Raw genomic sequence first — 56,842 nt, forward strand, 5'->3', positions numbered from 1 at the left:
TCCGCCCGCCGTACCGGCTGGGCCGGCACCGGTACGGGCTCCCGCAGCCGGGGCTCGGTGACCGTGCGGCGCCAGAGCACCCGCCCGGCGCTCACCGAGGCGGCGACCAGCAGCCCGTTCCGTACCGTCAGCAGCAGCAGGCCCAGCGGGTCGCTGTCCACCACGTGCGAGAACCAGATGGGGAACTCCAGCAGCGTCACCCCGGTCGCGACCAGCACCAGCCGTGCCGCCGGGCGCATCGGGCTGCCCCGGAAGACCAGGCAGACGGCGGCCAGCCCGACCAGCCACAGCAGGTACTGCGGGCTGATCACCCGGCTCGTCGTCACGAACAGCAGCACCGCGACGAAGGCCGCGTCCACCAGCGTGGTCGTCCCGAACTCCCGCGCCCGCAGCCGCCACACCAGCAGCCAGCCGAAGGCCCCGGCGGTCAGCGCCAGCGCGAGGGCCGACACCACGGGCACATACGGCCCCAGGAACTCCACCGAGCCGTAGTTCAGCCGCGCCTCGCCCTCCCAGCCCAGATGCCGGACCACATGGAAGAAGAGCGCCCCCAGCGACTCCACCTCGGTGCCCCGGTCCCGCTGGAAGGTCAGGAACGCCAGCGCACCCGGCATCGCCGCCGCGCACGCCCCCAGCACCACCGCGCCGGACACCGCCGCGGCGGTCCACGACCGCCGGGTCGCCCGCCCCCGCCGGGTGCCGGCCAGCAGCAGCACCGGCCAGACCTTCAGCAGCGCCCCCAGTCCGGCCAGCGCCCCCAGCGTCCGGGGGTGCCGCACCCCGGCGAGCAGCGCGGCCACCGCGACCGCGGTGACCATCACGTCGTACCGGGCGTACGCGGTGGGACCGAGCAGCGGCAGTCCCACGATCCACACCCACGCCCCCGACAGGCACTTCCCCGGCCGCCCGCCGGCCCGCACGAGCAGCCCGAAGGCCACCGCGTCACTGGCGAAGGCCAGCAGGAAGAACGCGTGGGCGTAGTCCAGGAACGGCAGCAGCCCGGGGGAGAGCACGGCGTAGGCGGCGGCCGGCGGATACTGCCAGGTCACGTCCGCGAGCGGATAGCTGCCCGCGCTCAGCACCTCGTACCAGCCCCGGTAGATCACCGAGATGTCCGTGGTGACATCCGGTCCGGGGAGCCGGAAGACGCTGAAGACACTGAGCAGAAGCACGGCTCTGGTCAGCAGCCAGACGGCGATCGCGGCGCGGGGGCCCTTCATAGCTACCTCGTCCGGAGGAGAGAGCGGTCAGGTCGGTGGTGCCGGGCGGGGAGTGCGCGAGGGCCGGTAATCTCGGCGTCGATGCACAAGACGTTGATCGTAACCAATGACTTTCCGCCCAGACCCGGTGGAATCCAGGCGTTCCTGCACAACATGGCGCTGAGATTGGACCCGGAGCGGCTCGTTGTGTACGCATCCACCTGGAAGCGTGGCCGGGAGGGCGCCGAGGCCACCGCCGCGTTCGACGCCGAGCAGCCCTTCCGGGTCGTCCGCGACCGGACCACCATGCTGCTGCCCACCCCCCGGGTCACCGCCCGGGCCACCGCGCTGCTGCGCGAGCACGACTGCGCCTCGGTCTGGTTCGGCGCGGCGGCCCCGCTCGGTCTGATGGCCCCGGCCCTGCGCCGCGCGGGCGCCCGGCGGCTGGTCGCCACCACCCATGGCCACGAGGCCGGTTGGGCCCAGCTGCCCGGCTCCCGCCAACTGCTCCGGCGGATCGGCGAGGGCACCGACACGATCACCTACCTGGGCGAGTACACCCGCTCCCGCATCGCCCGGGCGCTCACCCCGGAGGCCGCCGGGCGGATGGTCCAGCTGCCGCCCGGCGTGGACGAGAAGACCTTCCACCCCGACTCCGGCGGCGCAGCCGTCCGCGAGCGCCTCGGCCTCACCGACCGTCCCGTGGTGGTCTGCGTCTCCCGGCTCGTCCCGCGCAAGGGGCAGGACACCCTGATCCGCGCGCTGCCCGCGATCCTCCGCCGGGTGCCGGACGCCGTGCTGCTGATCGTCGGCGGCGGCCCCTACGAGGCCGACCTCCGCCGGCTGGCCGGGGAGACCGGGGTGGCCGCCTCGGTCCGCTTCACCGGCGCCGTCCCCTGGTCCGAGCTCCCGGCCCACTACGGCGCCGGCGACGTCTTCGCCATGCCCTGCCGCACCCGCCGGGGCGGCCTGGACGTCGAGGGGCTCGGCATCGTCTACCTGGAGGCCTCCGCCACCGGCCTCCCGGTCGTCGCAGGCGACTCGGGCGGCGCCCCCGACGCCGTGCTCGACGGCGAGACCGGCTGGGTGGTCCGGGGCACCGCCCCCGAGGAGTCCGCCGACCGGATCGTCACCCTGCTCCAGGACCCCGAGCTGCGCCGCCGGATGGGCGAACGCGGCCGGGCCTGGGTGGAGGAGAAGTGGCGCTGGGACCTCCTCGCCGAGAAGCTCCGCACCCTGCTCTGAACCTCAGGGCACCAGCACCACCTTGCCCAGGTTCCGCCGCTCCTCGATGATCCGGTGTGCCCGGGCCGCCTCCGCCAGGGGCAGCTCGGCGTGCACCGGCGCCCGCAGTGCGCCGCTCCGGTGCAGCTCCCACAGCTCGTCCCGCCACCGGGCGTACAGCTCCGGCTTCCCGAGCGCCACGGCGGCCATCCGGAAGCCGATGGCCGAGGCGCCCCGCACCAGCAGCTCGTACGCCTCGATCACCCCGCCGCCCGAGCGTGGGTACGGCCCTGAGGGGCCCCGGCCCCCCACCCACGGACAGGGGAGTGACGGCCCGGGGTCGGGCCGCCCGGCCACCCACGCACGGATACGGGAGTGTCGGGCCGGGGTGAGGCCGCCCGGCCACCCACGCAGGTGCACGGGATTGACGGGCCGGGGTGGGGCCGTGCAGGGTCGCCCCCGCAGGAGACGGCGGTCATACCCGGCCGACAAGACCGGTAACGGTTGTTCCGCCGGCTCCGAGGAGGTGAGCCCGGAGGGGCCACGCCCCCACCCCACCGGCAGCAAACAACCCGCACCGCGCAAAGAACCGCAACGCACCACCCACAGAAGCGCAACGCACCCCGGACGCGCACCGCGCACGCAAGCGCAACGCGCCACCCACCGAGGCGCACCGCGCACGGAACCGCAACGCCCCACCCCCACCAGGGCACACCACCCACCGAGGCGCACCGCACACAGAACCGCAACGCACCACCCACAAGGCGCCCCATCCACCAGGGCGCGCCGCGCACGGAACCGCAACGCCCCACCCACCGCACAGCGCCGCGCCTCGCGCGGCAGCGCGGCTCAGGCCCGGTAGATCGCCTCGATCTCGTCCGCGAAGTCCTTCGCCACCACGTTCCGCTTCAGCTTCAGCGACGGCGTGATGTGCCCGGCCTCCTCCGTGAACTGGGCGTTCAGAATGCGGAACTTGCGGACCGACTCGGCCTTGGAGACCGCCGCGTTGCCGTCGTCCACCGCCCGCTGCACCTCGGCCAGCAGGTCCGGGTCGTCCTTCAGGCTCGCGGCCGTGGACCCCGCCGGCTTGCCGTGCTCGGCGGCCCAGCGGCCCAGGAACTCCTCGTCCAGGGTGACCAGCGCGCCCACGAAGGGGCGTCCGTCACCGACGACCATGCACTCCGCGACCAGCGCGTTCCCCCGGATGCGGTCCTCGATCACCGCCGGAGCGACGTTCTTGCCGCCGGCCGTCACCAGGATCTCCTTCTTGCGGCCGGTGATGGCCAGATAGCCGTCCTCGTCCAGGGTGCCGATGTCCCCGGTGTGGAACCAGCCGTCCGCGAGCGCCTCGGCGGTGGCGGACTCGTTGTTCCAGTAGCCGCTGAAGACATGCTCCCCATGCACCAGCACCTCGCCGTCGTCGGCGATCCGCAGCACCGAGCCCGGCAGCGGCTGGCCGACCGTGCCGACCTTCGGCCGGTCGTACGGGTTGAACGCGGTCGCCGCGCAGGTCTCCGTCAGGCCGTACCCCTCCAGCACCGAGAAGCCGATGCCCCGGTAGAAGTGGCCGAGCCGCGCGCCCAGCGGGGCGCCGCCGGAGATGGCCGCCTCGCAGCGCCCGCCGAGCACCGCGCGGAGCTTGCCGTAGACCAGTTTGTCGAAGACGAAGTGCCGCAGCTTCAGCCCGAGCGACGGGCCCTGCGGGGTGTCCAGCGCGTGGCTGTAGGCGATGGCCGTCTGCGCGGCGCCGTCGAAGATCCGGCCCTTGCCGTCCGCCTGGGCCTTGGCGCGGGCGCCGTTGTAGACCTTCTCGAAGACCCGGGGCACGCCCAGGATCAGCGTGGGGCGGAAGGACGCCAGGTCGTCGGTGAGGTTCTTGATGTCCGAGACGCAGCCGAGCCGGATCGGCGCCAGCACGGCGGCGACCTCCACCAGCCGGCCGAAGACATGGGCGGCGGGAAGGAAGAGGAGGACCGAACAGTCCCCGGTGCGGAACAGGGGTTTGAGGCGCTCCACCACATTGCCGCACTCGGCGAAGAAGTTCCGGTGGGTGAGCACACAGCCCTTGGGGCGGCCGGTGGTGCCCGAGGTGTAGACGATGGTGGCGATGTCGTCCGCCTTGGCGGCCGAGGTGCGCTCCTCCAGCGTCTCGTCCGGTACGCCGGCCCCCGCGCCGGCCAGTTCCTCCAGGCCGCCCCGGTCGATCCGCCACAGGTGCCGCAGCTCCGGCAGCCGGTCCCGTACCGACTCCACGGCGTCGGCGTGCGCCCCGCTCTCCACCATCACCGCGACCGCGCCCGAGTCCCCGAGGATCCACTGGATCTGCTCGGCCGAACTGGTCTCGTACACCGGGACGGTCACCGCGCCGGCGCTCCAGATGGCGAAGTCCATCCGGACCCACTCGTACCGGGTGCGGGAGATCAGGGCGACCCGGTCGCCGGGCCGGACGCCCCGGGCGATCAGCCCTTTGGCGGCGGCGCGGACCTCCGCGAGGAACTCGACGGCGGTCACGTCCTCCCAGCCGCCGTCGGCGGTCTTGCGGCCCATGACCGTGACATCCGGGTGCTGAGCGGCATTGCGGCGGACGAGATCGGTCAGGTTGCCGTCCGTCGGGACCTCGTACAGTGCCGGAAGGCTGAACTCGCGCAAGACTGCTGCTCCTCATCGGGCTCCGGCGCCACGGCTCTGTGCAATCGCCGGCTGCGGTCCAAGGTCGGGCAGGTGCTCGGTGGGGCGAGCACGACTGGACTGCCCGGACGTTACCCACCAGTACTCAGTTCCGGATAGAGGCGATGGCCAGATGTTCCGTGCGTCACACACGGAACGCGGCGCTCCGCAGACAGTAATCCACCCCCTCCGCGACTCGGAAGTAACCGCAGGTCCGCCCCGGTCCTTCCCGGCCACGCCCCGCCCCGACCAGGACCGGAGGCCCCATCCACCTAGCCCGGCCGGGCGCCTATCGTGGGCCCCATGCGAGTCCATGTGGTCAGCGATGTGCACGGCAACGCCGAAGGGCTCGCCCGGGCGGGGGAGGGCGCCGACGCCCTGATCTGCCTCGGGGACCTGGTGCTCTTCCTCGACTACGCCGACCACTCGCGCGGCATCTTCCCCGACCTGTTCGGCGCCGACCACGCCCGCCGGTACGTGGAGCTGCGCACCGCCCGCCGGTTCGACGAGGCCCGGGAGCTCGCCCGGCGGCTGTGGTCATCGACCGGTACGCCCGCCGAGGCCACCGAGGCCGTGGAGGCGGCCGTCCGGCGCCAGTACACGGAGCTGTTCGCCGCCCTCCCCGCGCCCACCTACGCCACCTACGGCAATGTGGACGTCCCGCACCTCTGGCCGGAGTACGTCCGGCCCGGCACCACCGTGCTGGACGGCGAGCGGGTGGAGATCGGCGGCCGGGTGTTCGGCTTCGTCGGCGGCGGCCTCCGCACCCCGATGCGGACGCCGTACGAGATCTCCGACGAGGAGTTCGCCGCCAAGGTCGAGGCGCTCGGCGAGGTGGACGTGGTGTGCAGCCACATCCCGCCGGACGTGGCGGAGCTGACGTACGACACCGTGGCCCGCCGCTTCGAGCGCGGCAGCCGCGCCCTGCTCGCCGCCATCCACCGGGTCCGCCCCCGGTACGCGCTCTTCGGCCATGTCCACCAGCCGCTGGTCCGGCGGATGCGGGTGGGCGCCACCGAGTGCGTGAACGTCGGCCACTTCGCCGCCACCGGCCGCCCCTGGGCCCTGGAGTGGTGATCCGAGCGGCGACCGGGCCCCGCCGGGCCGGGCCCGTAACGGCCGGGGGAGCCGGCCGAGCGGGGGCCGGGATCCGCCGGGCCGCGCCCGTACCGTGCCCCGCCCGGGGCGCGTACCGGCCAGACCCCCGGCCGGCGGCCCCGGGCCACGGGCAGGCGGCCCGTAACCACGCGATAGCCTTCCTTCACATCCACCGGGACCGCACTGAGGAGCCACCGCGATGGCGGAACACACCACCTCCAGCATCACGATCGAGGCGGCCCCCGCCGATGTCATGGCGGTGATCTCCGACTTCGCGCGCTATCCGGAGTGGACCGGCGAGGTCAAGGAGGCGGAGGTGCTGGACACCGACGCCGCCGGCCGTGCCCAGAAGGTCCGGCTGCTGCTGGACGCGGGCGCCATCAAGGACGACCACACCCTGGCCTACACCTGGACCGGGGCCGACGAGGTGAGCTGGACGCTGGTCAAGTCGCAGATGCTGCGCGCCCTGGACGGCTCCTACCGGCTCGCCCCGCTGGCCGGCGGGGCGCGCACCGAGGTGACCTACCGGCTCACCGTGGACGTCAAGATCCCGATGCTCGGCATGATCAAGCGGAAGGCCGAGAAGGTCATCATCGACCGGGCGCTGGCCGGCCTCAAGAAGCGGGTCGAGTCGACCGCTCCCTGACCCCCGCCGATCTCCCGACCGCGATGCGCATCCTCCTCTTCACCGGGCCCGGCGGGGCCGGCCGGACCACCGTCGCCGCCGCCACCGCCTGGGCCGCCGCCCGCCACGGCCGGCGCGTGCTCCTGCTGACCGGCGACCCGGCCGACCGGGTGCCGTGGTCCCGGGACGGCGCCCCCGACCACCCCGGCTCCGGCCCGGCGGCCGGCCCCGGGAAGCGCGAGGACCCCGGGAATCCCGGCGATCCGGGAGCCCCCGGGAGCCCCGAAAGCCCCGAGGACCGTCCCGGTGCCCCGGTCGTCCGGCATGTCGACTCGGCCGCCCACTTCCGGGCCGAGCTGCTCGCCCTCCAGGAGCGCGCGGCGGTCGCGCTCGATCTGCTGGGCGCCGCCCCACTGGCCGACGAGGAACTGACCGAGCCGCCGGGAGCCGACCGGTTCGCCCTGCTCCGGGCACTGCGCGAGGCGGCGGCCGGGGACTGGGAGCTGGTCGTCGTGGACCTGCCGCCGGTCCATGAGGCGCTGGCCCTGCTGGCCCTGCCCGAGCAGCTGCGCCGCTATCTGCGCCGGCTGCTCCCGGCCGAGCGGCAGGCCGCCCGCGCGCTGCGCCCGGTGCTGGCCCAGCTGGTCGGGGTGCCGATGCCCGCCGAGTGGCTGTACCGCACGGCCGCCCGCTGGGACGAGGAGCTGGCCGCCGCCCAGGAGGTGCTGGACGCCCCCGGCACCACCGTGCGGCTGGTCGCCGAGCCCGGCCCCGCCGCCACCGACGCGCTGCGCACCGCCAGGGCCGGGCTCGCCCTGCTCGGCCGGGGCCCGGAGCTGGTGGTGGCCAACCGGCTGCTGCCGACCACCTCCATGGACCCCTGGTTCGCCGGGCTCGCCGCCCAGCAGCAGAGCCATCTCAAGTCGCTGTACGAGGACTTCGGCGCCGGTGCCACCGACGCTTCCGCCGGGGTGGTCGAGCTGCCACACCTCGGCCGCGACCCCCGCACCCCCGAGGACCTGGTGCCGCTGGCCCCGCCGGTGGACGCCCTGCCGCCGGCCGCGCCGCCCGGCGCCGGGCCCGGCTGGCGGGTGGAGGACCGGCGGGACCCGGACGGCATCCTGGTCTGGCACCTCCCGCTGCCCGGCGCGGTCAAGAGCGAGCTGGGCCTCGTCCGGCGCGGCGACGAACTGGTGCTGTCGGTCGGCCCGTTCCGGCGAATCGTTCCGCTGCCGAGCGCGCTGCGCCGCTGCACCGTCTCCGGGGCGCGGCTGGCCGACGGGGTGCTGAGCGTCCGCTTCACCCCCGACCCCGGGCTGTGGCCGAAGACGCCGCGCACGACCTGAACGCGGTGCCGCCGTTCGGGTAACGTCGGGCGTACAGAACCGGTCGTCCGCAGGAGTACGCCATGAGCGATGCCACCGAGCGCCCCTCCGCCGGAGCAGCCGGGGCCGGAGCCGGCCGCGGCGCCGGAGCCGACTTCGACGCCGACGCGTGGGCGAGGGCCTGCGCCGAGGACCTGGCGGCCGAGAAGGCCCGCCGGCGCGGGCAGAGCGGGCCGCCGCCCGGCGCCGCCGCCGAGGAGCTGCGCAAGCTGGTCGACGCCGTCGCCGACAAGGTCGCCGGACTGCGCGCCCCGCTGCTCGGGGCGGGTGCACAGAGCGCCGTACGGCAGCTGGTGGAGCAGACCAGGTCGGCCGTGGAGCCGGTCATCGAGCGCAACCCGCAGGTCTTCGACCACCTCGCCGCCGCCGGCAACGAGCTGCTGGCCGCCTACCGCTCCGCCGTCACCGGCCAGGAGACCCGCTGGACCCGGGGCACGCACCCCGGGAGCACGGAGGCACCGGGTCCGGAACCACGGGAGACGGGCGCCCCGGACGCCCCCCGCGCCCCAGGTGCTTCCGGCGGTGCGCCCCCGGGGGGCGACCCCCGCCCGGACCGCCGCCCGGACCGCCGCGACGACGGCCCGGACGGCGGCAGCGAGCACATCGACCTGGACTGACGGAGCCCCGTCCGCCCTCGGGTACGGTTGGCCGTAGCGGGGCTCGACCGAAAACTGAGGGACACATGGGACTCACCATCGGCGTCGACATCGGCGGCACGAAGATCGCGGCCGGCGTGGTCGACGAAGAGGGCAAGATTCTCGACGATCACAAAGTGCCCACGCCGGGGACCCCCGAGGGCATCGTGGACGCCATCTGCGCGGCGGTCGCCGCGGCGGGCAAGGGACACGACATCGAGGCGGTCGGCATCGGCGCCGCCGGGTACGTGGACGACAAGCGGGCCACCGTCCTGTTCGCGCCCAACATCGACTGGCGCCACGAGCCGCTGAAGGACAAGGTCGAGCAGCGCGTCGGGCTGCCCGTGGTGGTGGAGAACGACGCCAACGCCGCGGCCTGGGGCGAGTACCGCTTCGGCGCCGGCAAGGGCCACGAGGACGTCATCTGCATCACCCTCGGCACCGGGCTCGGCGGCGGCATCATCATCGGCAACAAGCTCCGCCGGGGCCGCTTCGGCGTGGCCGCCGAGTTCGGCCACATCCGGGTGGTGCCGGACGGCCTGCTCTGCGGCTGCGGCAGTCAGGGCTGCTGGGAGCAGTACGCCTCCGGGCGCGCCCTCGTCCGGTACGCCCGCCAGCGCGCCTACGCCACCCCGGAGAACGCCTCGATCCTGCTGGGCCTCGGCGACGGCACCCCCGGCGGCGTGGAGGGCAAGCACATCTCCCAGGCCGCCCGGCAGGGCTGCCCGGTGGCCGTCGACTCCTTCCGGGAGCTGGCCCGCTGGGCGGGCGCCGGCCTCGCGGACCTGGCCTCGCTCTTCGACCCCTCGGCGTTCATCGTCGGCGGCGGTGTCTCGGACGAGGGCGACCTGGTGCTGGACCCGATCCGCAAGTCCTTCCGCCGCTGGCTGATCGGCGCCCAGTGGCGCCCGCACGCCCAGGTGCTGGCCGCCCAGCTCGGCGGCGAGGCCGGCCTGGTCGGCGCCGCGGACCTGGCCCGCCAGGGCTGACGCCCGGCCCCGGCCCCGCCCGGGAGCCCGAGCCGTGCCGATCCGGCCCCCGGCGGCGGCCCCCGGAACCGTACGCCCCCGAGCGCGACCGGCCCGGAGCCGTACCCGCGCCCGGCCGGAGCCGTACCGGTGTCCCGTACGGAACCGCACCGGGGCCGTCCGCTCGTCCTGACCGTGCCCGCCGCGTCCTTCCGGGGAGGCGGCGGGCACGGTCGTATCGTGGCGGCATGCCTGCCCCCACCACCGACACCCTGCCCAACTCCCGCACCGAGCCGGACGGTTCGGCCGTCGTCCGGGTGCTCAGCTACAACATCCGCTCGATGCGCGACGACGAGGACGCGCTCGCCCGGGTCATCCACGCCTGCGCCCCCGATCTGGTCTTCGTCCAGGAGGCGCCGCGCTTCTTCCGCTGGCGCAAGCACGCGGCCCGGCTCGCCGCCAAGAGCGGGCTGGTGACCCTGACCGGTGGCGCCACCGCGGCCGGCCCGCTGCTGCTCTGCTCGCTGCGGGTCACCGCCGAGGAGACCGAGGACGTCCTGCTGCCGCTCACCCCCGGGCTGCACCGGCGGGGGTTCGCGACGGCGGTGGTCCGGATCGCCGGCGTCCGGCTCGGCCTGCTGAGCTGCCATCTGAGCCTGCGCGAGGGGGAGCGGTACGCCCAGACCGGGATGGCCCTCGACCGGCTGGCCGGCTGGGAGGCGGCGGGTGTCCGGCACGCGGTGGTGGCCGGTGACATCAACGAGCGCCCGGACGGCCGGTCCTTCCGCCGGCTCTCCGCCGGGCTCCAGGACTGCTGGGAGGTACGGCCCTGGGGCGGCGAGCACACCTCCACCCCGGCCGACCCGCACCAGCGGATCGACGCGGTGTTCGCCACCCCGGGCGTCGAGGTCCTCGGCTGCGGCGTCCCGCTGGACCTCCCCGGGGTCACCGCCCCCGATCTGCGCGCCGCCACCGACCACCTGCCGGTGCTGGCGGCCCTCCGCGTCCCGGCCACGGCCCCCTGACCGCCACCGGAGAAGCCCGACCGGCGGCAGGCGGGGACAGCCCGGCACCGGAACGGCTCCGGCGACGGCAGCCGGCGACAGCTCCGGCATCCGGACCGTGAGCCGCCCGGGTAAGTAGGCGCCGTGAGCCGACCGGCGACCCGGGGCCACGGACCGCCCGTGCATCGGCACCGGCGGACCGCCCGGCGCCCGGCAGCGAGCCCACCGGCGTCCCGCCGCGAGCCGCCCGGGCACGGTCCGGCCGGCGCCCGGCGTCGGGAGGGGCCGGCGGACATCGGAGTGCCCCGACCGGCGCCAGAACCGACCCGCCCCGGCAGGAGAGGCGCCCCGCCCGTGGGCGAGGAGACGAGGAGAACAGACCGGCGCCCAGGTACGGGTCCGGGGCGATCCCCGCGGTTCTGTCCCCTGTGGACAGGGCCCCCGGGCACCGGACGGGCTCATCGGTGCTCAGCCGCGAGCTCACCGGCACCGGGCTCACGGAGCCCCCGGTATCGGCCGCGAGCCGACCGGCACCGGGACCACGGACCACGGACGGCCCGGCGCACCGCCGCGTGCCACCCGACGGCAGGCAGCGACAGCCCCGGCGTCCGGGCACGGGCCCCGGCGCCCGGGGTCATGGTCCCACCGGCGCCCGGGCCACGGACCGGCCGGCGTCAGACGACCGCGCCGCGCCCCGGGTCGTCGCCGCCGTCCTCCTCGTCGTCGTGCTTCATCCGGGCGAAGAGGGTGGCGAAGCCGCCCAGGAAGCCGCCCACGCACAGGGTGGTGAGCCACCACGTCATGTCCCAGCCCAGCACCACGGCGACCAGCATCAGCACCGGACCGCCGACCACGCCCAGCCAGGCGAACTTGGCGGCGGCGTCGGCCTCCGGCAGCGGCGGCGGCTCGGGCGGCACGAAGTGGCCCTCGTCCTCCGGGCCGAGGTCGTCGTCGCCCGGCGGGGCCGGCTTGTAGTCGCGCGGCCCGGCGCCGCCCACGCCGGGGGCGAACACCACCGAACCGCCCAGCGGCCCGGCCGGTTCCGAAGAGCCGGTGCGGGAGGTGTCCGGGCCGGAGCGCGGGTCCGGGGCGTCCGGGGTGTCGTTCCGGTCCTCCTCCAGCAGCGCCAGGTCGTCGACCGACTTGAACGGCTTGGCGCCCGGCGGGTCGGCCGGCTCCTCGCCGTACGCCGCCACGATCGCCGCCCAGGCCGCCGCCTCGTCGAACGGCTGCTCGTCGCGCTTGTCGGAGTCGTGCTGCTCAGCCACCGGTCGTGCTCCCCATCTCACCGCCGCCGTCGGCGCGGGCCACACGGCCGGCGCCCGGAGCGAGGCGGTCGATGAAGCCCAGGCTCTCCTCGAAGATCCGCTCCGCGTCATGGTCCAACGTCGCCACGTGGTAGCTCTGTTCCAGCAGGATCTCCCGCACATCGGTGGAGGAGATCCGGCTCAGCACCCGGGCCGAGTCGGCCGGCGGCACCACATGGTCGGCCGGGCTGTGCAGCAGCAGCACCGGCTGGGTGACCTGCGGCAGCTCCCGGTCCACCACCCGCAGGAACTCCCGCAGCGCGTACGCCGAGTGCAGCGGCACCCGGTCGTACCCCACCTCCTCCGACCCCGGCTTGGCTATGTCGCTCGCGATGCCCCGGGTGGTGGCCACCAGATGGCGCACCACCGGCAGCGCCCGGGCGGCCACCCCGTGCACCTTGTTGGCCGGATTCACCAGCACGATCCCGGAGACGGCCGCGCCGTGCCGGGCGGCCAGCCGCAGGGTCAGCGCCCCGCCCATGGACAGCCCGAGGACGAAGACCCGCGCGCACCGCTTCCGCAGCGCCCACAGCTCCCGGTCCACCTCGGCGTACCAGTCCTGCCAGCCGGTCACCCGGAGGTCCTCCCAGCGGGTGCCGTGCCCCGGCAGCAGCGGCAGCGACACCGTGAGCCCGCGCGCGGCCAGATACTCGGCCCAGGGGCGCAGCGACTGCGGCGTACCGGTGAAGCCGTGACAGAGCAGTACGCCGATCTCTCCGCCCTCGTGGCGGAAGGGCTCGGCTCCAGGGAGGACCGGCACCGGGGTCTCCTGTTCAACGGCGCGGAAGCGCGGACGGCTCGGGAAGTGCCTTCACCGTACGCGACCGGGGGGACACCGACCAGAGCCGTCGTGGTCCCGGGCCCCGGGCGGCCGGGACCGGTCCCGGCCGCCCGGGGCCCGGTGGTGGGCGCGAGCGACACCCCCCACTCGGGTTAAGGTCGTGGCGACGCACACGGGAGGCACACGAGTTGATCTACGGCGCTATGAAGTTCTCCATCGGAGGGTCGCTGAAGCTTGCCTTCCGGCCCTGGGTGGAGGGCCTGGAGCACATTCCCGCCGAGGGGCCGGCGATCCTCGCGAGCAACCATCTCTCCTTCTCGGACTCCTTCTTCCTGCCGGCCGTGCTCGACCGGAAGGTCACCTTCATCGCCAAGGCCGAGTACTTCACCTCGCCCGGCCTGAAGGGAAAGCTCACCGCCGCCTTCTTCAAGGGCGTGGGCCAGCTTCCGGTGGACCGTTCCGGCGCCCGGGGCGCGGGCGAGGCCGCGATCCGCAGCGGGATCGAGGTCATCGAGCGCGGTGAGCTGTTCGGCATCTACCCGGAGGGCACCCGCTCGCCGGACGGCCGGCTCTACCGGGGCAAGCCCGGCGGCCTGGCCCGGGTGGCGCTGGCCACCGGGGCGCCGGTGATCCCGGTCGCGATGATCGACACCGAGAAGATCCAGCCGCCCGGCAAGGTGATGCCCAAGCTGATGCGCCCGGGGATCCGGATCGGCAAGCCGCTGGACTTCAGCCGCTACCAGGGGATGGACGGCGACCGCTTCATCCTCCGCTCGGTCACCGACGAGGTGATGTACGAGATCATGAAGCTGTCCGGCCAGGAGTACGTCGACATCTACGCGACCGCCGCCAAGCGGCAGATCGCGGAGGCCGAGAAGGCCGCCAAGGCGGCCAGGACGGCCGGTTCCTAGAGTCCCGGCCTCCGGCCCCGGGACACGTTCCTGCGGTTCCGGTCCCCGATCAAGGCGGCCGGACGGCCGGACGGGCGGGCAGCCGGACGGCAGACAGCCGGGCGGCCGGGGCAGGGGGGCAACCGGACATCCGGTCGGACAACCGGACCTCCGGACAGCCGGACAAGCAGCCGGGCAGCCGGACAGACAGACAGACAGACAGACGGACGGGCGGGGTGGTCCGGGGCCCGGCGGGGAGCCGGTGTCACGGGGCACAGCCGGGGCCGGAGGGCCCCTGGGGGTGGGAGATGGCCGCGCGCGAGCGGGTCGTACGCATGTCGGTCGAGCAGCCGCTGTGGCGCGCGCTGACCGCCTACCGGGTGCTGACCATGGCGTACGCCGTCCTGCTCTTCGTCTTCACCCGGGACGAGTTCGAGCGTCCCTGGATCGCCGTCGCGGTGCTCTCGGTCATCTTCGTCTGGACGCTGGCCACCCTCCCGAAGGTCTCCGGCGCGGCCCGCTGCACCAAGGGTTTCCTGGTCGCCGACCTGACCATCGCGCTGACCGGCATCCTGCTCACCCCGCTCGCGGACGCGCAGGCCCAGCTCCAGGACGGCCCGACGCTGCCGACCATCTGGACGGGCGGCTCGGTCCTGGCGTACGCGATCAAGGGCGGCTGGCGGTGGGCGGCCGCCGCCTCCTCGCTGGTCGCCGCCGCCAATGTGGTCGAGCGCGGTGAGCCCAGCCGGGACACCGTCCACGCCGTGCTGCTGGTCTGGGTGGCCTCCATCGCCATCGGGTACGTGGTCGAGGTCGCCCGGTCGTCCGAGCGCACCCTCGCCCGAGCCCTGGAGATCGAGGCGGCCACCCGGGAACGGGAGCGGCTGGCCCGGGACATCCACGACTCGGTCCTCCAGGTGCTGGCCATGGTCCAGCGGCGGGGCGCCGCGCTGGGCGGCGAGGCGGCCGAGCTGGGCCGGCTGGCGGGTGAGCAGGAGGTGGCGCTGCGCTCCCTGGTCACCGGCGGACTGGCCCGGCCCTCGCACGTCTCGGAGGACGAGTCCCAGGGCGCCGTCGTCCGGGTGGTCGAGGAGGAGCCGCCGGCCGCCGGGGGAGCCGGGCGCACCGGCCCCAGCGATCTGCGGGCGCTGCTCGCCCGGTACGCCGGGTCCCGGGTGAGCTTCGCGGAGCCGGGCGCCCCGGTGCTGCTGCCCGGGCCCGCCGCGAGGGAGGTGGCGGCCGCCGTGGGGGCCGCGCTGGACAATGTGCGGCTCCACGCGGGCGAGGGCGCCCGGGCGTGGATCCTGGTGGAGGACTGGCCGCACGAGGTGATCGTCACCGTACGGGACGACGGTCCGGGCATCGCCGAGGGACGGCTCGCGCAGGCCGAGGGGGAGGGGCGGCTGGGCGTCGCCCTCTCCATCCGTGGCAGGCTGCGGGAGCTGGGCGGCAGCGCCGAGCTGCTGTCGGTGCCCGGACAGGGCACGGAAGTCGAGTTGAGAGTGCCACGGGGCAAGGGCTGAGCGTGCCACGGGGCAAGGCGGGAACGGAAAGATGACTGAGCAGGCAGGGGCGGGACTCCCGGACGGGGCCGGGCGGCCGATCAGGGTCATGGTGGTGGACGACCACCCGATGTGGCGGGACGCGGTCGCCCGCGACCTGGACGGCGCCGGGTTCGAGGTGGTGGCCACCGCCGGGGACGGCGAGCAGGCGGTGCGCCGCGCCCGGGCCGCCGCCCCGCAGGTGCTGGTCCTCGATCTCAACCTGCCGCTCAAGCCGGGGGTACGTGTCTGCCAGGAGCTGGTCGCGGCGGACCCGGGGCTGCGGGTGCTGGTGCTCTCCGCCAGCGGCGAGCACGCCGATGTCCTGGAGGCCGTCAAGTCCGGGGCCACCGGCTATCTGCTGAAGTCGGCCAGCACCGAGGAGCTGATCGACGCGGTGCGCCGCACCGCCGGGGGCGACCCGGTGTTCACCCCGGGCCTCGCCGGTCTGGTGCTGGGCGAGTACCGCAGACTGGCCTCCGAGCCCGGGACCGCCGCCGGGGCCGGTGAGCCGGACGCGCCCCGGCTGACCGAGCGGGAGACCGAGGTGCTGCGGCTGGTCGCCAAGGGGCTGAGCTACAAGCAGATCGCCGAACGGCTGGTGATCTCGCACCGCACGGTGCAGAACCATGTGCAGAACACCCTGGGCAAGCTACAACTGCACAACCGGGTCGAGCTGGTGCGGTACGCCATCGAGCGCGGCCTCGACGACGCCTGACGCCGGGCCGGCCGGCGCCCCCCCGTACGCCCGGCCCCCCGTACGCCCGGCCGGGCAGCGCGTACGCCCGGCCGGTACCGTACGGCCGCCCCCGGCCCCGTGCCGTACGGCTGTCCCGGACCGGCACCGTACGGCCGCCCCGGCCCCGGCCCCGTGCGGCGGCCCCGGCGGGCGGTCGCTCCCGGGCAGGCCGCCGCCCGCCGCCGTATCCTCGCAGGGGACCCGGCTCGGGCACCCGCCCGGGCGGTGACGGCGACCGGAGGTGAGACGCGGTGGAGGTACTGGCGTTCGGGGTGCAGGCCGATGAGCGGCCGCTGATCGAGGAGGCGTTCCGGGGCCACCACGAGGTGCGCTGCCTGGACGTCTTCCTCACCGAGGACACCGCCCCCATCGCCGCCGGCCACCAGGCGATCTCCACCAGCGTCAACGCCGACCTCGACGCCCGGGTGCTGCGGATCCTGGCGGCCGGCGGCACCCGGCTGATCGCCCAGCGCTCCACCGGCTTCAACAACATCGACCTCACCGTGGCCGAGGAACTGGGCCTCACTGTCGCCCGGGTCTCGTACTACTCCCCGTACGCGGTGGCGGAGTTCGCCTGGACCCTCGCGATGGCGGTCAACCGGCGGATCGTCCGGGCCTGCAACCGCACCCGGGACTTCGACTTCCGGCTCGACGGGCTGCTCGGCCGGGACATGCGCGGGCGGATCGCCGGCGTCCTGGGCACCGGGAAGATCGGGGAGAGCTTCACCCGGATCGCGCACGGCTTCGGAATGAACCTGCTCGGCTGGGACGTGGCGCAGAACCCGGCCTGTCTGGAGCTGGGCATGCGCTACACCGACAAGGACGAGCTGCTCGCCGAGGCCGACCTGGTCAGCCTGCACGTCCCGCTGCTCCCCGCCACCCGCCATCTCATCGACGCGGCCGCGCTCAAGGCGATGAAGGACGACGCCGTTCTGGTCAACTCCAGCCGGGGCGGGCTGATCGACACCACCGCGCTCGTCACCGAGCTGCGGGCCGGGCGGTTCACCGGGGTGGGGCTCGACGTGTACGAGGCCGAGGCCGGGCTCTTCTTCCTGGACAAGTCGCTGGAGGGCATCGACGACGACACCCTGGCCCGGCTGGTGACCTTCCCCAATGTCGTGGTCACCTCCCACCAGGCGTACTACACCGTGGACGCGGTGCGGCAGATCGTCGCCACCACGGTCCGCAATGTCACCGACTGGGCCGGGGGCCGCCGCAACGAGAACGTCCTGGTCCCCCGGACCGGCTGACCCCTCCCTCCGGGTCCCCTCCGGCCGCGAGCGGCTCACTCCGGCCGCGAGCGGTGCCGGGCGCCCGGTGCGCGACGGCCGGATCGGCACCGCCCGGCCGCAGGCCCGGGCCACGATGGCCCGGCGGCCCGCTCCCGGAACCGGCCCCCGTTCCCCGGAACGGCCCCGGGGCCCCGCTCCCGGGAAGAGCCCCCGGGCCCGACCCGCGCCCCGGCGAAGGAGAGACCATGCCCCGACCGCCCGCCGGAACCGACGGCGGCGAGCCCGCCGGAGCGCTCGTGATCGGCCGGGCCGCCCCCGCCGACTGGGCGGTGGTCACCGGCTGGGCGGCCGACGAGGGCTGGAACCCGGGCCGGTCGGACGCCGGGGCCTTCTTCGCCCAGGACCCGGACGGCTTCTTCCTCGGCCGGCTGGCGGGCGAACCGGTCTCCGCGGTGTCCGTCGTCCGGTACGACTCCGGCTACGCCTTCCTCGGCTGCTATCTGGTCCGTCCCGATCTGCGCGGTCACGGCCTCGGACTCGCCACCTGGACGGCCGGCCTGGCCCATGCCGGGGGCCGGGTGGTCGGCCTCGACGGGGTCCCTGGCCAGCAGGGCAACTACCGCCGCTCCGGCTTCCGGCTCGCTCACCGCTCGGCCCGCTTCACCGGCTCGCCCGTCCCGGTGACGGAGTCGCCCGCCGGAGTGGTGCCGCTGACCGGGCCGGACGGCGCGGCGGCGGCAGCGGCGTACGACCGGGGCTGCTTCCCGGCCGGCCGGCGCCGCTTCCTGGACGCCTGGCTCACCGCCGAGGGACATCACGCGCTCGGCCGGGTCGTGGACGGGCGGCTCACCGGGTACGGGGTGATCCGGCCCGCCCGGGACGGCTCCCGGATCGGCCCGCTCTTCGCGGACACCGCCGAGGACGCGGCGGCCCTGTTCGACGCCCTGGTCGCCGCGCCGGAACGGCCGCCGGGGCCGGTCGCCGTCGATGTGCCGCTCTCCCACCCGGCGGCCGTGGCGCTGGCCGGGGCGCGGGGGCTGACACCCGGGTTCGAGACGGCCCGGATGTACACAGGACCGGCCCGCCCGGTCGCCACCGAGCGGATCTTCGGGATCACCACCCTGGAGCTGGGCTGACCGGCGGCCCCCGGGGGGAGAGAGCCGGCCCGCCCGGGGGCCTCGGCCCCGCCCCGGTCGCCGTCCGGGCCCCGGTCGCCCGGCGGCCCTCCGCTCGGAGCCGGCCCGGCTTGCCGCTCCTGCCGGGCGGCGGGCTGACCGGTGGGCTTCCGCTCGGACCCCGACCGGCCGGGGAGCCGCCGGGCCCGGCCGGCCCGTGCCGCCGTCCGCGCCTCCGCCGGCCCGTGCGCCGCCCGGGCCCCGAACCGCCCCGTGCCCCCCGGCCGACCGATAGATCACCTATGCCTACAATGGCGGGATGATCTTCATTGTTGTGAAATTCCCGGTCAAGCCCGAGCACGTCGACGAGTGGCCCGAGAAGGTCGCGGAGTTCACCCGCGCCACCCGGTCCGAGCCCGGCAATCTGTGGTTCGAGTGGTCCCGCAGCCTGGCGGAGCCGGACACCTACGTCCTGGTGGAGGCGTTCCAGGACGACGCGGGGGAGGCCCATGTCACCTCCGACCACTTCCGCGCCGGCCTGGAGACCATGCGCCCGCTGCTGACCCGTACCCCCGAGATCGTCAGCACCACCATCGAGGGCGCCACCGGCTGGAGCGCGATGGGCGAGCTCCAGATCGACTGAACGGGGCCTTCCCGGGCCGCGCGGCTCAGCCGCCGTCGTGCCGTGCGGTCACCGGTGCCGGCCGGTGACCGCACCGGTCCAGCAGGTCCCGGACGATCCCGGCGCCGTCCAGGGTGAGTACCGACTCCGGATGGAACTGCACCCCCGCGAACCCCGGGCCCCGCAGCGCGTGCACCTCACCGGTGGCCGGATCCCGGCTCACCGCCACCCCCCGGCCCGCGAGCCGGCCGGCCGCCCGGTCGTCGCACCGGGCGGTGAAGCTGTTGTAGAAGCCGACCGTCTGCCGCCGCCCGAACAGCTCCACGGCCAGCTGCGCCCCCTGGAACGGCTCCCGCTTGCGGACCAGCGGCAGTCCCAGCTCCGCCGCGAGCAGCTCATGGCCCAGGCACACCCCGATCACCGGCCGCCCGGCCGCCGCCCCGGCCCGCTCCGCCAGCAGCTCCCCGGCCAGCCCGCGCAGCAGCCGCATCTTCGGATCGCCCGGGTCCCCCGGGTCGCCGGGCCCCGGGCCCAGCACCACCGGGCCCCGGTGGGCGACGGCCGCCGCCCGGAGCCCCGGGGCGTCGTACGGAACCACGCTCACCCCGAGCCCCGTGGCCCGCAGCAGATGGGCGAGCATCGCCGTGAAGGCGTCCTCGGCGTCCACCACCAGGGCGTGCCCGGACACCTCGGCCGGCGGCTGCCGCATCCGCAGCCAGAACGGCGCCAGCTCCGCCCGGCGGGCGTCCAGCGCGGCCCGTACCCCGGGCGCGTCCGCCAGCCGGGGCCGGGCCGCCTCGCCCGCCGGCCGGCCGGGCCGCACCCCGAGCGCGGCCAGCACCCCGGCCGCCTTGGCGTGGGTCTCGGCCACCTCGCCCGCCGGGTCCGAGTGGCGTACCAGCGTCGCCCCGACCCCCACCCGCAGCTCGCCCCGCGCCCTTCCGCGGGCCGCGATGTCGGCGGTACGGATCAGAATGGGCGAGTCCAGGGTCTGGGCGCCCTCCGCGTCGGTGGAGAGCAGCGCCAGCGCCCCCGCGTAGTAGCCCCGGCCGCCGTGCTCGTACCGGGAGATCACCCGGCAGGCGTTCCGTACCGGGGAGCCGGTGACGGTGGCGGCGAACATGGTCTCGCGCAGCACCTCCCGCACATCCAGCGAGGACCGGCCGCGCAGCTCGTACTCGGTGTGTGCCAGCTGGGACATCTCCCGCAGCCGGGGCCCGACCACCACCCCGCCCAGGTCCCCGACCGCGCACATCATCTTCAGCTCCTCGTCCACCACCATGGAGAGCTCGTCGGTCTCCTTGCGGTCGGCCAGGAACTCCAGCAGCCCGGCCAGGTCCGGACCGCCGGGCGGATAGCGGTAGGTACCGCTGATCGGGTTCATCACCACCGTCCCGGCCGCACCGCCCGGCCCCCGGCCGCCGGTCATCCGGACGTGCACCTCGGGGCTGGCGCCGACCAGCACCCGGTCGCCGGTGTGCACCACGAACGTCCAGTACGCGCCCCGCTCACCCGCGAGCAGCCGCCGGAACAGCGCCAGCGCGTCGGCCCGCCCGAAGCCGTCGATCCGGCCCGTCCAGGTGCGGCGGACGACGAAGTTGGCGCCCACGCCGCGCCCGATCTCCTCCGCCACCACCCGCCGTACGGTCTCCGCGTACTGCGCGTCCGACAGGTCGAACCCGTGCTCCGTCACCCGCACCGGACGGGCCGGCAGCAGCTCCAGCGCCTCGGCCACCGGCAGCTCGTACGTCTCCGCCGCGACCAGCACCGCCAGCGGGGTGCCGTCGTCGGTCACCTCGAACCCCCGCTCCCGCAGCTGCCGGAACGGCACCAGGGCGAGCGCCGGCCGCTCCCCGACGGGCAGCTCGGCGAGCGAGCCGGCCTCGTGCACCGGGCCGGTCAGCACTTCCACCGTGTCGTGGTCCCGGCCCGGCGTACGCCTGCGCAGCAGCGCGAAGGGCGGGCCCGCCGGATCCAGCAGCCGGTCGAACAGCCGGGCGGAGGCGGCAGCGGTCGCGCGGGCGGCGGAGCCGGCGCCGTGGAGGGAGCTGGCGGGATCGGCGCTGCCGGCGGGATCGGTGTGGTCGGACATGACGGCGTTCCTTCCGGGAGGCCCGTCCGGACGCCCGCGGGGGCGAGCGGGGACGGGGGCGGGACGGGAGGAACGGCCGGCCGGTGGAACACGAAGAAGGCCGCCCCTCCGGGCGGCCTTCTTCGTGATCGGTTCTGGATGTACGCGCGATCAGCGGGCCGCCGGATGAGCGGTCCACCACCAGTTCTGGGTCGGCTGCGCGAACATGCGGCGAACCCTACCGCACCCGCCGGGCCACCGGGCCCGGTCGCCAGGCGCTCATCCGTATGATCGTCATCTCAGGTGGCGGGCATGCGCAGGGGCACCTCCGGGAACACCGTAAGGTTGGCCTTGTGACCGTGAACGCTAAGTCCACCGCTTCCGGTGGCATCACCTGGCGAGACCTTCCCGCGGCGCAGCAGCCCGAGTACCCCGATGCCGAGGCTCTGCGCGATGTGATCGCGGACCTCGAATCGTATCCGCCGCTCGTCTTCGCGGGCGAGTGCGACCAGCTGCGCGCCCGGATGGGAGCCGTCGCCAGGGGCGAGGCGTTCCTCCTCCAGGGCGGCGACTGCGCCGAGTCCTTCGACGCCGTGGGCGCCGACGACATCCGCGCCAAGCTCAAGACGCTGCTCCAGATGGGAGCGGTGCTGACCTACGCCGCCGCCGTCCCGGTGGTGAAGGTCGGCCGGATCGCCGGCCAGTACTCCAAGCCGCGCTCCAAGCCGACCGAGACCCGCGACGGCGTCACCCTGCCGACCTACCGCGGCGACTCGGTCAACGGCTTCGAGTTCAGCGAGGCCGCCCGGGTGCCGGACCCGGAGCGGCTGAAGCGCATGTACCAGGCGTCCGCGTCCACGCTCAACCTGGTCCGCGCCTTCACCACCGGCGGTTACGCCGATCTGCGCCAGGTGCACGCCTGGAACCAGGACTTCGTGAAGTCGTCCCCCTCCGGTCAGCGGTACGAGCAGCTGGCCCGGGAGATCGACAACGCCCTCAACTTCATGAAGGCGGCGGGCACCGACCCGGCCGAGTTCCGCACCGTCGAGTTCTACGCCTCCCACGAGGCGCTGCTGCTCGACTACGAGACGGCGCTGACCCGGGTCGACTCCCGGACCGGCCGGCTCTACGACACCTCCGGCCACATGGTCTGGATCGGCGAGCGCACCCGCCAGCTGGACGGGGCGCACATCGAGTTCGCCTCCCGGGTGCGTAACCCGATCGGCATCAAGCTCGGCCCGACCACCACCGTGGACGAGGCGCTGACCTACATCGACCGGCTCGACCCGGAGCGCGAGCCCGGCCGGCTCACCTTCATCGTGCGGATGGGCGCGGACAAGATCCGCGACCGGCTGCCCGAGCTGGTGGAGAAGGTCACCGCCTCGGGCGCCCTGGTGGCCTGGGTGACCGACCCGATGCACGGCAACACCTTCGAGGCGGCCTCCGGCCACAAGACCCGCCGCTTCGACGACGTGCTGGACGAGGTCAAGGGCTTCTTCGAGGTCCACAAGGCGCTGGGCACCCACCCGGGCGGCATCCATGTCGAGCTGACCGGCGACGATGTGACCGAGTGCGTGGGCGGCGGCGACGAGATCTTCGTCGACGACCTGCACCAGCGGTACGAGACGGCCTGCGACCCCCGGCTCAACCGGAGCCAGTCGCTCGACCTGGCCTTCCTGGTCGCGGAGATGTACCGGGACCAGTAGGCCGAACGGTCTCCCCGGGGCCCCTTGGGCCTCTCGGGTCTCCTGAAACGAACGGTGGGGCGCGGATCGATGTGATCCGCGCCCCACCGCCGTACCCCCGGCTTTCGCGGCCACCGCCGGATGGGTAAGGTTAGGTTAGCCTCACCGAAAAGACGGGACGGCTTCGTTTCGATCCCGCAGGGAGGGGGACCGCGTGTACGTCTGCTCGTGCTTCGGTGTCACCGAGAAGCAGATCAAGGACCACGCGGACGCCGGCGCCTGCACACCCCGGCAGATCGCCTCCGCCTGCAAGGCGGGTACGGACTGCGGTTCGTGCGTGCGCCGCATCCAGTCCATCCTCGGCCGTGGCCACTGCCCCCGCCGTGAGCTGGCGGACCAGGGGCGCCCGGTGCTGGCGGACCTTCCCGAGGCCGCCTGACGCCGCTCGGCTCCGATACGCCCGGACGGGTCGTACGGTACGGCCCGGGGTCCCGGGCCGGGCGTGGCGGGACCGGTCGGGTGTTCCGGACGCGCGCACGGTCGAGCGGACCCCTTCGCCGGACGGCGGGGGTGCGAAGGAGTCTCTTCCGGTGGCCGGGTAGCCGGTGTTCCGGCGGCCCGCGGCCGGGTTCAGCTCTCCGGCTGCTCGATGATCTGGGCGATGTAGAGCGCCTCACCGAGCTGCTCCACCAGGGCGAGCTGGGTGTCCAGATAGTCGATGTGGTGCTCCTCGTCGGCGAGGATCGACTCGAAGATGTTGGCCGAGGTGATGTCGCCCTTGGCGCGCATGACCTCGATCCCGCGCTTCAGCCGGTCGATCGCCTCGACCTCGATCTGGCGGTCCGCCTCGAACATCTCCCGGACCGTCTGGCCCACCCGGACGTGGAACAGCCGCTGGTAGTTGGGCAGGCCGTCCAGGAAGAGGATGCGGTCGGTCAGGACCTCCGCGTGCTTCATCTCGTCGAACGACTCCGCACGGGTGTACTTGGCGAGCTTGATCCACCCGGCGTTCTCCTGCATCTTGGCGTGCAGGAAGTACTGGTTGATGGCGGTCAGCTCGGCGGTCAGCTGCTCGTTGAGAAACTCGATGACCTCGGGGTCGCCCTGCATCGCAGAGGCTCCTTCCGCGCGTGGGAACCAAGATTGCGCGCAGTCTCGCACCGCCCGGGGAAGGCCGTCCAGTAAGTGCATGCTTAGTAGCACTTGCCCGAAACCGCCCGAACCCGGTCATGACCACCCCTCCCGGTCTGTCACCATTGAGCCATGGGTCAGCCGGACAGCGTGGAACACCGGACAGGGGAGTCCGAGCTACCTCCGGGCCAGCGCCTCCAGCGCGGCTGGCCGGTCACCCACTACGGCCCGGTCCCCAAATTCCGCCCGGAGCGCTGGGAGTTCCGGGTCTTCGGCGCCACCGCCGACGGCGACAAACACTGCTGGAACCACGAGGAGTTCTCGGCGCTGCCGTTCTCCACGGTGGTCGGGGACCTGCACTGCGTCACCAAGTTCAGCATGGTGGGGGCCGAATGGGGCGGGGTGCCCGCCCGTACGATCCTGGAACTCGCCCCGCCGGCGCCCGGCGTCAGTCATGTGATGGTCTGGGCCGAATACGGCTACAGCGCCAATCTGCGGCTGGCCGACTTCGCATCCGAACGCTCCATGTTCGCCACCCACAAGGACGGCGAGCCGCTCACCGCCGAGCACGGCTTCCCGCTCCGGCTGGTCGTCCCGCACCTCTACGCCTGGAAGGGGCCCAAGTGGGTCCGGGGCGTGGAGTACATGAGCACCGACCGCCGGGGCTTCTGGGAGGAGCGCGGCTACCACAACCTCGGCGACCCCTGGACCGAGCAGCGCTACTCGTACCAGGAGAAGCCCGGCGACGGGCCCGAGCTGTGATTGTCCGAGGCTCGCTCTCCTCCGGACTCCGTCCGGGGGTACCCCCACCGGGGCGTCTGGCCGCCGCCTGTTTGTGCTTGGCCGCGTGGGCTGTCCCGGCTGTGCCGCCCGTGCCATGCCGGCTCGTTCGCCCCCTGGGCGAGTGAGCCGAAGGGGTGCGCGGGTGCCGAAAGGGAGAGCGCGCGGAGTCCCCGAGGAACGAGGGGGCGAGCACGGTCGACCGTCGGCACCCGCTCAAAGCACCCCGGAGGGGAACGAGCCTCAATGAATAAGCGCGTGGCCCTTGCCGCGGCTGATCATCCAGCGGTTGACCGGGGTCGTCACCACGAAGGCGAGGGCCAGGGAGACGGCGAGCGAGACCCAGAAGAGGGCGTCGGAGAGGTGGGCGTCCAGGGCGCCCGGCCAGAAGGCGACCACGCCGTTGTCGATCAGCTCCATCACCGCGATGGACAGGGTGTCGGCGGCCAGGGCGATCCGGACGGCGGTCCGGAACCCGACGCCCGCCCCGAGCACACCGCGCAGCGTGAGCGAGTAGCCGAAGAGGAACGCCAGCGCGATCGCCAGCACCATGGTCGGGGCATTGCCCCAGCCCAGCGCGGTGCCGACGACCATGCCCAGCACCTCACCGATGGCGCAGCCGGTGAGGCAGTGCAGGGTGGCCCGGGCGGCCATGGACCAGCTCGCCGGGGTGCCGGGGGAGTGGTGCTCGTGGCCGGAGTGCCCGGCGTCCGGCGTCGGCACCGGAGCCGTAGGGGCGGGATGGGTGTCGGGGCCGTGTTCGGGTGCCATGGCTGAACCCCCGGGGCGAGTCGTGGGCCGGTTGTCGTATGTTCTCGTCAACGCATACCCCGGCGGGGTATTCCCGCGGGGTGTTCCCGGTCGCGGCGGGCGCCGGTCAGCGCAGCTTCTTGAGACGCTCCACGTCGGCCGCGTGGCCCTCCTTGCCGCCCGGGGTCTCGATGACCAGCGGGACGCCCTCGGTGGCCGGGTGGCGCATCAGCGCGGCGAACGGCGCCTCCCCGATGTGGCCCGCGCCGATGTTGGCGTGCCGGTCCCGGTGGGCACCCGCCACGTCCAGCGAGTCATTGGCGTGGATCAGCCTCAGCCGGCCCTCGCCCACCGTCGCCACCAGCTCGTCCAGCGTCCGGTCCACCCCGTTGCCCTCGCCGCCCTCGCCGCCCTCGCCGCCGTCGGCACCGGCGGCCGTCAGGTCGTGGCCGGCGGCGAAGATGTGGCAGGTGTCCAGGCAGACGCCGAGCCGGGGGTGGTGGTCCAGGGCGTCGAAGTACGGTCCGAAGTCCCAGGTCCGGGAGCAGAGCGAGGCGCCCTGGCCGGCCGTGGACTCCAGCAGCAGATACGGGTCGTCCGGGTGGTCCAGCTCGTCCAGGAGCGGCAGTACCAGCTCCCGTACCTGCGCGAGCGCCGTCTCGCGGGGCCGGCCGCCGGTGGCGGAGCCGGTGTGCACCACCACGCCCAGCGCGCCGATCGCCCGGGCGCGGCGCAGCGAGTGGCGCAGCGAGACCACCGACTTCTCGGCCGTCGCCCCGGTGTGCGAGCCGAAGTTGATCAGATACGGGGCATGGACGTACGCCGGGAGGGACTCGGCGGCGCACCCGGCCCGGAACCGCTCGTCCTGGGCCGGGTTCCCGGCGGGGGTGGCCCAGCCGCGCGGGTTGGCGACGAAGACCTGGACGGCCTCGGCGCCCAGCTCCCGGGCGTAGCCCAGGCCGGTGGTGGCGAGGCCGCCGGCCACCGGCACATGGGCGCCGACCGGGTTGCGCGCCGACCCGGCGGAGGTGAGAGGTTCGCGCTCGGACTTCTCGCGCATCCGGTATCTACAGTCCCTTGATCGTGAGGGTGATGGTGGAGCCCTCCGGCGCCTGCTCGCCGCCCGCCACCGACTGGCGGTCGACGGTGTCCCCGAGGTACGGGAAGGACTTGTCGACCTTCACCCCGAAGCCCGCCTTCTCCAGCTTCGCCCGGGCGTCCCCGGTGCTCTCGCCGGTCACGTCCGGGACGGACACCGGGCGCGGGCCCTTGGAGACGGTGAGGGTGATGGTGTCGCCGGAGCCGGCGCGGCTGCCCGGGCGGAGCGACTGACGGGCGACGGTGCCCGCGTCCTCCGGGGAGTGGACCCGGTCGGGCGCGACCTTCACGGTCAGCCCGGCCTCCTCCAGGGTACGGGTGGCCGAGGCCACCTGGTCCCCGCTCACCTCGGGCACCTCCACCGGGGCGCCGCGGCTGATCACCAGGGCGACCGCCGCGTCCGGGGACCGGCCGGTGCCCGGCGCCGGGTCGGTGCTGATCACCGAGCCGCGCGCGAACTCCCGGCTGAACGCCCGGGTGACCTTCCCCGGGGCCAGTCCGGCGGCCTTCAGCTGCTCGCGGGCCTCGTCCAGCGGTACCCCCCGGAGGTTCGGGACCTTGACGATCTCCGGGCCCCGCGAGATGACCAGGGTCACCGAGCCATTGCCTCGGATCCGGTCGCCCGGCGCCGGGTCGGTGCGCATCACCGTGCCCTCCCGGTAGGCGGCGCTGAACTCCTGGCGGACGCCCCGGACGTCGAGACCGGCGTCGGTGAGCCGCTGCTCCGCGCGGTCGTGGCTCTGGCCGAGGACCTGCGGCACCCGGGTGAACTGGCCCGAGTTGATGTACCAGACGCTTCCGCCGACGCCCAGCACCAGCAGCGCGGCGACCACGGCGGCGAGCATCCCGCGCCGCCGGTTGCCGGCCGGCAGCAGGCGGCGGCCCCGGGCGGTGCCGGGCGGCGGGGCGGCCGGCCCGTCCCGGAGCGGGCGCTCCAGCCGGCTGGTCCGCTGGACCTCCGTACCGTCGCCGGACCGGGCGCGGGGCCGGGCCAGCACACTGGTGACGTCCTCGGGCCCGGCCGCCCCCTCCGGCGCTTCCCGGCCGGCCACCGGGGCGGCCTCGTCGCGGGCGCCCGGCGGGACCAGGTCCAGCTGCTCGTCCCCGAGCGCGGCCCGGGCCTCCCGCAGGACGCCGAGCAGCGCCACCGCGTCGTCCGGCCGGTCCCCGGGGGCCCGGCGGGTCGCCGCCGCCACCAGGGCGTCCAGCTCCGGGGCGAGCCCGGGCGCAGCCTCCGAGGGGGCCGGTACATCGGTGTTCAGGTGCTGGTAGAGGACCTGCGCCGGGGTGCCGCCCGCGTGCGGTTTGGCGCCGGTCAGCATCTCGTACAGCACCACCCCGCAGGCGTACACGTCGGAGCGGGGGTCGGCGGTGCCGTGCTCGATCTGCTCGGGTGCCAGATAGGAGACGGTGCCGAGCACCGAGCCGGTGGTGGCGGTGGCCGAGCCGACCGCCCGGACCAGCCCGAAGTCCGCGACCTTGACCCGGCCGTCGTCCCCGATCAGGACGTTCTCCGGCTTCATGTCCCGGTGCACGAACCCGGCCAGATGGGCGGCGCCCAGCGCGGCGAGCACCGGCTCCAGGATGTCCAGCGCGGCCCGGGGCGTCAGCGCGCCGCGCTCCCGCAGCACGTCCCGCAGGGTGCAGCCGGAGACGTACTCCATGGCCAGATAGACGTACGCGCCCTCGGCGCCCTGGTCGAAGACGCCGACCACATTGGGGTGGGCCAGCCGGGCCACCGACTTGGCCTCCCGGATGAAGCGCTCCACGAAGGACGCGTCGGTGGCCAGGTCCGGGTGCATCACCTTGAGGGCGAGCTCCCGGTCGAGCCGGGTGTCCAGGGCCCGGTACACCGTGGCCATGCCACCGGCGGCGACCCGCGCGTCGACTCGGTACCGGCCGTCGAGCAGCCGGCCGACGAGCGGGTCATGAAGCGTCGTATCCACCCGGCCGAGTCTACGAGCCCGCACCGGCGGCCCCGCCGCCGCGTACATGACGTACGCGATACCGCGGCGGAGCCGTGACATCGCTGGTGGGGGCGCCGCCGGCGACTCCGGCGGTCACGGGGCTCAGAAGGCCGGGCGCTCCGGGTTGAGGTCGGCGCGGCCCGCCACCGGGGAGGACGCCTCGGCGAAGTGGCGGCGCGGGATGCGGCCGGCCCGGTACGCCAGCCGGCCGGCCTCCACCGCGTGCCGCATCGCCTCGGCCATCAGCACCGGCTCCTGGGCCCGGGTCACCGCCGAGGCCAGCATCACCGCCGCACAGCCCAGCTCCATCGCCAGCGCCGCGTCCGAGGCGGTGCCCGCGCCCGCGTCCAGGATCACCGGCACCCCGGCCCGCTCGGTGATCAGCTGGAAGTTGTGCGGGTTACGGATGCCGAGCCCGGAGCCGATGGGCGAGCCGAGCGGCATCACGGCCGCGCACCCCACGTCCTCCAGCTTCCTGGCCAGCACCGGGTCGTCATTGGTGTACGGGAGCACGGTGAAGCCGTCGTCCACCAGGGTCTCGGCGGCGTCCAGCAGCTCCACCGGGTCCGGCAGCAGGGTCCGCTCGTCCGCCACGACCTCCAGCTTCACCCAGTCGGTGCCGAGCGCCTCCCGGGCCAGCCGGGCGGTCAGCACGGCCTCGCCCGCCGTGAAGCAGCCGGCCGTGTTGGGCAGCACCCGGATGCCCAGCCGGTCGAGCACCGAGAGCACCGAGCCCTGCACGGTCGGGTCGAGCCGGCGCATCGCCACCGTGGTCAGCTCGGTGCCGCTGGCGATCAGCGAGCGCTCCAGCACATCCAGGCTGGGCGCCCCGCCGGTGCCCATGATCAGCCGGGAGTCGAAGGCGGTCCCGGCGATGGTCAGCCGGTCGTCGGCCATGTCAGCCTCCCTGTACGGCGGTGAGCACTTCGATCCGGTCGCCCTCGCCGAGCCGGGTGCCGGCCCACTGGCCGCGCGGGACCACGGTCTCGTTGACGGCGGCGGCGACCCCGGAGGGGGCGGAGGTCAGGGTCCCGACCAGCGTGTCCAGGGTGGTGGGCCCGGCCAGCCGGCGCGGCTCGCCGTTGACGGAGACGGTGAGGGCCGCCGCGTCGGTGGAGACACGGGCGGTGACATCGGCGGGGACATCGGCGGTGACAGCGCCCGTCGCATCGGCGGGGAGCCGGGCGGCGGCGTCGGCGGGGACGCGAGCGGGGACATCAGCCGTGGCATCGGCGGGGGCGGTCATGACACTCCTTCGGGAAGGCCGGCGGCGGTGCTCCCGCCCCCGGCACCGGTCTCGGTACCGGGCTTGGCACTGGTTTCGGCACCGGCTTCGGCACGGGTCTCGGGGGGCGCGGCGGCGGTCGCCGGGGCGGGCACGGCGGGACCGCCCCGCACCGGGGCGCCGGGGAAGCGGGTCGGCAAGAAGGCCCGGGCCAGACCGGGCAGCTCACCGGTGGCCAGCAGCTCGCCCATCACGTCCCCGGTCACCGGGGTCAGCAGCACCCCGTTCCGGTAGTGACCGGTCGCCAGGTGCAGCCCCGGCAGCGCGGTCGGGCCGAGCAGCGGCGCGTTGTCCGGCGAACCGGGCCGCAGCCCCGCGCCGGTCTCGGTGAGCGGCAGTTCGGTGATGCCGGGCAGCAGCTCATGGGCGTCGCGCAGCAGTTCGTAGACCCCGCCGGCGGTGACCTTGGTGTCCCAGCCGCGCTCCTCGCTGGTGGCGCCGATCACCAGCTCGCCGTTCTCGCGCGGCACCAGATAGATGTGCCGGCCCCGGACCACCGCCCGCAGGCTCCGGTCCAGGAAGGGCGCGTACGCGGGCGGCACGGCCAGCCGCACCACCTGGCCCTTCACCGGCCGCACGGGGGGCCGTACCGCGTCCGGCACGCCGTCGAGCCGGCCGCTCATGCTGCCCGCCGCCAGCACCACCTGGCCGGCCGCCACCCGGGTGCCGTCCGCCAGGACCGCGCCCGCGGCCCGGTCCCGTACCACCGAGAGCCGCTCGGCCCGGGACCGGTGGAAGACCACTCCGGCCCGCTCGCAGGCGGCCAGCAGCGCCGCGGCCAGCCGCCGGGGATCGACCTGGTGGTCGTCGGCCACCCGCAGCCCGCCCCGGACGCCGGGCGCCAGCATGGGTTCCAGCCGCCGGCACTCCCGGCCGGTCAGCCACTCGGAGTCCAGGCCGGTCCGCAGGTGCAGGGCGTGCAGCTCGCGGAGTTCGGCGCGGTCGTCGGCGTCCAGCGCCACCGCCAGCGTCCCGCAGGCGCGGTGGCCCACGTCCAGCCCGGAGGCATCCTCCAGCTCGGCGGTGAACTCCGGATACCGGCGCGCCGAGGCCAGGTTGAGCGCCAGCAGCCGTTCCTCGCCGTAGTGCAGCTCGGTGACGGCGGCCAGCATCCCGGCCGCCACCCGCGCGGCCCCGCCGCCCGGCTCGGGGTCGGCCACGGCGACCACCAGCCCCCGCTGGGCCGCGCGCCAGGCCGTGACCAGGCCGATGATCCCGCCCCCGACGACCAGCACGTCCGGTCCGGCGCCCCCGGTGGCGGACACCGAGGACGGCGTGGCTCGTGCGGACGGCATCGACGGCATCGACGGTGTGGCTGGCATGGCTGACATGGACGGCGTCGACGACATGGGTCTCAGCCCCTCCCTTCGCCGGCATGACCCGGATCAGGTTCATACGGTCGGAGGCCGCGTCAGCCTCCCTCTCAGCCCGCTGCGTCCGGGCTCCCGCGTGTGCTCTTCGGTGGCCAGACTAACCCCACCCCGCGAGCGGCGGTAAGGGAGCCTTCCGGCCCCCGGCCCGCCCACCCGGCGGCCCCGGCACCGGGTCCCGGAGGGCGGCGGTACCGGTGTGGGGGAGGAGCTGCGGCCTGACGGGCCGTCGGCTGCGTAAGGTGGGCGGGTGGACGAGCGGACGAACCAGGTGGAGACCGAGCGGCGCGTCGTGGTGGTCGGCGCCGGCATGGCCGGGGTGCAGACCGCGGTGGCGCTGCGGGAGCGGGGCTTCACCGGGCCGGTGCTGCTGATCGGCGCCGAACCGCACCAGCCCTACGACCGGCCGCCGCTCTCCAAGGCGGTGCTGCTCGGCACGGCGGAGGGCTCGGCCTTCGAGGTGGACTTCGAGGCGCTCGGCATCGAACTCCGCCTCGGCGTCGAGGTCACCGGCCTCCGCCCCGCGGCGCACGAGGTGGACACCGGGGCCGGACCGGTCCCGTACGACACCCTGGTCGTCGCCACCGGAGCCGTACCGCTGGCGCTGCCCGGCGCGAGCGGGGTGCCCGGCGTCCATCTGCTGCGCACCCTGGACGACGCCGAACGGCTCCGCCCGGTCCTGGCCGCCCGGCACGACGTGGTGATCGTCGGCGCCGGCTGGATCGGCGCCGAGTTCGCCACCGCCGCCCGGGAGGCCGGCTGCGCGGTCACCGTGGTGGAGGCGGCGGACCGGCCGCTCGCCGGGGCCTTCCCCGCCGAGGTCGCCGCCCCGATGGCCGGGTGGTACGCGGAGAGCGGGGCCACCCTGCTCACCGGCGCCCGGGTGGCCCGGCTGGAGCCCGGGCAGTCTGCGCGTTCCGGGGCTTCCGGTGGTTCCGGGGAGCTGGCCGGGCCCGGCGCGGTGGTACTGGCGGACGGCCGGTCGCTGCCGGCCGGCGCCGTGGTGGTCGGCATCGGCGCCCGGCCCGCCACCGACTGGCTGGCCGGCTCCGGGGTCGCGCTCGGCCCGGACGGGGCGGTCACCGCCGACGACCGGCTGCGCGCCTCGGTGCCCGATGTGTACGCGGTGGGGGACTGCGCCTCCTTCCCGTCCGCCCGGTACGGCGAGCGGTTGCTCGTGCACCACTGGGACAACGCCCTCCAGGGGCCCCGTACGGTGGCCGCCGACATCACGGGTGAGCCCGTCGCCCCGTACGACCCGGTGCCCTACTTCTGGTCGGAGCAGTTCGGCCGGTTCGTCCAGTACGCCGGCCATCACGGGGCCGCCGACACCCTGGTGTGGCGCGGCGATCCGGCCGACGCCGCCTGGTCGGTGGCGTGGCTGCGCGACGGGGCCCTGGTGGCGCTGCTGGCCGTGGGGCGCCCGCGCGACCTGGCCCAGGGCCGGAAGCTCATCGACTCCCGCGCCCGGCTGGATCCGGACCTGGTGGCCGACCCGGGGCTGCCGCTGAAGTCGGCCGTCGCGGGGTAGCGCCGCCCCCGGGGCCCGGGCGGCGGGACGGGCGGTCGCGGCTGGTGGGACGGGCCGTTCCGGCCGGTGCGGCCGGGCCGCGCACGGCTCCCGGGCCCCTCGGACGCGGGCTCGGGTACCGAGTGTCGGTCCGGGATGGCAGGCTTGTCCCGTGACCGAGATTGACGCGAAGATTGATGCTCTCGTCCCCGACTGGCTGTACCTCCCCGACATCGCGGAGCTGCTGGACGTCGAGGTGACCCGGGTGCGCCAGCTGGTGAAGGAGGGCCAGCTGATCGCCGTGCGCCGGGGGGAGAACCGGGCGCTCCAGGTGCCCGCCGCCTTCATCAAGGACGGCCGGGTGGTCAAGGGGCTCGCCGGGACCCTGACGCTGCTGAGGGACGACGGCTTCTCCGACGAGGAGATGCTGGAGTGGCTCTTCACCGCCGACGACACCCTGCCCGGCACCCCCGCCGAGGCGCTGGCCGAGAACCGCGGCACGGAGGTGAAGCGCCGCGCCCAGGCGCTCGCCGTCTGACCACCGTCCGACCGCTGTCAGACGATGTCCGGGGGTACGGGCCGGCGGTGTCCGGTCCGTACCCCGCCGCAGCCCCCGGGGGGAACGCCTCGATGCCCATGTCGCCCACGCCGTCCGTGTCGTCCACGCCGTCCGTGTCGTCCGTGTCGTCCGTGTCGTCCACGTCCACCGCGCGCGCCCGGCTGGCCGGCGCCCGGCTCTATCTCTGCACCGACGCCCGGCGGCGCCAGGGCGACCTGCCCGCCTTCCTGGACGCGGTGCTCGGCGCCGGCGTCGACATCGTGCAGCTCCGCGACAAGGGCATGGAGGCGGCCGAGGAGCTGGAGCACCTCGCGGTGTTCGCGGACGCCTGCCGCCGGCACGGCACGCTGCTCGCGGTGAACGACCGGGCCGATGTGGCGCACGCCGCCGGCTCCGGTGTCCTCCATCTGGGGCAGGGCGATCTGCCGGTGCCCGCCGCCCGGGCGATCCTCGGCGACCAGGTGCTGATCGGCCGCTCCACGCATGCCGAGGCCGAGGTGGACGCGGCCGTGGCCGAGCCGGGCACCGACTACTTCTGCACCGGGCCCTGCTGGCCCACGCCCACCAAGCCGGGCCGGTACGCCCCGGGGCTGGGCCTGGTGCGGTACGCCGCCTCGCTCGCCCAGGACCGGCCGTGGTTCGCCATCGGCGGCATCGACGCGGACAACCTGGACGCGGTGCTGGACGCCGGGGCGCGCCGGATCGTGGTGGTCCGGGCGATCACCGAGGCGGACGACCCGGCGGCGGCGACGGCTGCCCTGGCCAAGCGGGTCCGCGAGCGGGCGGACGGCTGACCCCGGCACACCCCGGTCCCGGCGCTGGCGTCCCGGCACGTCGGCCCCGGTCCCGGGGTGCCCGAGTCCGGGCCCGGTCCCGGCATCCCGGGCTCCGGTACCTCCGGTGTCTCCGGCACCGGCCCGGCATTCCCGGTCCGGGGCGGATGCCCACCACCTGGTCGTCCGGCGCTCCGGAATGCCCCGGAACCGCCGCTTCCGCGTCCAAGGGGTGGACAACCCGCGTATCAAACCGGCATATAACCCTGCTCCGGTTGGGTGGTCGCCGCCCCGTGACTAACCTGCCGGTATGGCCCTTGGCACTCCCTCCACCAGGACCGACCGCGCCCGTACGGTGCGCGAACTGCTGGCGACCGGCAGAACGACGTACTCGTTCGAGTTCTGGGCACCCAAGACCGAGAAGGGCGAGCGCAATCTCTGGAACGCGCTGCGCCGGGTCGAGGCGGTCGCTCCGAGCTTCGTCTCCGTGACCTACGGCGCGGGCGGCTCCACCCGCGCCGGGACGGTGAAGGCCACCCAGGAGATCGCCGCCGACACCACCCTGACCCCGGTCGCCCACCTCACCGCGGTCAGCCACACCGTCGCCGAGCTCCGCAATATGATCGGGCAGTACGCCGACGCCGACATCCGCAACATCCTCGCCGTGCGCGGCGACCCGCCCGGCGACCCGATGGCCGAGTGGGTGCCCAACCCCGAGGGACTGCACTACGCCGCCGACCTGGTCCGGCTCATCAAGGAGTCCGGCGACTTCTGCGTGGGCGTCGCCGCCTTCCCCGAGATGCATCCGCGCTCCACCGACTGGGAGACCGACGTCCGGCACTTCGTGGCCAAGTGCCGGGCCGGTGCCGACTACGCCATCACCCAGATGTTCTTCGACCCCGAGGACTATCTGCGGCTGCGCGACCGGGTGGCGGCGACGGGCTGCGAGATCCCGATCATCCCCGAGATCATGCCGGTGACCAGCGTCAAGCAGATCGAACGGTTCGCCCGGCTCAGCAACGCGCGTTTCCCGGCGGAGCTGAAAGAGCGGATCCTCGCCGTCGCGGACGATCCCGCCGCTGTACGCTCCATTGGCATCGAGTACGCCACGGAGTTCGCCGCGCGGCTGCTGTCCGAGGGAGCTCCCGGACTGCACTTCATCACGCTGAACAACTCCACGGCGACGCTTGAGATCTACGAGAATCTCGGACTGCACAGGCAGTCCTGACCGGCCGTACCCGCCTCTCCCCCCGGCGGCGGCCGCAGGAGAGGGGCGGGCATGGGCTGGACGGTCCTCTACATCGCGTTCGGCGTCGTGGCCCTGTGGCTGCTCGGCGAGGTGCTGTTGCAGTACAAGGCCCGGCTGCGCTGGCGGCTGCTGGCCTTCGCCGGGTTCCTCGGTGTGGTGGTCGGCGTGCTGCTGCCGTCGCTGCCGGTGATCGTGGGGGGCGCGGTGGCGTTCGCGGTGGGGCAGACCTATGTCACCCTCTCCTTCCGGCGCGGCTTCTCCACCGGCTGGGCGATCGGCGGCAGGCCCGGCGCCAGCCGCCGCCGCAGGTCCGGCCGGGCGCCCGCCGCCGGGCCGACCCTGGAGGTCTCGGAGCCGGTCTTCGAGCGCCCGGAGGAGCCGGAGCCGCCGGCCGCCGGGGACACCGCCGTCTACGAGCCCGAGCCGCTGCCGGACGAGACCGGTCAGTACGGCGTCTACACCGCGCCCCGCCACCAGGAGACCGGCCACTCCACCGGGGCCGGGGCCTTCGGAAGCTACCCGGGCGGCGGCCACGACACCGGCACGGGCCACGACACCGGTACCGGATACGACCCGTCGTACGACTGGTCCGGCGGCGAGCAGCGGTACGCCTACTCCGACCCGTACATCGGCACCGCCCCGGCGAGCGGCGGCCAGGGGTACGGCTACGAGCCCTACGGCGGCCAGCACTACTCCGCCGATCCCTACGCGGCCCAGTACGGCACGGACACCCCGCCCGGCGGCGTCTGGGTGCCCCAGCAGCGCGACGGCGAGCAGCCCGCCGCCCCGTACCAGCCCCAGGAGTCCCAGCAGGACCAGCAGCAGGGCGGTTACTACGGCTACGACCAGAACGGCCATCAGTACCGCTACTGAGCCCCGGGCCCGTGGAAGCCGCCCCAGGCTCGGGCGGTCCGCTCGGGGCCCGGCGGCGGCAGCGGGCGGCCGGACCGGGGCCGGGGGCCCTGCCGGGAGTCCCGGAACGGCCCTACCGCGAGCCCCGGAAGTCCGCCCCCTCCACGATCAGCCCGGCGACCAGCGCGCCGGACATCCCGGCGTGCGCCAGCCCGCCGCCCGGATGGGCCCAGCCGCCGACCGCGTACAGGCCGGGCAGCCGGGTGGTGTTGGCCGGGCGCAGGAACCGGCCGCCGGCACCGGCCAGCGCGGGCGCGGGCACCGGTCCGGTCTCGGCCGGGGTGCGGACCTCCCGCCACAGCAGCCGTTCGCCCAGCCCGTCCACCGCCGCCCCGGCCGCCCCGACCAGCAGCTCCGCGTACCGCTCCCGGAGCGCCGGGTCGGTCCAGTCCGGCCCGCCCGCCGGGCCCGGCGCGGCCACGGTGGCGGTCAGCGTCACCGCCTCGTGCGCCTCGTCGGGCCGGGTCGCCGGGTCGTCGGGCCGCAGCACGGTGACCGTCGGGTGCGCGGCCGTACCGCCGCCGAAGACCGCGCCCGCCTCGGGCTCAGCGGCCTCGGCCGAGCCGGCCCCACCGGCGGAGTGGACGACCGTCCGGTGCGGGGTGCCCGGCGGGCGCGCCCCGCGAAGTGCCAGCAGCACCGTGAACCGCCCGGTGCGCGGGTCCGGCCGCGGTGCCACCTCGCCCTCCCGGTACGGCGGCCGGCCCGGCAGCCCGTCCGGCCCGGTCCCGTCCACCACATGGTCGGCCTCCGCGACCGTGCCCCCGGCCAGCTCCACCCCGGCGGCCCGGCCGTCCTTCTCGGCCACCCGGCTCACCTCGGCGCCGAAGACGAACTCCACCTTCCGCGCCAGGCACCGTTCGTACACCGCCCGCGCCAGTTCCCGCAGCCCACCCCGTACGTACCAGCTGCCGAAGGTCTGCTCCAGATACGCCAGCAGGGCCGCGCCCGCCGGGGCCCGCCGGGGGTCGAGCCCGTAGCCGAGCGCGTACCACTCCAGCAGCGCCGCCAGCCGGGCGTCCCGCAGTTCCAGCGTGCCCACCCCGGCGAGGGTGGCCGCCTGCCGGACGCGGAGCAGCCGCCGCTGCCGTACCGCCGGGTAGGGGTCGCGGCCCAGCACCTGCCAGTCCGGCCTGAGCGGCTCCTCCAGCAACGGCCGCCGGGACCGGTCCCAGGCGTCCCGCGCCCGCCCCATGAAGTCGGCCCACCGCTCACCCGTGCCCGCCCCCAGCGCCGTGTCGAGCGCGGCGCCCACTCCGGCGCGCGAGGCGTTGGGCAGGGTCACGGTGGTGCCGTCCGCGAAGAGATGCCGGCTCGCCGGATCGACCTGTTCGAGGCCGACCAGGCTCTCCAGCGGCTCCTTGCCGGTCTTCACGAACAGGTCGCGGTAGACGGCGGGCAGATGCAGCAGCCCGGGTCCGGTGTCGAAGACGAATCCGTCCCGCTCGAACCGGCCGACCCCGCCCCCGTACGTCTCCGCCCGCTCGTACACCGTCACCCGGTGCCCCGCCACGGCCAGCCGGGCAGCCGCCGCCATGGCGCCCATCCCGGCGCCGATCACCACAATCCGTGCCATGCGACGAGCGTATAAGCCCCGCCCCCGCCCCCGATCCGGAGCCCGGAGGGAGCCCGGAGGCGCACGAGCCTCCGAAGAACTGAGTACACGTACTCAGGTGCATGGATGAGTAGGGGCGCGGATGGTCGCGATCACTCCGGCACGGAAGAGTGGAGCTCACGGAAGGGGCGCACCGCCAGGACCGCCGACACGGGGCGGCGGAACGGGCGGGGCGCACCGGCCCAACGGGGATGCACAGGGGAGAGCCCGGAACCGACCACGGGGGAACACGGGGGAAGGTCGGGGCTCTCCCCGCATCACGGGCCACCGGGAAACGACCGGCGAGGCCACCGAGGACGGGGGAGACGGGGGCACGGACCGGGTGCCGCGGGGAAGGGACCGCGGCACCCGCGGGGGAACGGGGGGCGGGGCGTTCCGCAGGCCACGGGGGATCGAGGCCGGCGGAGAGCCCCACGGGGGAACAGCAGGGCCCACGGGGGAAAGCCGGGTCCACGGGAAAGGCGGACCCACGGGGGAACCGGGTCCGCGGAGAAGCTCCAGGACCCACGGGGGACACGGGGAAATCGGGGGACACGGGCCCACGGGGGAATCGGGGACACGGGGGACACGGGCCCACGGGGGACACGGGGGAAACGGGGGCCGCGCCCACGGGGGAACGAGGGCGCGGGGACGGGGGAAAACGCACCGGTCGGTGGGGCTCGGGGGGATCGAGCCGCACCGACCGGTGTCGTATGCCGTGAGGCGCTGGGCCGTAAGGCCGTGAGCGGTCGCCGTGTTCAGTTCTCCACCCGCCGGGGCGGGTCAGCAGCCCCCGACCCGGCCGTGCAGCAGCCGGGAGAGCGCGGCGTGGACGTCGTCGAGCGAGCGCTCCCGCTGGAACGCCTGCCAGTCCAGCGCCGCCACCAGCACCATGCCGACCAGCGCCGAGGCGGTGAGCGGGACGTCGATCTCCTCGCTCAGCTCACCCCGGTTCACCGCCTCCGTGAGCACCGCCTCCACCACGGCCACCGCCTCCTGACGGACCACCATCAGGGTGGACTGCCAGGCGCGGTTGGTGCGCCAGAGCTCGGCGACGTACAGCTGGGTGAAGGCCGGGTAGCGGTGGATGAAGACCAGGCCGGCCCGGATCATCGCGTCCAGCGCCTCGACCCGGGTGCCGCCCTGGCGCTCCGTCTGGTCGGCGGCCTCCCGCAGCGAGGCGGCGAGCAGCCCCACGCCGTGCCGCAGCAACTCCTCGAACAGCTCGGTCTTGCTCTTGAAGTTGTAGTAGACCGTCCCCTTGGCCACCCCGGCCCGCTCGGCGATCTCGTCCACCGTGGTGGCCGAGAACCCCTGTTCCGCTATGAGGGTGACGGCGGCCTCGTACAGCTTGGCGCGGGTGGCCTGCCGCCGGCTGCTCTGGGTGTCCATGGGCTCGATTCTCCCAGGCCGGGCGCTCGTCGCGGCGCTCACAGGCTCAGCTCCGGGTGGAGTCGGTCCATGCTCCAGACCTGCTTGCGGCGGGCCGAGATCGCGCTCAGGGCGAGCGCGCCGAGGGTGAAGGCGGCCAGGACGACACAGGAGTGCCAGACCGGTTCCAGACCACCGCCGGTGATGAGCCGGCGCAGCGACTCGACCACGTAACTCATCGGCAGGAACGGGTGGATCGCGTTGAAGAAGCCGGGACTGGTCTGAATCGGATAGGTACCGCCGGCCGAGGTCAGCTGGAGCATCAGCAGGGCCAGGACCAGGATCCGGCCGGCCGCGCCGAAGCGGGCGTTGAGCCACTGGATGATGGCCGCGAAGCAGCAGACCACCAGGGCCAGGAAGCCCAGAGTGCCGCCGACCCGGGCCATGTTGAGGCCCAGCCCCCAGTGCAGCACCGCCATCAGCGCGGCCACCTGGAGCAGTCCGGTCACCACCACCGGCAGCCAGCCGGCGAGCGCGATCCGCCAGGCGGAGGCGCCGGCGGCGAGAGCCCGGCGGTTGAGCGGGGCGATCAGCATGTACGCCACCATCGAGCCCACCCAGAGCGAGAGCGGGATGAAGTACGGGGCGAAGCCGGTGCCGTAGTTCGGGGCCTTGTGCAGCGCCTGGGAGGCCAGTTCGACCGGGTCGGCCATGACCTCGGTGCGCTGGTCGCGGTCCTTCTTGTCGTAGTCGGGGATCTTGCCGACACCGTCGTTGAGACCGCTGGCCAGCTGGCTGGAGCCGTCGACGAGCTGGTACAGCCCGCCGTCGAGCTTCCCGGCACCGGTCTTCAGCTTGCCGACGCCGCTGTCCAGGTCGACCGAGCCGGACTTGGCCTTGGTGATGCCGCCGTGGATCTTGTCCGCGCCGTCGGCCACCTTGTGGGCGCCGTCGTTCAGCTCATTGATCTTGCTGACCGAGTTCGCCAGGTCCTGGTCGAGCCGGGGCGCCCGCTGGGCGAGCGCGTCGGCCTTCTTCTTGAGGTCCGCGAGCTGGCCGTCCAGCCGCTTCATGTCGTTGCCGCCGTCCTTGGCGAGGACGGCCAGGTCGTCGGAGACCTTCGAGACGTCCTTGGTGGCGGTCACGGCCTTCTTGAGCGCCTCGCACCGCTTGGCGTCGAGCACCGGCTCCTCGCCGCAGAGCTCCGGCTCGGCGGCGGCCAGGATCTCGGCCGAACCGTTGGTGACCTCGTGCGCCTTGGGGCCGTACTTGAGGATGGAGTCCATGCTGTTGCGGGCACCCTGGGAGGTGTCCGAGACCAGCCGGGCCGCGTCCCCGATCTGCTTGCCGTGGTCCTTGAGGTACGGACGGACGTCGGCGGCGACGCCGTTGACCTTGTCGGCCAGCTGCTGGGTGCCGCCCGCGACCTTGCGGGCACCGGTCTCCAGCTCGCCGGCCTTGCTGTCCAGCGTCCTCAGTCCGCCGGCCAGCTTGCCGCTGCCGTCCTTGGCGTCGGTCAGGCCCTCGGTCAGCTTCGCCGAGCCCTTCTTCGCCTCGCCCACACCGTCCTTGAGCTTGCCGGCGCCCTGCGCGGCCTTCTCGGTCGCGTCATGGATGTCGGAGAAGGATATGAAGATCTTGTCGAGGAAGGACCGGGACGACTTGGTCGACGCGGCGCTCCGGATCTCCGAGAAGACGGTCCGGGAGATCGAGCCGACGATGTAGTTGTTGGCGTCGTTGGTCCGCACCTTCAGGGCGCCGGTCTCCGGCTGGTCGCCGGAGCTGGAGGCGATGCGCTCGCTGAAGTCCTCCGGCATGGTGAGCGACAGGTAGTACCGGCCGTCCTCCACGCCCTCCCGGGCCTCCTTGTCGCTGACCTCGTGCCACTCGAAGACCTTGCTCTTCCGCAGGTTCTCGGTGATGTCGTCGCCGGCCGTGATCTTCTTGCCGTCGGCGGTGGCGCCGTTGTCCTCGTTCACCAGGGCGACCGGCAGACGGTCGAGCCTGCCGTACGGATCCCAGAAGGAGTAGAGGTACAGCGCGCCGTAGAGCAGCGGCAGCAGGACGATGGCCACCAGCGCGGCCCTGGGCAGCTTCCCCCGGCCGAAGCGCTTCAGCTCAAGAGCGGCCAGTTTCGGCGAGCGCATCGGTCGCCCCCTCCTCTTCGGTACGGTCCTCTTCGGTACGGATGACGGTGATGTCCGCCGGGGCGTCCCGGCAGACCGCCAGTACGGTGATCCCGCTCGCCGCCACGGAGCGCAGCAGCGCCCAGACCTCGGTCCGCTCGGCGCCGGAGAGCTTGGCGTCCGCGTCGTCCACCGCCAGCACCCGGGGTTCGCCGATCAGGGCCAGGGCGATCGACAGCCGGATCTCCTCCAGCCGCTCCAGGTCGCGCACCGAGGTGCGGTCGCCCCGGTGCAGCGTCTCCGGGTCGAAACCGGCGGCCTTCAGCGCGGCGGCCACCCGGTCCCGGGCCGCCGCCCGTTCCCGGCGCGGGTGCAGCAGGGCCGACAGCGAGTCCCCGAACCGGTGCTGGAGCATCGCCCGTTCGCGCAGGTGCTCCCCGACGGTGAGCGCGGGGTCCAGCTCGCTCACCCCGGGTACGAGCCCGAGCCCGGTGAACCGGCGTACGGCGGCCATCTTGCGCGGCAGCGGCAGGCCGTCCACCTCGGCCTTGCCCTCGGTGGTCTTCATCCGGCCGGTGAGCGCCAGCAGCAGACAGGTGCGCCCTGAGCCGGACGGCCCCTCAAGGGCGACCAGCTCGCCGGGCCGGGCCTGGAGGGTGACGTTCCGGAAGATCCAGCCCCGGGGGCCCTTCATGCCGAGTCCCCGGGCGCTGACGGTGGCCCCGCGCCGGGTGCCGGAACCGGCCGGAGCGCCGGCCGCCGCCGGGGTGGCGGGCGCGCTCGCGGCGGTCCCCGCCGGTGCGGTCGGTGCCGGCGCGGGCTTGGTGAGGCGCGGACGCTTCCTGCCCCTGGCGCCCCTGTCCCGGGCGCCCTCGGCGTCGCCGCCCTCGCCCCGGGTGGCCTTGCCGTCCCTGCCCGGGGCGTCCTCGCCCCGGACGCCCTTGCTGCCTGCGCCCTCGCCCTTGTGCGCGCCCCCGCCGCTCGCGGCCGGGGCACCCGGCGCGGTGTCCGGCGCGGTGGCCTCGCGCGCGGTGGCCTCCTGGGCCGGGAGCCGGACGGCCGGGAGGGTCCGGGTGACGGCGGTCTGCTCGGAGCCCGCCACCGGGCCGGTGTCGGCGGACGGTTCGGGGGCACCGGTCCTGGTGTGACCCCCGCCGCGCCCCTCGCGAGCGGCGCTCTCGTGGCCCTCCTGCGCGCCTGCGGGCGCGTCGTCGTCCGGGCTTGCCACGGGCTTCCCCCCAAATCTTTGAACTGACCAGTCAGTGCAAAAAGTACTCGGAACCGCCTCAGGGGGCAAAAGAGCAGGTCAGAGCGATTGTCAGTGGTGCCGTCCACCATGGACACAGACGGCCATCGTGCCGTCACACGACGACAGGAGGTTCGTCATGACCGGTTCCACCACGGCGACGAGCGAGAACCACGCCGCCGACACCGTCCGTGCCGCCGACACTGTCCGTACTGCCCACGCCGTCGGCCCCGTTCACGCCGCCCATGCCGTCAGCACCGTCAGCGCCGGCAGCGACGTTCACCCCGTGTCGCGCCGCTCCTCGGCGCCGCCCGCCGCCCTCGATCTGCTCGCCCAGGCCCAGGCGGGTCTGGAGGAGGCGGCCGGTCTCGCCGAGGCCAACGAGCGGTACGCCACCGCCCATCTCGCCGCCCTGCGCACCGCCGCCGCCGTGCTCGCCGCCCGGGGCCGGCCCGAGGACACCCCGCGCAAGCGCCGGCAGATCCGCAGCGCCTGGGAGGTGCTGCCCGAGATCGCCCCCGAACTGGCCGAGTGGAGCGCCCTCTTCGCCTCGGGCGCCGACCGCCGGGCCCGGGCCGAGGCGGGGATCGCGGGCGCCGCCACCCCGCGCGACGCCGATGACCAGGTCCTGGACGCGGCCCGGTTCCTCCGGCTGGTGGAGCGGATGCTGGTCCTGCGCCCGCCGCGACCCCGGTCGCCGGAGGAGCCGGTGGAGGAACCGGTGGACGAACCGGCGGGCGAGTCGGCGGGCGTGCCGGCGCGGGAGCGGGCGAACGGACCGGGCAGCGGCGGCGGGTGACCGGTGGGACGGCGGGTGACCGGCCGGGGCGGCCGAGGCCATAGGGTGGGCCCTGTTCGCCACCACCGCCGAGGAGTCAACTGCCGTGTCCGACCCGCAGCGCCCCCGCGCCTCCCTCCGTACCGCCGTGGTGTGGGACGTTCTCGAGGACGCCCTCGACCGCAGGGCCAAGGCGACCGGCGAGGCCGGCCTGGACGTGCTGGACACCGGCGGCGGCAGCGGCAACTTCGCGGTGCCGGTCGCCCGGCTGGGCCACCGGGTCACCGTGGTGGACCCCAGTCCCAACGCGCTGTTCGCCCTGGAGCGCCGGGCCGCCGAGGCCGGGGTCGCGGACCGGGTGCGGGGCGTCCAGGGCGACATCCACGGGCTGTTCGACGTGGTGGAGCGCGGTGGCTTCGACGCGGTGCTCTGCCACGGTGTCCTGGAGTACGTGGACGACCCGGCCGAGGGGGTCGGCCATGTCGTCGAGGCGCTCCGCCCGGCCGGTGTGCTCAGCCTGCTGGCGGCCGGCCTCGGCGGTGCCGTGCTCGCCCGGGCGCTCGCCGGCCACTTCACCGAGGCACGGCGCGCCCTGACCGACCCGGCGGGCCGCTGGGGCGAGGGCGACCCGGTGCCCCGCCGGTTCAGCGCCGAGCAGCTCACCGAGGCGGTGGAGGCGGCCGGTGTCACGGTGGGCGCCGTGCACGGGGTGCGGGTCTTCGCGGATCTGGTGCCGGGCGTGCTGGTGGACACCGAGCCGGACGCGCTGGACGCACTCCTCCGGCTGGAGGCGGCCGCCGCCGAACTGCCCGCCTTCCGTTCGGTGGCCACCCAGCTGCATGTGCTGGGGGAGAAGCGCGGCTGATCCGCCGGGGTTGTCAAGGGCCGCTCGGGACCGTCCTGATCAGGGACGCAGCGGCGGACGGAGTACATCGCGGGACCTCCGTTCCCGTCCGGGCCGCCGTATGATCGAGGCACACCGATCCGGCATGACGGTTCGGCGGACGGGGAATCAACGCCTCACCGGCCGAACCGGCATCGCGGCCCCCTTCGGGACCAGGTGCGGAGGGCGGGTTTCACGGGGGCGATTCCCTGCCTATCCTGAAGGTGCCGCATACCGGTCGCCCCGGCGACCGACGACGAGGAGGACTCCGTGCCGCTCTCGGAGCACGAGCAGCGAATGCTCGAGCAGATGGAGCGAGCGCTGTACGCCGAAGATCCCAAGTTCGCGACAGCGCTTGAGGGAAGCGGGCTGCGTAGGTACACCCGGCGACGGGTCTACCAGGCGGTCGTGGGCTTCCTGGTGGGCATCGCCCTCCTCATGGCCGGAATGGTCGCCCAGCAGATCTGGATCAGTGTGGTGGGGTTCCTCGTCATGCTCGGCTGCGCGGTTCTGGCGGTCACCGGATGGCGCAAGGCGCCCAAGCCGGGCGAGCAGCGGGCCGCCGACGGCGTGGCCGGCGGCCGTCAGGTGCGGCAGCGCCGGTCGATGATGGAGCGGATCGAGCAGCGCTGGCAGCGCCGCCAGGACGAACAGGGCCACTGAACCCCGCGCCGCCCCGGGGCGCCGCCCTTGTCCGGTGCCCGCACCGCGCCGCTGAGCCCCGCGCCGCCTCCGGGCGCCCGCCGCCCGGTCCGTCCGGTGCCCGCACCGCGCCGCTGACCGCCGCCTCCGCACCTGCGGGCGTGCCTCCGTGTCCCGTCCCGGTCGGTCCTCCGGCTCCCCGCCACGAGCGGGGGGCCTTCGTCATGCCCGGCAACCCGGAGTGCCGCGAAGCCGTTCCCCGCGCAGGGGATGAGCCGGTCGTGCCCGGCACCCGGAGCACCGCCCGGGCGGCCCCGGTCGCCGGTGACGGGCTCCTCGGCCCTTCGCCCCGGCGCCACCGGTGCCTTCGCACACCGTCCCTGCCGGGAGCCGCACCGCCGGAGCGCTCCGGCTCCCGGTACGGCTCCGCCCAGGGGGTTGGCCCCGCCTTCCCCGCCCGGGGCGCCCCGGGAGAGGGGCACCCCGGGCCTGCCCCCCCGGCCGGGAAGACACCCGGCGTGTCCCCGCCCCCTCCGGCGCGGGGACGCTCCCGACGCCGGTAGACACCGGTTGCCGTCCGTCCACGCGAGCCTTCACGGCCCCGGGGCCGGCCGGTCGCCGAGCGGGGACGAGCCCGCTCCCGGCCCCAGGGGCGGCTCTGCCACGAGCACCGACCGGACCGGACTGGTGGACGCGGCGCCCCCGGGTGGCCTCCACGGCCCCCGAGTCCCCGCCCGGGGGCGGGGGAGTGGCCGGGCGGCCTCCGTCATGGCGTCGCCCGGCCACTACGGGGCCCGGGGCCCCAGTCCCACTCCGGACCCGGGCCCCGGGCTCAGCCGCGCTGCCGGGAGGGGCGGCGGAGCAGGGCGGCCAGGCGGGCCTCGGCGCGGCGGCGGAGGGCGGCCCGGCGCTCGGCGGCGGCCGCCCGGCGCTCCGCGACCGCCCAGGCGACCCGGACGGCCGACCGCGGGGCCAGCAGGGCGCGCAGCCGGGCCGCCCGGCCGGCGGCCGACCGCAGCCCGGACCTGACCAGGGCGAGATCGTCGGCCAGTCCGGTGCCGGGGCGGGGGTGCGGGGCGTACAGCACCTGCTCCACCGCGCCCGCGATCCGGTGCATCGCCTCCGCCGGAGGCCCGGCCAGCCCGCCGAGCCGGACGATCCGCTCGGCCGTGCGGCGGGGCGTCAGCGAGTCGTCCGGCAGGATGCCGTGGTCCCAGGCGGTGTCGGTGGCCTCCTGCCAGCCGGCCAGCGTCCGGGCGGTGGCGTCCTCGGGGGTCCGGGTCCGTCCGCCCGAACCGAGCCGGCGGGCCCGGACCCGGGTCCGCCAGAGCAGCGGCAGCAGCGGGAGCAGCACCACCGCGACGGCGCCCAGCGCCACCGGAAGGACGGTGGTCAGCGGGGTGCCCGGGTCGGACGGGGGCGCCGCCACCTGCGGAGCCGCGCTCCCGCACTGGCCGAGGCGGCGCTCCTGGGCCGGGCAGGTCTCCCGTACCGAAGGAGCCGCCGAGGGCACGGCCGAGGGCTTGGCCGACGGGGCCGCCGGCTGGTCCGTACGGCCGGAAGGGGCCTCCGGCCGGGTGTACTCCGGGGCCGTACCGACCGTCGGGGTGGGCTCGAACCGGGTCCAGCCGGCGCCCTCGAAGTACAGCTCGGGCCAGGCGTGGGCGTCCCGGATGCCGACCGACATGGTGCCGTTGGACTGCGGTGCCCCCGGGGTGAAGCCGACCGCCACCCGGGCCGGGATGCCCAGGGTGCGGGCCATCGCCGCCATGGTGAAGGAGAAGTGGACGCAGAAGCCCTCCTTCTGCTTCAGGAACCGGGAGATCGCCTCCGCCCCGGTGCCCGAGGAGACCTGGGTGTCGTAGCGGAAGCCGCCGTCGGTGGTGAACCAGTCCTGGAGCTTCACCGCCCGCTCGTAATCGTTGGCGGCGCCCCGGGTCACCGTCAGCGCGGTGCTCTTCACATCGGCCGGCAGCTCGTCGGGCACCTGGGTGTACTCCCGCCGCAGCGCCTCCGGCGGAGCCGGCGCCTTCACCAGCTGCTCCGCGGTCGGCCGCACCATCAGGCTGGTCACCGAGTACTGGGCGCCCCGGGTGTTCTGCTCCCGGTCGCCGACCAGCATCCGGCCGGCCGGCTCGAAGCGCCACCGGCCGCCGATGTCCACCCCGGTGGCCGGGTAGGGGAGCGGCAGCCAGGTCTGCTCGTAGTTGCCGGCGGCGGAGACATTGGTGGTGATCTCCGTCGCGGGCGTCCGGCCGCCGAGCCCCTGGGGGGCGGGCAGCCGGCCCGGTACGTCCTCCAGGGCGCGCCGCGCGGTCTTCCAGGAGGAGCCGTCGAACTGGTCCAGCGCCACCAGCCGCAGATAGAGGCCCGAGGTGTCCTCCGCGTTGGTGCGGTAGCGGAGCACCTCCCGGTCCTGCGGCTGGTTCAGATTGTCCTGGAGCGACACCAGCGGGTTGACCGCCGAGATGGTGCCGCCGCCGTCCCCGCCGCCACTGCCGCTCACTCCGCCGAGCAGCCCGCCGCCGAACGACGGCAGGGCGGCCGGCACCGCGACGGCGATGCCCAGCGCCACCGCGCCGATCCGGCGCCCGGTGCGCACCGGGGCCGGTGCCCCGCCGGACCACAGCGCGCCGCCGCGCCGCTCACCGGCCGGCGGCCCGCCGAAGACCCGGCCCCACTGGGCGAGCCGGTCCCGGCCCTCGGCCAGCAGAAGCAGCAGATAGCCGGCGGCCGCCAGCAGGAACCAGAGCCAGCCGGACCCGCCCCCGGACAGCCCGGCCGCCACCGAGTACAGCGCGAGCAGCGGCAGCCCGGCCGGGGCCGCGCCCCGGAACGTCACCGCCATGGTGTCCACCACCAGGCCGACGATCATCACCCCGCCGACCAGCAGCAGCCGGATGCCGTCGGTCGCCGGGGCAGGTATCGCGTACCGCCCGACATCCTCGGCGCCGGCCGTCAGCAGGGCGGCGAACCGCTCGAACGCCTCGGGCCCCGGGAGCACCCACAGCAGCGCCTGCTCCCGGGCGAAGACGAAGGTGAGCGACAGCAGACCCGCCAGGAGCTGGGCCGCCACGGTGAGCGACCGGGCCAGCGGCACCCGCCGGGTCAGCGCGCCCGCCAGGCTCTGCACCCCGAGCAGCAGCCCGGCCTGGAGGATCCAGCTCGCCGGGTCGACCAGGGGCACCAGCGCGCCGGAGGCCAGCAGGGTGGCCGCGAAGGCACAGAGCGCCAGCCGTCCGCGTCCGCTCATGACCGCCTCCGGTACGCCTCGGCGAAACCGCCGCCCCGGCCGCCGGCCGCGCTGTCGTCGTAGGCCCCGCCGTGGTGGCCCCCGGCCACGCGGTCCTCGTACCCGCCGGCCACCCGGTCGTCGTACCCCCCGGCCACCCGGCCGGCGCCGGCCGCCGGGGCGGCGACGCCCGGGCCGGCCAGGCTCCGCCACAGCTCGCCCAGCGAGGTGCCGGGTGCCACGGCCAGCGCCGTCCACCCCGCCTCCCGCAACCGCCGCACCCGGTCCTCCACCGCTCCGGTCACCGTGCCTCCGGTCAGCCAGGCCCCGCTGTCCACCACGAACGCCACCGCACCGGCGCTGCGCTGCCGCATCCGCGCCGCCATCGCCGCCTGTTCCTCGTCCAGATCGCCCACGAAGGCGACCAGCAGTCCGTCCGCGCTGCCGCCCAGCGCCTCGTACGCCCGGGAGAGCCCGGCGCCGCCGGAGTGGCCGACCACCGCCAGGGCGTCCAGCAGCAGCCCGGCGGCGTCCGCCGCGTCCTGGGTCGTCCCGGCGAAGCCGTCCGCGCCGGTGCCGGCCGGGACGGGCCCGGCGTCGGTCAGCAACCGCACCGCGAACCCGCGCTCCAGCATGTGGGTCAGCACCGAGGCGGCACCCGAGACCGCCCACTCGAAGGCCGATTCGGGCCCGGCGCCCTGGTAGGCCGTCTCCCGGGTGTCCAGCAGCACCGTGCACCTGGCCCGCTGCGGCTGCTCCTCGCGGCGCACCATCAGCTCACCGCGGCGGGCGGTGGACCGCCAGTGCACCCGGCGCAGGTCGTCGCCGGTCCGGTAGCCGCGCGGGATCACGTCGTCCTCGCCGGCCAGCGCCAGCGTGGACTGCCGTCCGTCGCCGTACCCGGAGGAGTCGCCGGCCAGCCGCACCGGCGGCAGCGGCTCGGTCCTGGGCACCACCGTGAGGGTGTCGTACACGCCGAACGAACGGGTCAGCTCGCACATCCCGAACGGATCGCTCAGCCGCAGCTGCAGCGGTCCCAGGGCGAAGCGTCCGCGCAGGTCGGAGCGGACCCGGTAGGACACCTCGCGCCGCCCGCCCGCCTCCACCCGGTCCAGGACGAAGCGGGGCCGGGGCCCCAGCACGTACGGCACCTGGTCCTGGAGCAGCAGCAGTCCGGTCGGCAGCCGCGAGACATTGTCCATCCGCAGCAGCACCCGGGTCTCGGAGCCGGACGGCACCCGGCGCGGCTCCAGCCCCCGGGTCCCGGCCACCCGGTGCCGGGTGCGCAGCAGCACCAGCGCGCAGACCAGCGGCAGCGCGGCCAGCAGCAGGCCGACCCGCAGCAGGTCCGGCTGGCCCAGCACATAGGCGCAGGCACCCGCGGCGATCCCGGCCGCCAGAAAGGAGCGGCCACGGGTGGTGAGCCCGCCCAGCGCCGCCCGCACCCCGCCCCGCTCGGCGCGCTCCGGCGCTCCGGCCCGCGCGTCGTCGTCCGGGCCGGCCGGCTCCCCGCCCCGCGCGCCGGCGTCCGGGCCGGCCGGCTCCCCGGCCGCCATCACAGCCGCCGCAGGCCGGGCTGCTGCCGGTAGAGCGGACCGGCGGGCGGCGTGACCCCGGGCAGCGGCGTCCGCCGGACGATCTCCCGCACCACCTGCTCCGGGGTGCGGCGGTCCATCTGGGCCTGCGCGGTCGGCAGCAGCCGGTGCGCCAGCACGGCGACGGCCAGTTCCTGCACATCGTCCGGCAGGGCGTGGTCCCGGCCGGCCAGCGCGGCGGACGCCTTGGCGGCCCGCAGCAGATGCAGCGTGGCACGCGGCGAGGCGCCGAGCCGCAGATCCGGGTGGTCGCGGGTGGCGGCCACCAGATCCACCGCGTACCGCCGGACCCCCTCCGCGACATGGACGGAGCGGACCGCGTCGATCAGCTTCACGATGTCCTGCGCGTGCGCCACCGGCCGGAGCAGGTCCAGCGGCGAATCGGCGCCGTGCACGTCCAGCATCCGCAGCTCGGCCTGGGGGCTCGGATAGCCGATCGACACCCGGGCCATGAAGCGGTCGCGCTGCGCCTCGGGCAGCGGATAGGTGCCCTCCATCTCGACCGGGTTCTGGGTGGCCACCACCATGAACGGCTCGGGCAGTTCGTACGACTGCCCGTCGATGGTGACCTGCCGCTCCTCCATCGACTCCAGCAGCGCCGACTGGGTCTTGGGCGAGGCGCGGTTGATCTCGTCGCCGATCACGATCTGCGCGAAGATCGCCCCCGGCTTGAACTCGAAGTCGCGCCGCTGCTGGTCGTAGATCGACACCCCGGTGATGTCGGACGGCAGCAGATCGGGCGTGAACTGGATGCGCCGCACGGAGCAGTCGATGGACCGCGCGAGCGTCTTGGCCAGCATGGTCTTGCCCACGCCGGGGACATCCTCGATCAGCAGATGTCCCTCCGCGAGCAGTACGGTCAGCGAAAGCCGTACGACCTCGGGCTTGCCCTCGATCACTCCCTCCACCGACGCGCGGACTCGCTCCGCGGTGGCGGTCAGATCCGTGAGGCTCGCTCGATCGTCATAGGTCGTCACCCGGCCCTCCTCGGCCCGTTCCTGGGCCGGCGCGTGTACGGAACGCCGGGCCCACCCGTGAAACACGGGCACCCGCCCCGGTATGTCCGGCGGCGGTGCCACCCCCGCATTCTCGTCGTCGCGGGAGCGCCGTGTCACTCGCCTGTGGACAACCCGGTGCGAACCGCGGGGTTCTGATGATTTTCGTACGACTTTTATGCCAGCTTCCACTGGCTTACGCGGACTTCCACCGGCTTCCGCCGGTTCCCGGCAGTCTGTGACGGCTTTCACCGGCTTTCACCGGCTTTCACCGGCTTTCACCGGCCACCGACGGTCGCCGTCACGGCGACCCGCCGTCCCACACGTCTGCGTCCACGTCTCGCGAGCGCCCGCGACTCGATACGTCTCGCGCGGCTGGATCCACCGGCTCGATCCGCCGAACCGATCCCCTGCCCGCCGGCCGGCCGGCCGCCCGGCGGGCGGCAACGGCGCCGGGCCCGTCCCGGTCGAGCGGGACGGGCCCGGGGGCCGGCCGGGGCCGGGTGGCTCAGGCGGTGGGAGTGATCTCCCGCAGCAGACCCGTCCGCACGTCGAAGACGAAGCCGCGCACATCGTCGGTGTGCAGCAGGAACGGCGAGGTGCGCACCCGCTGCATCGACTGGCGCACGTCCTGGTCCACGTCCCGGAACGCCTCCACCGCCCAGGCCGGCCGCTGGCCGACCTCCTCCTCGATCTCGTGCCGGAAGTCCTCGGTGAGCGCCTCCAGACCGCAGCCGGTGTGGTGCACCAGCACCACGCTGCGGGTGCCCAGCGCCCGCTGGCTGATGGTCAGCGAGCGGATCACGTCGTCGGTCACCACCCCGCCGGCGTTGCGGATGGTGTGGCAGTCGCCCAGGTTGAGGCCGAGCGCGGCGTGCAGGTCCAGGCGGGCGTCCATGCAGGCCACCACGGCCACATGGAGCACCGGGCGGGCGTCCATGCCGGGGTCCGTGAAGGCGGCGGCGTAGTGTTCGTTGGCCGAGACCAGACGGTCGGTGACCGTCTTCCCCTCAGTTATGGTGCCGGTCGTGTGGTCCGCGGAAGTCGACATACCCATGACGTTAGTGGCCGGAACGCCCCGGCGCTCGCACCCAGAGCAGGTAAAGGGCGGACAAAGAGCGTCAATGAGCCTCGTTGTGAGGTAGCCCACAGGCCCGCGCCGGGCGCCCCCGATCAGGTGATATGCGGCTTTTGTTGGCCCCGCGCGGCCGCCCGGGCGACGCGCTGCCCGGTTGATTGACCGGGCGGGACGGTGGACTAAAGTGGCGCGAAGTTCACGGAGACATTGAGCGTTTTCCGCTGTTTCCCCCGCGTGTGCGGCGGTACGTACGGCTCGGCCTCCTCCCGCTCGCCGGCCGCCGACGCCTTCACCGGCGCCGGTGGGCCTCCCCTTCCCGAGCGGGTGGGGACCCGGTGGTACGTACGGCCGCGCCGGATCTGAGAGGGCGCATGAGCCACACCCGACACGTCCCGGTGATGCTCCAGCGGTGCCTGGACATGTTGGCCCCCGCCCTGGCCGAGCCCGGAGCGGTGGTGGTCGACTGCACCCTCGGCCTCGGCGGCCACAGCGAGGCACTGCTCACCAGCTTCCCGGCGGCCCGGCTGATCGCCCTGGATCGGGACCAGGAGGCGCTGCGCCTCTCCGGCGAGCGGCTCGCCCCCTTCGGTGACCGGGCCACCCTGGTGCACGCGGTCTACGACGAGCTGCCCGAGGTGCTCGGCCGGCTCGGCGTGCCGCGCGTCCAGGGCGTCCTGTTCGACCTGGGTGTCTCCTCCATGCAGCTGGACGAGGCCGACCGGGGCTTCGCCTACGCCCAGGACGCCCCGCTCGACATGCGGATGGACCAGACGACCGGAATGAGCGCCGCCGAGGTGCTCAACACCTACCCGCCGGGCGAGCTGGTCCGGATCCTGCGCGCGTACGGCGAGGAGAAGCAGGCCAAGCGGATCGTGGCGGCGGTCGTCCGGGAGCGGGAGAAGGAACCGTTCTCCCACAGCGCCCGGCTGGTCGAACTGATCCGGGACGCCCTGCCGCAGGCCGCCAAGCGCACCGGCGGCAACCCGGCCAAGCGGACCTTCCAGGCCCTGCGCATCGAGGTCAACGGCGAGCTGTCGGTGCTGGAACGGGCCGTGCCGGCCGCCGTCAGGGCGCTCGCGGTCGGCGGTCGGATCGCCGTGCTGTCGTACCACTCGCTGGAGGACCGCCTGGTGAAGCAGGTCCTCGCGGCGGGCGCCGCCACCACCGCGCCGCCCGGGCTGCCGGTGGTGCCCGAGCGCTACCAGCCCCGGCTGAAGCTGCTGACCCGGGGCGCGGAGCTGCCGACCGAGGAGGAGATCGCGGAGAACCGCCGCGCCGCCCCGGCCCGGCTGCGCGGCGCCGAGCGCATCCGGGAGGACGCCCTGTGACCGCCCCCCGCCGGGCCCCCGCCTCCCGCCGGACCCCGGCCCCCGGCACGGCTCGGGCCCCCGGCACGGCTCCGGCCCCGGTCCGGGCCTCCGGTGCGGCTCCGGCCTCCGCCGCTCCCGGTGTGCCCGCCGTGCTCACCGGCCGCCGCGCCCACCCCCGTACCGCTTCCGCGCGTACGGCCGCCGCCGGTTCCGTCCGTACGACCCGCCCCGCACGGGCCGCCCGTCGCCCGCTCGCCGGTACGGCCCCCGCAACACCCGGCGCCCGCCGCGCCCCCGCCCGTACCGCTGCGCCCCCCGCCCGCCGGGAGGGGCGGTGAGCAAGGCGGGCCCGCTGCGGGGACGGGCGGCCCGGCTGGCCGGACTGATGCCGTCCGGGCCCAGCACCGCGGCCCGCACCCCCTTCGTGCTGCTCGTCGTGGTGCTGCTCGGCGGCGGGCTGATCACCCTGCTGCTCCTCAACTCCTCCCTCAACCAGGGCTCCTTCGAGCTGAGCGAGCTGAAGAAGAGGACCACCGAGCTGACCGACGAGCAGCAGGCCCTCCAGCGCGACGTGGACGACCGCTCCGCCCCGGAGGCCCTGGAGCGCCGGGCCCGGGAGCTGGGCATGGTCCCCGGCGGCAGCCCCGCCTTCCTGGACCCGGACGGCTCCGTCCACGGCGTCCCCCGCCCGGCCACCGCCGAGCCCTCGCCGGAGCCCGCCCGCCCGTCCGCCCCCGCGCAGCCGCAGCCGCGACCCCAGCTCCAGCCGCAGCCGCAGGCGCCACCGCAGCTCCAGCCGCAGACCCAGGCGCCACCGCAGCCCCAGCCCCAGCCGCGGACCGGGCCGCCATCCCCGCTCCAGCCGCAGGCCGAGGCGCCGTCGCCGCCCCAGCCGCAGCCCCCGGCACCGTCGCAGCCCCCGGTCCAGCCGCAGCCGCGGCCCCAGTTGCCGGCCGAGCCCACCGTGGTCCTCACCGACGGACCGTCCACCGCCCCGACCACGCCCGGCAGGTGACGCAGTGCCACCCAGCCCGCCCCCGCGCCGCCGGGTCCCCGGCCCCGCCCGCCCCGCGCCCCGCAGACCGGCCGGCGGCTCCCGCCCGCGCCCGGCCGGGCGCCCCGGGGCCCGGCCCCGCACCATCCGGCTGGGCAGCCCCCGGCCCCGGCTGCGGCTGGTCAGCCTCGGGCTCACCCTGGTGATGCTCGCCTTCGTCGGGCGCCTCCTCCAGGTGCAGGCGGTCGACGCGGAGGCGTACGCGGCCAAGGCCGAGAAGAACCGCTACCTCACCCACAAACTGAGCGCCGAGCGCGGCGAGATCACCGACCGCGCCGGGGTCGCGCTGGCCACCAGTGTGGACGCGTACGACATCACCGCCGACCCCAAGCTGTTCACCCCGGAGGAGAGCGGGGTCGCGGACGCGCCCGAGCAGGCCGCCGCGCTGCTCGCCCCGATCCTCGGCAAGCAGCCGGCCGAGCTGGTCAGGAAGCTGCGCACCCCCGAGTCCCCGCGCTACACCGTGCTGGCCCGGCGGCAGACCCCGCAGGTCTGGAACCAGATCAAGGACCTGAAGAGCGTCTTCGCCGAGAAGGCCCGGGTGGAGCAGGCGGCCGGGCGCGGCTCCGGGATCAGCGTCCTCGGCGGGGTGCTGAGCGAGCGGAGCAGCAAGCGGGTCTATCCGAACGGCACCCTCGCCGCCGGGATACTGGGCTACGTCAACGCCGACGGCCGGGGCGCCGGCGGCCTGGAGTCCATGCTCGACGAGGAACTGGCCGGCAAGGACGGCAAGGTCACCTACGCCCAGTCCGGCGGCCGCCGGGTGCCGACCGCCAGCTCCCGGGAGACGCCCGCCGTGCCCGGCTCGGACATCGAGCTGACCATCGACCGGGACATCCAGTGGGCCGCCCAGGAGGCGATCAGCCGGCAGGTCACCGAGTCGGCGGCCGACCGGGGCTATGTGGTCGTGCAGAACACCCGGACCGGCGAGGTGCTGGCCATGGCCAACGCGCCCGGCTTCGACCCCAACGACCTCTCCCAGGCCGACTCCGCCGCCATGGGCAACGCCGCTCTCCAGGACGTGTACGAGCCGGGCTCCACCGCCAAGGTGATGTCGATCGCCGCCGTGCTGGAGGAGGGCGCCGCCACCCCCGGCACCCATGTCGTGGTGCCCAACCGGCTGCACCGGGGCGACCGGCTGTTCAAGGACGACATCGACCACCCCACCTGGTACCTGACCCTCAACGGCGTGCTGGCCAAGTCCAGCAACATCGGGACCATCCTCGCCACCGGCCAGCTCGGCGACACCCAGCCCAAGGCCAACCAGGTGCTCCACTCCTATCTGCGGAAGTTCGGCATCGGCAGCCCCACCGGGCTCGGCTACCCGGGCGAGACCCCCGGACTGCTGGCCCGGCCGGGGGAGTGGTCCACCTCCCAGCAGTTCACCGTCCCGTTCGGCCAGGGCCTCTCCATCAACGCCATGCAGGCGGCCTCGGTCTACTCGACCATCGCCAACGGCGGTGTCCGGATCACGCCCACCCTGGTCCGGGGCACCAAGGGCCCCGACGGCCGGTTCATCGCCGCGCCCGCCCCCGGGAAGCGACGGGTGGTCAGCGAGAAGACGGCGAAGGCGGTCGCCGCCATGCTGGAGTCGGTGGTCGACGACCGGGAGGGCACCGGCACCAAGGCGGCCATCCCCGGCTACCGGGTGGCCGGAAAGACCGGTACCGCCAACCGGGTCGATCCCCAGCTCGGCCGCTACAAGGGGTACACCGCCTCCTTCGCCGGTTTCGCCCCGGCCGACGATCCCCAGCTCACCGTCTACTGCGCCATCCAGAACCCCACCAAGGGCAGTTACTTCGGCGGCCAGATCTGCGGCCCCGTCTACAAGAAGGTCATGGAGTTCGCCCTCAAGACCCTCTCCGTCCCCCCGACCGGCGAGAAACCCCCGCGGCTGCCGGTCACGTTCAAGCCCGGCGAGTGAGCCGGCGGGAGCATCCAGTGACCACCATCACCCCCGACCCCGGGAACCGGAACGGCACCCCGGCCGCACCGGCGGCCTCTTTTGGCCCGATCGCGGGTACGCCCGGTACGCTCACCGCCGTGCCACACGCTGATCAGTCCCCGACCGCCCCGCAGAACGCCCCCCAGCCGGGAACGCCCCGCCCCGAGCGGGTCCGCCCGACTCCGCTGGCCGAGCTGGCCGCACGGCTGGAGATCGCGCCACCGGGCGCCGGGGAGGTCACCGGGATCACCCATGACTCACGGGCCGTCCGCCCCGGCGACGTGTACGCCGCGCTGCCCGGCGCCCGGTTCCACGGCGCCGACTTCGCGGACCAGGCGGCCGGCCTCGGCGCCGCCGCGGTGCTCACCGATCCGTCCGGCGCCGAACGCGCCGCCGCCACCGGACTGCCGGTCCTGGTCACCGGCGACCCGCGCGGCCGGATGGGCGAACTGGCCGCCCTCATCTACGGCACCCCCGGCGACGCACTGCTCCGGATCGGCATCACCGGCACCTCCGGCAAGACCACCACGGCCTATCTGGTCGAGGGCGGGCTGCGCGAGGCCGACCGCCGCACCGGGCTGATCGGCACCGTCGAGATGCGCATCGGCGACGAGCGCGTCAAGTCCGAGCGCACCACCCCCGAGGCCACCGACCTCCAGGCGCTGTTCGCGCTGATGCGGGAGCGCGGGGTCGAGGCGGTCGCCATGGAGGTCTCCAGCCACGCCCTGGTGCTCGGCCGGGTGGACGGCTCCGTCTTCGACGTGGCGGTCTTCAACAACCTCAGCCCGGAGCACATGGAGTTCCACTCCGGGATGGAGGAC

50 protein-coding genes and 1 riboswitch (2 of these 51 only partly in view) are annotated in these 56,842 nt (G+C 74.8%); of the genes, 28 read left to right on the forward strand and 22 right to left on the reverse strand.

Annotated elements, in window-relative coordinates:
• Positions 1–1,220, reverse strand: partial view of a glycosyltransferase 87 family protein gene (locus NX801_RS11910; RefSeq protein ID WP_258787448.1) — the 5' portion only. The gene continues 46 nt to the left of window position 1, outside the view; the window shows 1,220 of its 1,266 coding nt (coding positions 1–1,220); its start codon is at positions 1,218–1,220; its stop codon lies beyond the left edge, outside the window.
• A gap of 81 nt (positions 1,221–1,301) precedes the next feature.
• Between NX801_RS11910 and NX801_RS11915 the strand changes: the two genes are divergently transcribed.
• Positions 1,302–2,444: a glycosyltransferase family 4 protein gene (locus tag NX801_RS11915; protein ID WP_258787449.1), complete on the forward strand. Its 1,143-nt coding sequence runs from the start codon at positions 1,302–1,304 to the stop codon at positions 2,442–2,444.
• Positions 2,445–2,447: 3 nt separating this feature from the next.
• On the opposite strand, the gene NX801_RS11920 is transcribed toward NX801_RS11915, so the two are convergent.
• A complete protein-coding gene (locus tag NX801_RS11920; RefSeq protein WP_309505823.1) occupies positions 2,448–2,687 on the reverse strand; it encodes a zinc-binding dehydrogenase in 240 nt (79 codons plus the stop codon).
• Positions 2,688–3,272: 585 nt separating this feature from the next.
• Positions 3,273–5,072 carry an AMP-dependent synthetase/ligase gene (locus tag NX801_RS11925; protein ID WP_258787450.1) on the reverse strand — a complete coding sequence of 600 codons (1,800 nt, stop codon included), beginning with the start codon at positions 5,070–5,072 and terminating at the stop codon, positions 3,273–3,275.
• Positions 5,073–5,393: 321 nt separating this feature from the next.
• Between NX801_RS11925 and NX801_RS11930 the strand changes: the two genes are divergently transcribed.
• From NX801_RS11930 to NX801_RS11955, 6 genes are all read left to right on the forward strand, one after another.
• Positions 5,394–6,167, forward strand: coding sequence for a metallophosphoesterase family protein (locus NX801_RS11930; RefSeq protein WP_258787452.1), 774 nt, complete (start codon positions 5,394–5,396; stop codon positions 6,165–6,167).
• A gap of 220 nt (positions 6,168–6,387) precedes the next feature.
• Complete coding sequence (locus tag NX801_RS11935) at positions 6,388–6,834, forward strand: SRPBCC family protein (protein WP_258787453.1); 447 nt, start codon at positions 6,388–6,390, stop codon at positions 6,832–6,834.
• A gap of 23 nt (positions 6,835–6,857) precedes the next feature.
• Entirely contained in the window at positions 6,858–8,159 is a 1,302-nt protein-coding gene (locus tag NX801_RS11940; protein ID WP_258787455.1) for an ArsA family ATPase, read from the forward strand.
• Positions 8,160–8,221: 62 nt separating this feature from the next.
• The gene (locus tag NX801_RS11945; protein ID WP_258787457.1) at positions 8,222–8,815 is read left to right on the forward strand and encodes a DUF5304 domain-containing protein; all 594 of its coding nucleotides are present in this window, start codon (positions 8,222–8,224) and stop codon (positions 8,813–8,815) included.
• A gap of 65 nt (positions 8,816–8,880) precedes the next feature.
• A complete protein-coding gene (locus NX801_RS11950; RefSeq protein ID WP_258787458.1) occupies positions 8,881–9,822 on the forward strand; it encodes an ROK family glucokinase in 942 nt (313 codons plus the stop codon).
• Positions 9,823–10,049: 227 nt separating this feature from the next.
• Positions 10,050–10,826 carry an endonuclease/exonuclease/phosphatase family protein gene (locus NX801_RS11955; protein ID WP_258787459.1) on the forward strand — a complete coding sequence of 259 codons (777 nt, stop codon included), beginning with the start codon at positions 10,050–10,052 and terminating at the stop codon, positions 10,824–10,826.
• A 653-nt stretch (positions 10,827–11,479) separates the two neighbouring features.
• Here NX801_RS11955 and NX801_RS11960 read toward each other — a convergent pair.
• Positions 11,480–12,073: a hypothetical protein gene (locus NX801_RS11960; RefSeq protein WP_258787461.1), complete on the reverse strand. Its 594-nt coding sequence runs from the start codon at positions 12,071–12,073 to the stop codon at positions 11,480–11,482.
• Positions 12,066–12,872 (reverse strand): alpha/beta hydrolase, encoded by an 807-nt coding sequence (locus NX801_RS11965; RefSeq protein ID WP_258787463.1) that lies wholly within the window; start codon positions 12,870–12,872, stop codon positions 12,066–12,068. The genes NX801_RS11960 and NX801_RS11965 overlap by 8 nt, the downstream gene beginning before the upstream one ends.
• A 224-nt stretch (positions 12,873–13,096) precedes the next feature.
• Here NX801_RS11965 and NX801_RS11970 point away from each other — a divergent pair, with 224 nt between their 5' ends.
• From NX801_RS11970 to NX801_RS11995, 6 genes are all read left to right on the forward strand, one after another.
• Entirely contained in the window at positions 13,097–13,804 is a 708-nt protein-coding gene (locus NX801_RS11970; protein WP_258787618.1) for a lysophospholipid acyltransferase family protein, read from the forward strand.
• 287 nt (positions 13,805–14,091) lie between these two features.
• Complete coding sequence (gene macS / locus NX801_RS11975; protein ID WP_258787470.1) at positions 14,092–15,306, forward strand: MacS family sensor histidine kinase; 1,215 nt, start codon at positions 14,092–14,094, stop codon at positions 15,304–15,306.
• A gap of 31 nt (positions 15,307–15,337) precedes the next feature.
• The gene (locus tag NX801_RS11980) at positions 15,338–16,042 is read left to right on the forward strand and encodes a response regulator (protein WP_258787472.1); all 705 of its coding nucleotides are present in this window, start codon (positions 15,338–15,340) and stop codon (positions 16,040–16,042) included.
• 272 nt (positions 16,043–16,314) lie between these two features.
• Positions 16,315–17,313, forward strand: a complete 999-nt coding sequence (locus NX801_RS11985; protein WP_258787473.1) for a 2-hydroxyacid dehydrogenase — start codon at positions 16,315–16,317, stop codon at positions 17,311–17,313.
• Between the two features lie 227 nt (positions 17,314–17,540).
• Complete coding sequence (locus tag NX801_RS11990; RefSeq protein ID WP_258787474.1) at positions 17,541–18,431, forward strand: GNAT family N-acetyltransferase; 891 nt, start codon at positions 17,541–17,543, stop codon at positions 18,429–18,431.
• Positions 18,432–18,729: 298 nt separating this feature from the next.
• Positions 18,730–19,053, forward strand: coding sequence for a putative quinol monooxygenase (locus NX801_RS11995; RefSeq protein ID WP_258787475.1), 324 nt, complete (start codon positions 18,730–18,732; stop codon positions 19,051–19,053).
• 25 nt (positions 19,054–19,078) lie between these two features.
• On the opposite strand, the gene NX801_RS12000 is transcribed toward NX801_RS11995, so the two are convergent.
• Both NX801_RS12000 and NX801_RS30995 read right to left on the reverse strand, forming a co-directional pair.
• Positions 19,079–21,124, reverse strand: coding sequence for an anthranilate synthase family protein (locus tag NX801_RS12000; RefSeq protein WP_258787476.1), 2,046 nt, complete (start codon positions 21,122–21,124; stop codon positions 19,079–19,081).
• Between the two features lie 150 nt (positions 21,125–21,274).
• Positions 21,275–21,331 carry a trp operon leader peptide gene (locus NX801_RS30995; protein WP_428986130.1) on the reverse strand — a complete coding sequence of 19 codons (57 nt, stop codon included), beginning with the start codon at positions 21,329–21,331 and terminating at the stop codon, positions 21,275–21,277.
• Between the two features lie 131 nt (positions 21,332–21,462).
• Between NX801_RS30995 and NX801_RS12005 the strand changes: the two genes are divergently transcribed.
• Both NX801_RS12005 and NX801_RS12010 read left to right on the forward strand, forming a co-directional pair.
• Positions 21,463–22,809 carry a class II 3-deoxy-7-phosphoheptulonate synthase gene (locus NX801_RS12005; RefSeq protein WP_258787621.1) on the forward strand — a complete coding sequence of 449 codons (1,347 nt, stop codon included), beginning with the start codon at positions 21,463–21,465 and terminating at the stop codon, positions 22,807–22,809.
• 193 nt (positions 22,810–23,002) lie between these two features.
• Complete coding sequence (locus tag NX801_RS12010) at positions 23,003–23,227, forward strand: (2Fe-2S)-binding protein (RefSeq protein ID WP_258787477.1); 225 nt, start codon at positions 23,003–23,005, stop codon at positions 23,225–23,227.
• A gap of 191 nt (positions 23,228–23,418) precedes the next feature.
• Here the strand turns inward: NX801_RS12010 and bfr are convergent, their stop codons facing one another.
• The gene (gene bfr, locus NX801_RS12015) at positions 23,419–23,898 is read right to left on the reverse strand and encodes a bacterioferritin (RefSeq protein WP_258787478.1); all 480 of its coding nucleotides are present in this window, start codon (positions 23,896–23,898) and stop codon (positions 23,419–23,421) included.
• Positions 23,899–24,051: 153 nt separating this feature from the next.
• Between bfr and NX801_RS12020 the strand changes: the two genes are divergently transcribed.
• Entirely contained in the window at positions 24,052–24,681 is a 630-nt protein-coding gene (locus NX801_RS12020; RefSeq protein ID WP_258787479.1) for a sulfite oxidase-like oxidoreductase, read from the forward strand.
• A gap of 261 nt (positions 24,682–24,942) precedes the next feature.
• Here the strand turns inward: NX801_RS12020 and NX801_RS12025 are convergent, their stop codons facing one another.
• From NX801_RS12025 to thiO, 6 genes are all read right to left on the reverse strand, one after another.
• Positions 24,943–25,470: a DUF4396 domain-containing protein gene (locus NX801_RS12025; RefSeq protein WP_428986124.1), complete on the reverse strand. Its 528-nt coding sequence runs from the start codon at positions 25,468–25,470 to the stop codon at positions 24,943–24,945.
• A gap of 106 nt (positions 25,471–25,576) precedes the next feature.
• Positions 25,577–26,509, reverse strand: coding sequence for a deoxyribonuclease IV (locus tag NX801_RS12030; protein WP_258787480.1), 933 nt, complete (start codon positions 26,507–26,509; stop codon positions 25,577–25,579).
• A gap of 7 nt (positions 26,510–26,516) precedes the next feature.
• Positions 26,517–28,493 (reverse strand): Stk1 family PASTA domain-containing Ser/Thr kinase, encoded by a 1,977-nt coding sequence (gene pknB, locus NX801_RS12035; protein ID WP_258787481.1) that lies wholly within the window; start codon positions 28,491–28,493, stop codon positions 26,517–26,519.
• A 123-nt stretch (positions 28,494–28,616) separates the two neighbouring features.
• A complete protein-coding gene (locus NX801_RS12040; protein ID WP_258787482.1) occupies positions 28,617–29,411 on the reverse strand; it encodes a thiazole synthase in 795 nt (264 codons plus the stop codon).
• Position 29,412: 1 nt separating this feature from the next.
• Positions 29,413–29,580 (reverse strand): sulfur carrier protein ThiS, encoded by a 168-nt coding sequence (thiS, locus tag NX801_RS12045; RefSeq protein ID WP_428986131.1) that lies wholly within the window; start codon positions 29,578–29,580, stop codon positions 29,413–29,415.
• Positions 29,581–29,756: 176 nt separating this feature from the next.
• Positions 29,757–31,094, reverse strand: a complete 1,338-nt coding sequence (thiO, locus tag NX801_RS12050; protein ID WP_258787624.1) for a glycine oxidase ThiO — start codon at positions 31,092–31,094, stop codon at positions 29,757–29,759.
• A gap of 50 nt (positions 31,095–31,144) precedes the next feature.
• Positions 31,145–31,258: riboswitch (TPP riboswitch) on the reverse strand.
• 221 nt (positions 31,259–31,479) lie between these two features.
• Between thiO and NX801_RS12055 the strand changes: the two genes are divergently transcribed.
• From NX801_RS12055 to NX801_RS12075, 5 genes are all read left to right on the forward strand, one after another.
• Positions 31,480–32,700, forward strand: a complete 1,221-nt coding sequence (locus NX801_RS12055; RefSeq protein ID WP_258787625.1) for an NAD(P)/FAD-dependent oxidoreductase — start codon at positions 31,480–31,482, stop codon at positions 32,698–32,700.
• A gap of 151 nt (positions 32,701–32,851) precedes the next feature.
• A complete protein-coding gene (locus tag NX801_RS12060) occupies positions 32,852–33,217 on the forward strand; it encodes an Rv2175c family DNA-binding protein (RefSeq protein ID WP_258787483.1) in 366 nt (121 codons plus the stop codon).
• 152 nt (positions 33,218–33,369) lie between these two features.
• Positions 33,370–34,032: a thiamine phosphate synthase gene (thiE, locus tag NX801_RS12065; protein ID WP_258787484.1), complete on the forward strand. Its 663-nt coding sequence runs from the start codon at positions 33,370–33,372 to the stop codon at positions 34,030–34,032.
• Between the two features lie 289 nt (positions 34,033–34,321).
• Positions 34,322–35,239 (forward strand): methylenetetrahydrofolate reductase [NAD(P)H], encoded by a 918-nt coding sequence (gene metF, locus NX801_RS12070; RefSeq protein WP_258787485.1) that lies wholly within the window; start codon positions 34,322–34,324, stop codon positions 35,237–35,239.
• A gap of 51 nt (positions 35,240–35,290) precedes the next feature.
• A complete protein-coding gene (locus NX801_RS12075; RefSeq protein WP_258787486.1) occupies positions 35,291–36,133 on the forward strand; it encodes a hypothetical protein in 843 nt (280 codons plus the stop codon).
• A 112-nt stretch (positions 36,134–36,245) separates the two neighbouring features.
• On the opposite strand, the gene NX801_RS12080 is transcribed toward NX801_RS12075, so the two are convergent.
• The 4 genes from NX801_RS12080 to NX801_RS12095 all read right to left on the reverse strand — a co-directional run bounded on the left by NX801_RS12080 (position 36,246) and on the right by NX801_RS12095 (position 41,957).
• The gene (locus NX801_RS12080) at positions 36,246–37,748 is read right to left on the reverse strand and encodes a phytoene desaturase family protein (protein ID WP_258787487.1); all 1,503 of its coding nucleotides are present in this window, start codon (positions 37,746–37,748) and stop codon (positions 36,246–36,248) included.
• 801 nt (positions 37,749–38,549) lie between these two features.
• Positions 38,550–39,158, reverse strand: a complete 609-nt coding sequence (locus tag NX801_RS12085; protein ID WP_258787488.1) for a TetR/AcrR family transcriptional regulator — start codon at positions 39,156–39,158, stop codon at positions 38,550–38,552.
• 38 nt (positions 39,159–39,196) lie between these two features.
• Entirely contained in the window at positions 39,197–41,284 is a 2,088-nt protein-coding gene (locus NX801_RS12090; RefSeq protein ID WP_258787489.1) for a YhgE/Pip domain-containing protein, read from the reverse strand.
• Complete coding sequence (locus NX801_RS12095; RefSeq protein ID WP_258787627.1) at positions 41,256–41,957, reverse strand: ATP-binding cassette domain-containing protein; 702 nt, start codon at positions 41,955–41,957, stop codon at positions 41,256–41,258. The genes NX801_RS12090 and NX801_RS12095 overlap by 29 nt, the downstream gene beginning before the upstream one ends.
• Before the next feature lie 691 nt (positions 41,958–42,648).
• Here NX801_RS12095 and NX801_RS12100 point away from each other — a divergent pair.
• From NX801_RS12100 to NX801_RS12110, 3 genes are all read left to right on the forward strand, one after another.
• Positions 42,649–43,308 (forward strand): SAV_6107 family HEPN domain-containing protein, encoded by a 660-nt coding sequence (locus NX801_RS12100; protein WP_258787490.1) that lies wholly within the window; start codon positions 42,649–42,651, stop codon positions 43,306–43,308.
• Positions 43,309–43,393: 85 nt separating this feature from the next.
• Positions 43,394–44,152 carry a methyltransferase gene (locus NX801_RS12105; RefSeq protein WP_258787491.1) on the forward strand — a complete coding sequence of 253 codons (759 nt, stop codon included), beginning with the start codon at positions 43,394–43,396 and terminating at the stop codon, positions 44,150–44,152.
• A 288-nt stretch (positions 44,153–44,440) separates the two neighbouring features.
• Positions 44,441–44,833 (forward strand): DUF3040 domain-containing protein, encoded by a 393-nt coding sequence (locus NX801_RS12110; RefSeq protein WP_258787492.1) that lies wholly within the window; start codon positions 44,441–44,443, stop codon positions 44,831–44,833.
• A gap of 811 nt (positions 44,834–45,644) precedes the next feature.
• Here NX801_RS12110 and NX801_RS12115 read toward each other — a convergent pair.
• The 4 genes from NX801_RS12115 to NX801_RS12130 all read right to left on the reverse strand — a co-directional run bounded on the left by NX801_RS12115 (position 45,645) and on the right by NX801_RS12130 (position 51,685).
• A complete protein-coding gene (locus NX801_RS12115; RefSeq protein WP_258787493.1) occupies positions 45,645–48,065 on the reverse strand; it encodes a transglutaminase TgpA family protein in 2,421 nt (806 codons plus the stop codon).
• The gene (locus tag NX801_RS12120; protein WP_258787495.1) at positions 48,062–49,600 is read right to left on the reverse strand and encodes a DUF58 domain-containing protein; all 1,539 of its coding nucleotides are present in this window, start codon (positions 49,598–49,600) and stop codon (positions 48,062–48,064) included. The genes NX801_RS12115 and NX801_RS12120 overlap by 4 nt, the downstream gene beginning before the upstream one ends.
• Positions 49,600–50,616 carry an AAA family ATPase gene (locus NX801_RS12125; RefSeq protein ID WP_258787497.1) on the reverse strand — a complete coding sequence of 339 codons (1,017 nt, stop codon included), beginning with the start codon at positions 50,614–50,616 and terminating at the stop codon, positions 49,600–49,602. The genes NX801_RS12120 and NX801_RS12125 overlap by 1 nt, the downstream gene beginning before the upstream one ends.
• Positions 50,617–51,142: 526 nt before the next feature.
• Positions 51,143–51,685, reverse strand: coding sequence for a beta-class carbonic anhydrase (locus NX801_RS12130; RefSeq protein WP_258787498.1), 543 nt, complete (start codon positions 51,683–51,685; stop codon positions 51,143–51,145).
• A 398-nt stretch (positions 51,686–52,083) separates the two neighbouring features.
• Here NX801_RS12130 and rsmH point away from each other — a divergent pair, with 398 nt between their 5' ends.
• The 4 genes from rsmH to NX801_RS12150 all read left to right on the forward strand — a co-directional run.
• The gene (gene rsmH / locus NX801_RS12135; protein WP_258787499.1) at positions 52,084–53,040 is read left to right on the forward strand and encodes a 16S rRNA (cytosine(1402)-N(4))-methyltransferase RsmH; all 957 of its coding nucleotides are present in this window, start codon (positions 52,084–52,086) and stop codon (positions 53,038–53,040) included.
• Between the two features lie 316 nt (positions 53,041–53,356).
• On the forward strand, positions 53,357–54,037 hold the full coding sequence (gene ftsL, locus NX801_RS12140) for a cell division protein FtsL (RefSeq protein WP_258787500.1): 681 nt from the start codon (positions 53,357–53,359) through the stop codon (positions 54,035–54,037).
• 4 nt (positions 54,038–54,041) lie between these two features.
• Positions 54,042–56,000 (forward strand): peptidoglycan D,D-transpeptidase FtsI family protein, encoded by a 1,959-nt coding sequence (locus tag NX801_RS12145; RefSeq protein WP_258787503.1) that lies wholly within the window; start codon positions 54,042–54,044, stop codon positions 55,998–56,000.
• A 17-nt stretch (positions 56,001–56,017) separates the two neighbouring features.
• Positions 56,018–56,842: the 5' end (the start) of a UDP-N-acetylmuramoyl-L-alanyl-D-glutamate--2,6-diaminopimelate ligase gene (locus tag NX801_RS12150; RefSeq protein WP_258787504.1), read on the forward strand. It continues 837 nt past the right edge of the window; 825 of the gene's 1,662 nt are visible here — the first part of the coding sequence; its start codon is at positions 56,018–56,020; the stop codon falls past the right edge of the window.

The sequence above is a fragment of the Streptomyces pyxinae genome (genome assembly GCF_024756275.1).
In the GTDB taxonomy this organism is placed as follows: domain Bacteria; phylum Actinomycetota; class Actinomycetes; order Streptomycetales; family Streptomycetaceae; genus Streptomyces; species Streptomyces pyxinae.

What these genes read in the sequence shown, in the direction of transcription:
- NX801_RS12080 (WP_258787487.1), bottom strand. Translation starts at nt 37,748, where the DNA reads ATGGCACGGATTGTGGTGATCGGCGCCGGGATGGGCGCCATGGCGGCG.
- NX801_RS12075 (WP_258787486.1), top strand. Translation starts at nt 35,291, where the DNA reads ATGGGCTGGACGGTCCTCTACATCGCGTTCGGCGTCGTGGCCCTGTGG.
- NX801_RS11970 (WP_258787618.1), top strand. Translation starts at nt 13,097, where the DNA reads ATGAAGTTCTCCATCGGAGGGTCGCTGAAGCTTGCCTTCCGGCCCTGG.
- NX801_RS12025 (WP_428986124.1), bottom strand. Translation starts at nt 25,470, where the DNA reads ATGGCACCCGAACACGGCCCCGACACCCATCCCGCCCCTACGGCTCCG.
- NX801_RS12040 (WP_258787482.1), bottom strand. Translation starts at nt 29,411, where the DNA reads ATGGCCGACGACCGGCTGACCATCGCCGGGACCGCCTTCGACTCCCGG.
- NX801_RS12095 (WP_258787627.1), bottom strand. Translation starts at nt 41,957, where the DNA reads ATGAAGGGCCCCCGGGGCTGGATCTTCCGGAACGTCACCCTCCAGGCC.
- NX801_RS11935 (WP_258787453.1), top strand. Translation starts at nt 6,388, where the DNA reads ATGGCGGAACACACCACCTCCAGCATCACGATCGAGGCGGCCCCCGCC.
- NX801_RS12085 (WP_258787488.1), bottom strand. Translation starts at nt 39,158, where the DNA reads ATGGACACCCAGAGCAGCCGGCGGCAGGCCACCCGCGCCAAGCTGTAC.
- NX801_RS12055 (WP_258787625.1), top strand. Translation starts at nt 31,480, where the DNA reads ATGGCCGGGGTGCAGACCGCGGTGGCGCTGCGGGAGCGGGGCTTCACC.
- NX801_RS12115 (WP_258787493.1), bottom strand. Translation starts at nt 48,065, where the DNA reads ATGAGCGGACGCGGACGGCTGGCGCTCTGTGCCTTCGCGGCCACCCTG.
- NX801_RS12120 (WP_258787495.1), bottom strand. Translation starts at nt 49,600, where the DNA reads ATGGCGGCCGGGGAGCCGGCCGGCCCGGACGCCGGCGCGCGGGGCGGG.
- NX801_RS11930 (WP_258787452.1), top strand. Translation starts at nt 5,394, where the DNA reads ATGCGAGTCCATGTGGTCAGCGATGTGCACGGCAACGCCGAAGGGCTC.
- NX801_RS11980 (WP_258787472.1), top strand. Translation starts at nt 15,338, where the DNA reads ATGACTGAGCAGGCAGGGGCGGGACTCCCGGACGGGGCCGGGCGGCCG.
- NX801_RS12030 (WP_258787480.1), bottom strand. Translation starts at nt 26,509, where the DNA reads ATGCGCGAGAAGTCCGAGCGCGAACCTCTCACCTCCGCCGGGTCGGCG.
- NX801_RS11955 (WP_258787459.1), top strand. Translation starts at nt 10,050, where the DNA reads ATGCCTGCCCCCACCACCGACACCCTGCCCAACTCCCGCACCGAGCCG.
- NX801_RS11995 (WP_258787475.1), top strand. Translation starts at nt 18,730, where the DNA reads ATGATCTTCATTGTTGTGAAATTCCCGGTCAAGCCCGAGCACGTCGAC.
- NX801_RS11940 (WP_258787455.1), top strand. Translation starts at nt 6,858, where the DNA reads ATGCGCATCCTCCTCTTCACCGGGCCCGGCGGGGCCGGCCGGACCACC.
- NX801_RS12100 (WP_258787490.1), top strand. Translation starts at nt 42,649, where the DNA reads ATGACCGGTTCCACCACGGCGACGAGCGAGAACCACGCCGCCGACACC.
- NX801_RS12130 (WP_258787498.1), bottom strand. Translation starts at nt 51,685, where the DNA reads ATGTCGACTTCCGCGGACCACACGACCGGCACCATAACTGAGGGGAAG.
- NX801_RS11945 (WP_258787457.1), top strand. Translation starts at nt 8,222, where the DNA reads ATGAGCGATGCCACCGAGCGCCCCTCCGCCGGAGCAGCCGGGGCCGGA.
- NX801_RS11950 (WP_258787458.1), top strand. Translation starts at nt 8,881, where the DNA reads ATGGGACTCACCATCGGCGTCGACATCGGCGGCACGAAGATCGCGGCC.
- NX801_RS11915 (WP_258787449.1), top strand. Translation starts at nt 1,302, where the DNA reads ATGCACAAGACGTTGATCGTAACCAATGACTTTCCGCCCAGACCCGGT.
- thiO (WP_258787624.1), bottom strand. Translation starts at nt 31,094, where the DNA reads ATGCCGTCCGCACGAGCCACGCCGTCCTCGGTGTCCGCCACCGGGGGC.
- metF (WP_258787485.1), top strand. Translation starts at nt 34,322, where the DNA reads ATGGCCCTTGGCACTCCCTCCACCAGGACCGACCGCGCCCGTACGGTG.
- bfr (WP_258787478.1), bottom strand. Translation starts at nt 23,898, where the DNA reads ATGCAGGGCGACCCCGAGGTCATCGAGTTTCTCAACGAGCAGCTGACC.
- rsmH (WP_258787499.1), top strand. Translation starts at nt 52,084, where the DNA reads ATGAGCCACACCCGACACGTCCCGGTGATGCTCCAGCGGTGCCTGGAC.
- NX801_RS11990 (WP_258787474.1), top strand. Translation starts at nt 17,541, where the DNA reads ATGCCCCGACCGCCCGCCGGAACCGACGGCGGCGAGCCCGCCGGAGCG.
- macS (WP_258787470.1), top strand. Translation starts at nt 14,092, where the DNA reads ATGGCCGCGCGCGAGCGGGTCGTACGCATGTCGGTCGAGCAGCCGCTG.
- NX801_RS12020 (WP_258787479.1), top strand. Translation starts at nt 24,052, where the DNA reads ATGGGTCAGCCGGACAGCGTGGAACACCGGACAGGGGAGTCCGAGCTA.
- NX801_RS12000 (WP_258787476.1), bottom strand. Translation starts at nt 21,124, where the DNA reads ATGTCCGACCACACCGATCCCGCCGGCAGCGCCGATCCCGCCAGCTCC.
- NX801_RS12090 (WP_258787489.1), bottom strand. Translation starts at nt 41,284, where the DNA reads ATGCGCTCGCCGAAACTGGCCGCTCTTGAGCTGAAGCGCTTCGGCCGG.